General features: G+C 73.3%; 51 protein-coding genes (2 of these 51 running past the window's edge). 20 read left to right on the forward strand and 31 right to left on the reverse strand.

Annotated elements, in window-relative coordinates; genetic code table 11:
- Window positions 1-115, forward strand: the end of a protein-coding gene (locus BJ958_RS09990) for an IS481 family transposase (protein WP_179726692.1). It extends 884 nt beyond the left edge of the window; only the last 115 of its 999 coding nucleotides appear in the window; the start codon falls outside the window, past its left edge; its stop codon occupies window positions 113-115.
- Here BJ958_RS09990 and BJ958_RS09995 read toward each other — a convergent pair.
- A complete protein-coding gene (locus BJ958_RS09995; RefSeq protein ID WP_179726693.1) occupies window positions 112-513 on the reverse strand; it encodes a hypothetical protein in 402 nt (133 codons plus the stop codon). The genes BJ958_RS09990 and BJ958_RS09995 overlap by 4 nt on opposite strands.
- Before the next feature lie 186 nt (window positions 514-699).
- Between BJ958_RS09995 and BJ958_RS10000 the strand changes: the two genes are divergently transcribed.
- Entirely contained in the window at window positions 700-954 is a 255-nt protein-coding gene (locus BJ958_RS10000; RefSeq protein ID WP_038678054.1) for a WhiB family transcriptional regulator, read from the forward strand.
- Window positions 955-1,008: 54 nt separating this feature from the next.
- Here the strand turns inward: BJ958_RS10000 and BJ958_RS10005 are convergent, their stop codons facing one another.
- On the reverse strand, window positions 1,009-2,487 hold the full coding sequence (locus BJ958_RS10005) for a histidine kinase N-terminal domain-containing protein (protein ID WP_179726694.1): 1,479 nt from the start codon (window positions 2,485-2,487) through the stop codon (window positions 1,009-1,011).
- Window positions 2,488-2,599: 112 nt separating this feature from the next.
- Between BJ958_RS10005 and BJ958_RS10010 the strand changes: the two genes are divergently transcribed.
- Genes BJ958_RS10010 through BJ958_RS10020 form a run of 3 tightly spaced genes read left to right on the forward strand, consistent with a single transcriptional unit; the run spans window position 2,600 to window position 5,550 of the window.
- Window positions 2,600-3,457, forward strand: coding sequence for a DUF2785 domain-containing protein (locus BJ958_RS10010; protein WP_179726695.1), 858 nt, complete (start codon window positions 2,600-2,602; stop codon window positions 3,455-3,457).
- A gap of 40 nt (window positions 3,458-3,497) precedes the next feature.
- Window positions 3,498-5,180, forward strand: coding sequence for an acetolactate synthase (locus BJ958_RS10015; protein ID WP_343052630.1), 1,683 nt, complete (start codon window positions 3,498-3,500; stop codon window positions 5,178-5,180).
- Between the two features lie 4 nt (window positions 5,181-5,184).
- Complete coding sequence (locus tag BJ958_RS10020) at window positions 5,185-5,550, forward strand: thioesterase, FlK family (protein ID WP_179726696.1); 366 nt, start codon at window positions 5,185-5,187, stop codon at window positions 5,548-5,550.
- 14 nt (window positions 5,551-5,564) lie between these two features.
- Here BJ958_RS10020 and BJ958_RS10025 read toward each other — a convergent pair whose 3' ends face one another.
- Window positions 5,565-9,506, reverse strand: a complete 3,942-nt coding sequence (locus BJ958_RS10025; RefSeq protein ID WP_179726697.1) for a beta strand repeat-containing protein — start codon at window positions 9,504-9,506, stop codon at window positions 5,565-5,567.
- 172 nt (window positions 9,507-9,678) lie between these two features.
- Between BJ958_RS10025 and BJ958_RS29300 the strand changes: the two genes are divergently transcribed.
- On the forward strand, window positions 9,679-9,753 hold the full coding sequence (locus BJ958_RS29300) for a 50S ribosomal protein bL37 (RefSeq protein ID WP_370249596.1): 75 nt from the start codon (window positions 9,679-9,681) through the stop codon (window positions 9,751-9,753).
- Between the two features lie 303 nt (window positions 9,754-10,056).
- Here the strand turns inward: BJ958_RS29300 and BJ958_RS10030 are convergent, their stop codons facing one another.
- The 5 genes from BJ958_RS10030 to BJ958_RS10050 all read right to left on the reverse strand — a co-directional run bounded on the left by BJ958_RS10030 (window position 10,057) and on the right by BJ958_RS10050 (window position 13,434).
- Complete coding sequence (locus BJ958_RS10030; protein ID WP_179726698.1) at window positions 10,057-10,884, reverse strand: oxidoreductase; 828 nt, start codon at window positions 10,882-10,884, stop codon at window positions 10,057-10,059.
- Window positions 10,885-10,909: 25 nt separating this feature from the next.
- Complete coding sequence (rsrA, locus tag BJ958_RS10035; RefSeq protein ID WP_179726699.1) at window positions 10,910-11,215, reverse strand: mycothiol system anti-sigma-R factor; 306 nt, start codon at window positions 11,213-11,215, stop codon at window positions 10,910-10,912.
- Window positions 11,215-11,877, reverse strand: coding sequence for a sigma-70 family RNA polymerase sigma factor (locus BJ958_RS10040; protein WP_379145775.1), 663 nt, complete (start codon window positions 11,875-11,877; stop codon window positions 11,215-11,217). Before BJ958_RS10040 ends, rsrA begins: the two co-directional genes overlap by 1 nt.
- Window positions 11,878-11,974: 97 nt before the next feature.
- Window positions 11,975-12,637: an alpha/beta family hydrolase gene (locus BJ958_RS10045; RefSeq protein ID WP_179726700.1), complete on the reverse strand. Its 663-nt coding sequence runs from the start codon at window positions 12,635-12,637 to the stop codon at window positions 11,975-11,977.
- On the reverse strand, window positions 12,634-13,434 hold the full coding sequence (locus BJ958_RS10050) for an SOS response-associated peptidase (RefSeq protein ID WP_179726701.1): 801 nt from the start codon (window positions 13,432-13,434) through the stop codon (window positions 12,634-12,636). The genes BJ958_RS10045 and BJ958_RS10050 overlap by 4 nt, the downstream gene beginning before the upstream one ends.
- Before the next feature lie 50 nt (window positions 13,435-13,484).
- On the opposite strand from BJ958_RS10050, the gene BJ958_RS10055 reads away from it, so the two are divergent.
- Genes BJ958_RS10055 through rsgA form a run of 3 tightly spaced genes read left to right on the forward strand, consistent with a single transcriptional unit; the run spans window position 13,485 to window position 16,320 of the window.
- On the forward strand, window positions 13,485-13,997 hold the full coding sequence (locus BJ958_RS10055; protein WP_179726702.1) for a DoxX family protein: 513 nt from the start codon (window positions 13,485-13,487) through the stop codon (window positions 13,995-13,997).
- A 13-nt stretch (window positions 13,998-14,010) separates the two neighbouring features.
- Entirely contained in the window at window positions 14,011-15,309 is a 1,299-nt protein-coding gene (gene aroA / locus BJ958_RS10060; RefSeq protein ID WP_179726703.1) for a 3-phosphoshikimate 1-carboxyvinyltransferase, read from the forward strand.
- 9 nt (window positions 15,310-15,318) lie between these two features.
- Entirely contained in the window at window positions 15,319-16,320 is a 1,002-nt protein-coding gene (rsgA, locus tag BJ958_RS10065; protein ID WP_179726704.1) for a ribosome small subunit-dependent GTPase A, read from the forward strand.
- Between the two features lie 20 nt (window positions 16,321-16,340).
- Here the strand turns inward: rsgA and BJ958_RS10070 are convergent, their stop codons facing one another.
- Window positions 16,341-16,799 (reverse strand): DUF2231 domain-containing protein, encoded by a 459-nt coding sequence (locus tag BJ958_RS10070; protein ID WP_179726705.1) that lies wholly within the window; start codon window positions 16,797-16,799, stop codon window positions 16,341-16,343.
- A 79-nt stretch (window positions 16,800-16,878) separates the two neighbouring features.
- Here BJ958_RS10070 and hisN point away from each other — a divergent pair, with 79 nt between their 5' ends.
- Window positions 16,879-17,787 (forward strand): histidinol-phosphatase, encoded by a 909-nt coding sequence (gene hisN, locus BJ958_RS10075; protein ID WP_179726706.1) that lies wholly within the window; start codon window positions 16,879-16,881, stop codon window positions 17,785-17,787.
- A gap of 10 nt (window positions 17,788-17,797) precedes the next feature.
- Window positions 17,798-18,229, forward strand: a complete 432-nt coding sequence (locus tag BJ958_RS10080; protein WP_179726707.1) for a CBS domain-containing protein — start codon at window positions 17,798-17,800, stop codon at window positions 18,227-18,229.
- Window positions 18,230-18,327: 98 nt separating this feature from the next.
- Here the strand turns inward: BJ958_RS10080 and BJ958_RS10085 are convergent, their stop codons facing one another.
- The 13 genes from BJ958_RS10085 to BJ958_RS10145 form a co-directional block, all read right to left on the reverse strand.
- Window positions 18,328-19,314: an alpha/beta fold hydrolase gene (locus tag BJ958_RS10085; RefSeq protein ID WP_179726708.1), complete on the reverse strand. Its 987-nt coding sequence runs from the start codon at window positions 19,312-19,314 to the stop codon at window positions 18,328-18,330.
- 67 nt (window positions 19,315-19,381) lie between these two features.
- Complete coding sequence (locus BJ958_RS10090; protein WP_179726709.1) at window positions 19,382-20,860, reverse strand: wax ester/triacylglycerol synthase family O-acyltransferase; 1,479 nt, start codon at window positions 20,858-20,860, stop codon at window positions 19,382-19,384.
- Window positions 20,857-22,479: an AMP-binding protein gene (locus BJ958_RS10095; protein ID WP_179726710.1), complete on the reverse strand. Its 1,623-nt coding sequence runs from the start codon at window positions 22,477-22,479 to the stop codon at window positions 20,857-20,859. Before BJ958_RS10095 ends, BJ958_RS10090 begins: the two co-directional genes overlap by 4 nt.
- Complete coding sequence (locus tag BJ958_RS10100; protein WP_218865680.1) at window positions 22,476-23,258, reverse strand: 1-acyl-sn-glycerol-3-phosphate acyltransferase; 783 nt, start codon at window positions 23,256-23,258, stop codon at window positions 22,476-22,478. Before BJ958_RS10100 ends, BJ958_RS10095 begins: the two co-directional genes overlap by 4 nt.
- Window positions 23,255-24,109 carry an alpha/beta fold hydrolase gene (locus tag BJ958_RS29005; protein ID WP_179726711.1) on the reverse strand — a complete coding sequence of 285 codons (855 nt, stop codon included), beginning with the start codon at window positions 24,107-24,109 and terminating at the stop codon, window positions 23,255-23,257. The genes BJ958_RS10100 and BJ958_RS29005 overlap by 4 nt, the downstream gene beginning before the upstream one ends.
- Window positions 24,110-24,232: 123 nt before the next feature.
- Complete coding sequence (locus BJ958_RS10110; RefSeq protein ID WP_179726712.1) at window positions 24,233-25,594, reverse strand: lipase family protein; 1,362 nt, start codon at window positions 25,592-25,594, stop codon at window positions 24,233-24,235.
- A gap of 32 nt (window positions 25,595-25,626) precedes the next feature.
- Complete coding sequence (locus tag BJ958_RS10115; RefSeq protein ID WP_179726713.1) at window positions 25,627-28,098, reverse strand: DUF4129 domain-containing transglutaminase family protein; 2,472 nt, start codon at window positions 28,096-28,098, stop codon at window positions 25,627-25,629.
- Complete coding sequence (locus BJ958_RS10120; protein ID WP_179726714.1) at window positions 28,095-29,381, reverse strand: DUF58 domain-containing protein; 1,287 nt, start codon at window positions 29,379-29,381, stop codon at window positions 28,095-28,097. Before BJ958_RS10120 ends, BJ958_RS10115 begins: the two co-directional genes overlap by 4 nt.
- Window positions 29,382-29,385: 4 nt before the next feature.
- Window positions 29,386-30,357, reverse strand: a complete 972-nt coding sequence (locus tag BJ958_RS10125; RefSeq protein ID WP_179726715.1) for an AAA family ATPase — start codon at window positions 30,355-30,357, stop codon at window positions 29,386-29,388.
- Between the two features lie 51 nt (window positions 30,358-30,408).
- Complete coding sequence (locus BJ958_RS10130; RefSeq protein WP_179726716.1) at window positions 30,409-36,573, reverse strand: Ig-like domain-containing protein; 6,165 nt, start codon at window positions 36,571-36,573, stop codon at window positions 30,409-30,411.
- Between the two features lie 5 nt (window positions 36,574-36,578).
- Window positions 36,579-38,132, reverse strand: coding sequence for a serine/threonine-protein kinase (locus tag BJ958_RS10135; RefSeq protein ID WP_179726717.1), 1,554 nt, complete (start codon window positions 38,130-38,132; stop codon window positions 36,579-36,581).
- 8 nt (window positions 38,133-38,140) lie between these two features.
- The gene (locus BJ958_RS10140) at window positions 38,141-39,292 is read right to left on the reverse strand and encodes an FHA domain-containing protein (RefSeq protein WP_179726718.1); all 1,152 of its coding nucleotides are present in this window, start codon (window positions 39,290-39,292) and stop codon (window positions 38,141-38,143) included.
- Complete coding sequence (locus BJ958_RS10145) at window positions 39,289-40,119, reverse strand: protein phosphatase 2C domain-containing protein (protein WP_179726719.1); 831 nt, start codon at window positions 40,117-40,119, stop codon at window positions 39,289-39,291. The genes BJ958_RS10140 and BJ958_RS10145 overlap by 4 nt, the downstream gene beginning before the upstream one ends.
- A gap of 185 nt (window positions 40,120-40,304) precedes the next feature.
- On the opposite strand from BJ958_RS10145, the gene BJ958_RS10150 reads away from it, so the two are divergent.
- On the forward strand, window positions 40,305-40,676 hold the full coding sequence (locus BJ958_RS10150) for an FKBP-type peptidyl-prolyl cis-trans isomerase (RefSeq protein ID WP_179726720.1): 372 nt from the start codon (window positions 40,305-40,307) through the stop codon (window positions 40,674-40,676).
- Between the two features lie 18 nt (window positions 40,677-40,694).
- Here the strand turns inward: BJ958_RS10150 and BJ958_RS10155 are convergent, their stop codons facing one another.
- The 3 genes from BJ958_RS10155 to BJ958_RS10165 all read right to left on the reverse strand — a co-directional run bounded on the left by BJ958_RS10155 (window position 40,695) and on the right by BJ958_RS10165 (window position 43,893).
- The gene (locus tag BJ958_RS10155; protein WP_218865682.1) at window positions 40,695-40,976 is read right to left on the reverse strand and encodes an RNA-binding S4 domain-containing protein; all 282 of its coding nucleotides are present in this window, start codon (window positions 40,974-40,976) and stop codon (window positions 40,695-40,697) included.
- A 5-nt stretch (window positions 40,977-40,981) separates the two neighbouring features.
- Complete coding sequence (locus tag BJ958_RS10160) at window positions 40,982-42,241, reverse strand: DUF445 domain-containing protein (protein ID WP_343052631.1); 1,260 nt, start codon at window positions 42,239-42,241, stop codon at window positions 40,982-40,984.
- 203 nt (window positions 42,242-42,444) lie between these two features.
- Window positions 42,445-43,893, reverse strand: coding sequence for an MFS transporter (locus BJ958_RS10165; RefSeq protein ID WP_343052632.1), 1,449 nt, complete (start codon window positions 43,891-43,893; stop codon window positions 42,445-42,447).
- A 77-nt stretch (window positions 43,894-43,970) separates the two neighbouring features.
- Between BJ958_RS10165 and BJ958_RS28485 the strand changes: the two genes are divergently transcribed.
- From BJ958_RS28485 to BJ958_RS10180, 3 genes are read left to right on the forward strand one after another with little or no spacing between them, the layout of a single operon-like run.
- Window positions 43,971-44,579: a TetR/AcrR family transcriptional regulator gene (locus tag BJ958_RS28485; RefSeq protein ID WP_343052633.1), complete on the forward strand. Its 609-nt coding sequence runs from the start codon at window positions 43,971-43,973 to the stop codon at window positions 44,577-44,579.
- Window positions 44,579-45,238 carry a Pr6Pr family membrane protein gene (locus BJ958_RS10175; protein ID WP_179726722.1) on the forward strand — a complete coding sequence of 220 codons (660 nt, stop codon included), beginning with the start codon at window positions 44,579-44,581 and terminating at the stop codon, window positions 45,236-45,238. Before BJ958_RS28485 ends, BJ958_RS10175 begins: the two co-directional genes overlap by 1 nt.
- Before the next feature lie 4 nt (window positions 45,239-45,242).
- Window positions 45,243-45,662, forward strand: coding sequence for a globin domain-containing protein (locus tag BJ958_RS10180; RefSeq protein WP_179726723.1), 420 nt, complete (start codon window positions 45,243-45,245; stop codon window positions 45,660-45,662).
- 6 nt (window positions 45,663-45,668) lie between these two features.
- Here BJ958_RS10180 and sigJ read toward each other — a convergent pair whose 3' ends face one another.
- The 5 genes from sigJ to BJ958_RS10205 form a co-directional block, all read right to left on the reverse strand.
- On the reverse strand, window positions 45,669-46,553 hold the full coding sequence (sigJ, locus tag BJ958_RS10185; RefSeq protein ID WP_179726724.1) for an RNA polymerase sigma factor SigJ: 885 nt from the start codon (window positions 46,551-46,553) through the stop codon (window positions 45,669-45,671).
- Window positions 46,546-47,289: an SDR family oxidoreductase gene (locus tag BJ958_RS10190; RefSeq protein ID WP_179726725.1), complete on the reverse strand. Its 744-nt coding sequence runs from the start codon at window positions 47,287-47,289 to the stop codon at window positions 46,546-46,548. The genes sigJ and BJ958_RS10190 overlap by 8 nt, the downstream gene beginning before the upstream one ends.
- Window positions 47,290-47,328: 39 nt before the next feature.
- Entirely contained in the window at window positions 47,329-49,479 is a 2,151-nt protein-coding gene (locus BJ958_RS10195) for an SNF2-related protein (RefSeq protein ID WP_179726726.1), read from the reverse strand.
- A gap of 198 nt (window positions 49,480-49,677) precedes the next feature.
- Complete coding sequence (locus BJ958_RS10200) at window positions 49,678-50,655, reverse strand: TIGR03086 family metal-binding protein (RefSeq protein WP_179726727.1); 978 nt, start codon at window positions 50,653-50,655, stop codon at window positions 49,678-49,680.
- Window positions 50,652-50,972 (reverse strand): metalloregulator ArsR/SmtB family transcription factor, encoded by a 321-nt coding sequence (locus BJ958_RS10205; protein ID WP_179726728.1) that lies wholly within the window; start codon window positions 50,970-50,972, stop codon window positions 50,652-50,654. Before BJ958_RS10205 ends, BJ958_RS10200 begins: the two co-directional genes overlap by 4 nt.
- A 155-nt stretch (window positions 50,973-51,127) precedes the next feature.
- On the opposite strand from BJ958_RS10205, the gene BJ958_RS10210 reads away from it, so the two are divergent.
- Window positions 51,128-51,688 carry a hypothetical protein gene (locus BJ958_RS10210; protein ID WP_179726729.1) on the forward strand — a complete coding sequence of 187 codons (561 nt, stop codon included), beginning with the start codon at window positions 51,128-51,130 and terminating at the stop codon, window positions 51,686-51,688.
- A gap of 18 nt (window positions 51,689-51,706) precedes the next feature.
- Here BJ958_RS10210 and BJ958_RS10215 read toward each other — a convergent pair whose 3' ends face one another.
- Window positions 51,707-52,876: an acyl-CoA dehydrogenase family protein gene (locus BJ958_RS10215; RefSeq protein ID WP_179726730.1), complete on the reverse strand. Its 1,170-nt coding sequence runs from the start codon at window positions 52,874-52,876 to the stop codon at window positions 51,707-51,709.
- Window positions 52,877-52,983: 107 nt separating this feature from the next.
- Here BJ958_RS10215 and BJ958_RS10220 point away from each other — a divergent pair, with 107 nt between their 5' ends.
- The 4 genes from BJ958_RS10220 to BJ958_RS10235 all read left to right on the forward strand — a co-directional run.
- Window positions 52,984-53,682 (forward strand): winged helix-turn-helix transcriptional regulator, encoded by a 699-nt coding sequence (locus tag BJ958_RS10220; RefSeq protein WP_179726731.1) that lies wholly within the window; start codon window positions 52,984-52,986, stop codon window positions 53,680-53,682.
- 22 nt (window positions 53,683-53,704) lie between these two features.
- Complete coding sequence (locus BJ958_RS10225) at window positions 53,705-54,559, forward strand: SDR family oxidoreductase (RefSeq protein ID WP_179726732.1); 855 nt, start codon at window positions 53,705-53,707, stop codon at window positions 54,557-54,559.
- A gap of 162 nt (window positions 54,560-54,721) precedes the next feature.
- Window positions 54,722-55,267, forward strand: coding sequence for a PadR family transcriptional regulator (locus BJ958_RS10230; RefSeq protein WP_179726733.1), 546 nt, complete (start codon window positions 54,722-54,724; stop codon window positions 55,265-55,267).
- Window positions 55,264-57,013, forward strand: the 5' portion of a protein-coding gene (locus BJ958_RS10235) for an NADPH-dependent 2,4-dienoyl-CoA reductase (protein ID WP_179726734.1). 254 nt of this gene lie beyond the right edge of the window; 1,750 of the gene's 2,004 nt are visible here — the first part of the coding sequence; it begins with the start codon at window positions 55,264-55,266; the stop codon falls past the right edge of the window. The genes BJ958_RS10230 and BJ958_RS10235 overlap by 4 nt, the downstream gene beginning before the upstream one ends.

Genomic DNA, 57,013 nt, shown 5'->3' on the forward strand with positions numbered 1-57,013 from the left:
CAACGCCGCGCTGCCCGCCTGGCTCCACTTCTACAATCACCACCGCGCCCACTCCGCCATTGGAGGCCGCCCACCGGTCACCCGGCTGACCAACCTCCCCGGACATCACAGCTAGTCGTCCTCGCCCGGGCGGCCCTCGAGGGCGGCGACCGTGTCCGGGTGGACGACGGCGGCCACGGCCACCAGGGCGAACGCGGCCAGCCCGAGCGCGGCCAGCACGTGCTCGCGCAGGTTCCAGGCGAGGCCGAGCACGATCAACTGGGTGATCAGCACCGGTCCGCGCGCCCAGCCGTGGCGACGCCACAGCGCCAGGGCGGCGCCGACCAGCACCACGCCGTACGCGGCGAAGAAGAGCGCGGTCGACAGGCCGAACCCGAGCCGCTCGGAGGACACGCTGGCCATCTCCAGGACCGCGAGGATGAGCAGTACCAGCGCCTGGACGGCGGCCAGCGAGGCGGCCACGGTCAGCTGCGGAGGTCGGTCGGACGGGTGGTCGAGGGGCCCTTCGGTCACCGCCGCAGCCTAGGCGGTGGGTGTCCACGATCCGGTTGTGACCCAACGAACCACCGGAATTGCTTGATTCGTGACGCAATCCTTGGAAACCTTGCCGGAGCGATCGTGAAGCCGTTCACTTTTGCGGCTTCACGTGTGCCCGGTCGAGGGCACCCCCGGTAGTGAAAGAAGAGGGCTTTCCCACCCATGGATTGGCGACACCGTTCCGCATGCCTCGACGAGGATCCGGAGCTGTTCTTCCCGATCGGCAACACCGGCCCGGCGATCCTCCAGATCGAGGAGGCCAAGGCTGTGTGCCGTCGCTGCGACGTGCGCGAGCAGTGTCTCGCGTGGGCGCTCGAGGCGGGACAGGACCACGGTGTCTGGGGAGGCCTGAGCGAGGACGAGCGCCGCGCGCTCAAGCGCCGCAACGCCCGCGCCCGGGTCCGCACCCCCGTCTGAGCACGTCTCGACACGTCCTCGGTCGGCGCCTCGCGCTGCTCGGCGACCTCGCCGTCACTCGACGGGGATGGTGAAGCCTGCCCGGGTGCCACCGCCGGGCGCCTGACCGAGCGTCAGGTGCCCGCCGAGCTCCGACTCGACGAGCGTGCGCACGATCGACAGGCCGAGGCTGGTCGCCGTGTCCAGGTCGAAGTCCTCCGGGAGCCCGCGGCCGTCGTCCTCGACGGCGACCTCGAGGACGGAGCCGTGCCGGGCGGCGTGGATCGCGATCTGGCCGGAGCCGCCGGCGTCGTACCCGTGCTCGGCGGCGTTCTGCATCAGCTCCATGACGACCATGGCCAGGGGCGTGGCGACCTCGGAGGCGAGCACGCCGAAGCTGCCCTCGCGGCGTACGCCGACCTGGGCGGTCGTGGAGCCGACGTCGACGACGAGGCGGGCGAGCCGGTCGGCGATGTCGTCGAACTCGACGGTCTCCTCGACGGCCTGGCTCAGGGTCTCGTGGACGATCGCGATCGAGCCGACCCGTCGGACGGCCTCCTCGAGCGCCGACGCGGCCTCCGGCGAGCCGATCCGGCGGGCCTGGAGGCGCAGCAGCGCGGCGACGGTCTGCAGGTTGTTCTTCACCCGGTGGTGGATCTCGCGGATCGTGGCGTCCTTGGTGACCAGCTCGCGGTCACGGCGGCGCAGGTCGGTGACGTCGCGCAGCAGGATGATCGCGCCGATGTGCTCGCCCTTGGGCCGCAACGGGATCGATCGCACGATCAGGGCGGCGCCGTCTCCGGGACCGCCGGACGCGCCGAGCTCGGTGTCGCGGTGCGCGCGGCCGCCGAGGACGGCGCTGAGCGTCTCCTCGTCGGGCCGCTTCTTCGGCGGCACCAGCTCACGGGTCAGGTCGGGCAGCCGGTGCCCGGTGAGGTCGCCGGTCAGGCCGAGCTTGCGGTACGTCGACAGCGCGTTCGGGCTCGCGTAGATCACCCGGCCCGCCGCGTCGACGCGCAGGAAGCCGTCGCCCACCCGCGGCGAGTCGGCGTGGTCGCTGCGCTGCGCGGTCGAGGGGAACAGGCCGGCGGCGATCATCTGGGACAGGTCCGTGGCGGCCTGGAGGTAGTTGATCTCCAGCAGGCTGGGGGTCCGCACCCCCAGCAGGTTGGTGTTGCGGCTGATCACCGCGATCACGTTGCCGGCGCGGCGCACCGGGATCGCCTCGACCCGCACCGGAACGTCGTCGCGCCACTCGGGGTCGCCCTCCCGGGCGATCCGGCCGAGCTCGTAGGCGGCGTCCACCAGCTGGCGGCGGCCGGTCGGCGCGAAGGTGCCGACGACGTCGTCGACGTACGCCGTCGGGCCGGTCGTCGGGCGCATCTGGTCGCCGGCCCAGAAGCCCGCCCCGCCGCGGTCGGGCAGCCAGAGCACCAGGTCGGCGAAGGACAGGTCGGCGATCACCTGCCAGTCGGCCTGGATCAGCTGGAGCCAGGCGATGTCCGCGTCGTCGAGGTCGGTGTGACGCCGGGCGATCGCGGACAGGGAGGGCACGGGATCCACTCTAGAGAGCGAGGATGCGTCCTCACTTAGGGTCCCTTCACATTGTTTGGCAGGATAGGCCCCGGGGGATCAAGGGCTCGGCTGCTCCGGAGGGTGTGGGTTGATGGTGTCGGTGGACTGGGCGCGCCTCCAGCAGGCCCTCCGCGACGGTGAGCGGCGACCTCCTGCCGACCACCCGATCGGCGACCTGACCGCCCAGCTGACGCAGATGCTCGGCGACCCGGACCCGCAGGTGCGCGACGGGATGGCCTACTCCTTCCTGGCGACGTGGATCGAGCACGGCGCGTACGACGACCTGCTGGCCGGCCTCGGCGACGGGATGTGCGCGGGGCTCAACAACGGGATCGGCGAGCGCGACACGGACTCGGTGTTCCGGCGCAGCTTCTCGGTGCTGCTGCTCGCCGAGTGCATCCAGCGTGACACCCGGATCCGCCGGCTGCCTCCCAGCAAGGTGCTGCACTGGGGCGACCGGATCGCGGCCTGGTACGTCCGCGAGCGCGACCTGCGCGGGTTCGTGCCCGGCAAGGGCTGGGCGCACGCCGCGGCCCACGGCGCCGACGCGCTGGCCGCGCTGGCCGCCTCCCGCCACTTCGGGATGACCGAGCTGACCGTGCTGCTGGACGTGATCGCCGACCGCGTGCTCAACCCCGACACGCCTCCCCTGGTCCACGGCGAGCCGGACCGGATCGCGCACGCGGTGATGGAGATCCTGCGTCGCGACCGGGTGCCGCTGAGCGTCCTCGAGCCGTGGGTGGTCCGCCTCGAGCAGGGCGCCCGGGCCAAGGCGCGCAGTGGCCGCGACCCCTACCGGGCGACCGGCAATGCGCAGGCGGTGCTGCGGGCGATCTACCTCCAGCTCACCATCTCGCCGCGCCACCCCGCGGTCCGTCCCGACCTGCTGCTCGCGCTGGTCGCCTCGCTGCGCCGCGTGCACCCGTACTTCCTCGACGACGTCGGCTGAGGTGGCTGACCGGGCGCCCGCCGCTGGCTAGTGTGCCCGGGTGACCTCCACTCCGCCGGACGAGACCCCGCTGACCGGCCACGCCGGCGAGATCGCCACCGCCGTCGCGCGCGCTCACGGCGTCGAGACGATGTTCACGCTCTCGGGCGCCCACGTGTTCCCGATGTACGACGGCGCGGTCCGCTCCCAGCAGGACGGCGGCACGCCCGTCCGGCTGGTCGACGTGCGCCACGAGCAGACGGCGGCGTTCGCGGCCGAGGCGACCGGCAAGCTGACCCGGGTGCCGGGGCTCGCGGTGCTGACCGCCGGCCCGGGGGTCACCAACGGCGTGAGCGCGCTGGCCCAGGCCCGGTTCGCCGGCTCCCCGATGGTGGTGGTCGGCGGCCGCGCGCCCAACAACCGCTGGGGCACCGGAGCGCTGCAGGAGATCGACCACCTGCCGATCGTCACGCCCGTCACGAAGCACGCCGCCACCTTGATGACGGCGAACGACGTGGCCGCTGGGTTCGACACGGCGTTCACCCAGGCCCGCTCGTCCCACCGCGGCCCGACGTACGTCGACGTGCCGATGGACGAGTTCTTCAACGCCGGAACCGGCCGCGCTCCCGTGATCGGGGACCACCGCGGCGCGGAGCCCGACAGCGACGCCGTGGCCCGGATCGCCGGCTTGGTCGCGCGGGCGCAGCGGCCGGTGCTCATCTTGGGCACCGACGTGTGGGCGGACCACGCCGAGGAGGCGGCGCTGCGCCTGGTCGAGGAGATGCGCCTGCCCGCGATCACCAACGGCATGGGCCGCGGCGTGGTCCCCGGCGGCCACCCGCTGCTGGTGACCAAGGCCCGCGGCGCCGCGATCAATGGCGCCGACCTCGTGGTGGTCGTCGGCACGCCGCTCGACTTCCGGCTGGGGTACGGCGTCTTCGGTGGAAAGGACGGCGCAGAACCCGCTGCCGTCGTCCACATCGCCGACTCCCCCGGCCAGGTGTCGGGCCACGCGACGCTCGCGGCATCGGTCAGCGGGGACCTGACGGCCGTGCTCGACGGGTTGCTGGAGGCGTTGGCCGGCGCCGGCCAACCGGACCGCTCCGACTGGCTCACCCTCCTCCAGGACACGGTCGCGGCGGCGAGCGCGAGGGACGCCGACCTGCTCGGCGCCGAGGCCGACCCGGTCCACCCGGCCCGGATCTACGGCGAGCTGGTCCCCCGGCTCGCCGACGACGCCGTGGTGATCGGCGACGGCGGCGACTTCGTGTCCTTCGCGGGCAAGTTCGTCGAGCCCAGGCGGCCCGGCTGCTGGCTGGACCCCGGCCCGTACGGCTGCCTGGGCGCCGGGCTCGGCGCCGCCGTGGCCGCCCGGATCGCCCGTCCCTCGTCGCAGGTCGTGCTGCTCCTCGGTGACGGTGCTGCCGGCTTCTCCCTGATGGACGTCGACACCCTGGTGCGCCACGACCTGCCCGTGGTGATGGTGATGGGCAACAACTCCGCATGGGGCCTGGAGAAGGGCCCGATGCAGATGCTCTACGGGTACGACGTCGCGGCCGACCTGGCCCCACGAACGGCGTACGACCAGGTGGTGTCCGCCCTCGGCGGCGCGGGTGAGACGGTCACCGACCCGCGCCAGATCGGGCCGGCGCTGGACCGGGCGTTCGCGGCCGACGTGCCGTACCTGGTCAACGTGATCACCGACGTCGACGCCGCGTACCCGCGCAGCACGTTCGGGATCTGACGCCGTGCGGTTCACCGTGACCGAGGCCGACACGGCGCTCGCGGTCGGGTCCGGCAGCCTGCCCGTCCTCGGCACGCCGCGGCTGCTGGCGTGGTGCGAGGCGGCGACCTGCGCGGCCGTCGAGGACGAGCTCGCCGCGGGCGAGACCAGCGTCGGCACCCGGGTCGAGCTCGAGCACCTCGCCGCCACCCCCGTCGGCGGCAGCATCGAGGTCACCGCCCGCCAGGTGTACGCCGACGGCCGGCTGCGCCGCTACGCCGTGTCCGCCCGCGAGGTCGGCCCCGAGGGCCGGCCCGGCAAGCTGGTCGGGTCGGGCGAGGTCACCCGCGTCGTCGTCGACGCCGCACGCTTCCTCGCCCGCCTGTCCTGACCGGCTGCGGGCGGTCAGGGTGTCGGCACCACCGCGTGCACCGACACCTGGAGCAGCGCACCGGTGCCCGAGGACGGCAGCCAGCTGGCTGACCCGGCGTAGTCGGCGCGGTAGCCGAGCCGCAGCGCGGTGAGCACCGTGCTCACCAGGGTCAGGTTGCAGGACGCCACGCCGTCGGCGTCGGTCACCGCACTGCACACCGTCAGGTTGGCCGCTCCCTTGAACACGACCATCTGCCCGGCGAGCGGCTGTGCCGGCAGGCCGCCGGTCAGGCGGGCCCGCAACGTGCCGGTGGCGAGCAGGGCGTTCGTGGTGACGACCGGCTCGGCGACGATCGTGCTGACGCCCTTGGTCACGCTGAGCTGGAAGGTGCGCCGCGCCCTGCTGACCGGGGCGCCGCCGTCGGCGACCTGGATCTCGACCGTCGCGGTGCCCGGGGCGCCGCTCGGCGTACCGCTGATCCGGCCGTCGGTGCCGAGGGTCAGGCCGGCGGGCAGCGAGCCCCCCGTCACGGTGAAGGTGTACGGCGCCGCGCCGCCGTCGGCCGTCACGAACGCCTCGTAGGCGCTGCCGACCGCGGCCTGCGGCAGGGAGGTGGTCGCGATGCCGACCTTCGGGGCGACCTCGACCACGACCTCGAGGGCGGCGTCGTCGCCGATGCCGTTGGTCGCCGTCACGGTCACCGGGTAGCTGCCGACCGCGCTCTCCGGCGCGGTGCCGTGCAGGGTGGCGGTGCCGTCGCTGTCGACGTCGAGGCTGATGCCCGGGGGCAGGTCGCCGACGATGCCCAGCGTCGGGGCCGGGTAGCCCCCACCGGCGAACTCGAAGCTCCCGGAGGCGTCCGCCACGAACCGCACGGCGGCGGGGCCGACGACGGAGGGTGCCTCCTCGACCACGATCCTCAGGTGGTCGACGGCGTCGTCGCCGACGCCGTTGGCGGCGGTGAGGGTGACGTCGTAGCTGCCGCCCGAGCCGGCGGCCGGCGTCCCGGTGATCGCGTCGCCGGCGAACGTGAGGCCGGCCGGGAGGCCGGTGGCCGTGACGACGGGGGCCGGGTAGCCGCTCGACGTGACGGGCAGGTCGACCGCGCTGCCGGCCCGCACGGTGGCGTCGTTGGCCGAGACGGCGGCCGCCTCCTCGATGCTCAGCGTGAACGGCCAGGTGGCGTCGGGGCCGGTGCCGTTGCTGCCGGTCACGGTGAGGTGGTGGACGCCGCCCGTGCCGGCTGCGGGTGTCCCGGCGAGGGTGCCCGTGCCACCGGCGCCCGGGGTGAAGGTGAGCCCGTCCGGCAGCGGGTCGGCGATCGCCAGGGTCGCGGCGGGGTGGCCGCCGGACTGGTGGAACTGGTCAGGGCCGCCGGCGGTGCCGACCCGGTAGGTCAGGCTGGTCGGGCCGGTGAGGACGGGCGCCTGGTGGACCTCGATGGTCACGCTCCCCTGGTCCGTGCCGGCCTCGTTGGTCGCGGTCACCGTCACGGGGAAGGAGCCGCCGGGACCGGTCGGGGTGCCGGTGAGGCTCGCCGTGCCGTCGTGGTGGTCGACCAGGCTCAGGCCGGCGGGCAGCGGTGCGGAGGTGATGACGGGCCGCGGGCTGCCGGCCGTCGAGGTGACCAGGACCTGGTCGACGGTACTTCCGACGGTGAGGTCGAGGGTGGCCGGTAGGTCGACCTGCGGGGCCACCTGCGCAGCCTCGACCGCGCCGATGTCGCAGCGGGCGCCCGCCCGGCGCGGCTCTCCGCGCTGGTCGACGGCACCGGGAGCGCACAGGATCACCGGGTCACCGGTGACGGCGCTGGTCAGTCCGGTGCTCGTCGAGGGGCTGATCGCGTCGAGCAGCGCGCTGCCCGGTCCGGGCACGCGGGTGGCGGTCGGGCCGCCGTGGTCGCCGAGCGGGCCGAGGTCGGTCGCGCCCGGGACGACCCCGCAGCCGGAGTCGCCGGCACCGGCGAGGTTGTGGCCGCCGGAGGTGAGCGCGAGGTTGCAGGCCTTCGGGGTGTTGCCGGCGAGCACCGAGCCCGCGATGCCGACGTCGGTCGTCGCGAACGTCGTGACGGCACCCGAGCCGCCCGCGGCCGCGGAGTTGCCGGTCAGCGTGGAGCCGGTGACGGTCAGCCTGTGCGCGCCGTTGAGCAGGGCGCCGGAGGTCGAGGTGGAGACGTTGTCGGCGATGGTCGAGGTGTCGATCAGCGTCGTGCTGGTCGCGCCGGAGGCCGGGGCGTAGGACACGACGGCCGAACCGCCGTGGGCGTGGTTGCCGCTCAGCGTGCTGCGGCGCACGGTCAGCTCGGCGGCGACCGCGGTCGTCGTGCCGCCGCCGGTGTAGATCGCGCCGCCGAGTCCGGTCGTGCTGCCCGAGGTCCACAGCGCCTGGTTGTCGGCCAGGGTCGAGTCGACGACGGTGGTCCGGCCCGAGCTGAACACGGCACCGCCGCCGAGGCTGGTCGCGACGTTGCCGCTGGCGACCACGTGGTCGAGGTCGGCACGCGCGTCGTTCGCGACGACGATGCCGCCACCGCCGGCGGCGGAGTTGTCGGCGAGGCGGGTCCGGGTCAGGTTCACCGTGGTGCGGGCGACGGCGACGATGCCACCGCCGGCGACGGCAGCGCTGTTGCCCGAGACGACGCTGTCGGTGAGCGAGGCGACCGGGGTGTCGCCCGTGCCCGTCGTACCGACGGCCAGCCCGCCGGCCTGGAAGGACGCGTCGTTGTCGGTGATCGCCGAGTCGCGCACCGTCAGGTTGCCGGCCGACCAGACGCCGGCGCCGCTCTGGGCGGTGTTGGCCGAGACCGTGCTGCCGTTGCGGATCGTGGTCGTGGTCGCGGCGGAGTAGACACCGCCACCGCCGGTGGGTGCACTGTTGCCGGTGACGTCGGTGTCGTCGAGGGCCAACGGGCCGACGGCGTAGACCCCTCCGCCGTAGTTCACGGTCGCGGTGTTGGCGGCGAGGGTGCTCCGGGTGACGGTGAGTGCGCCACCGGCGTAGAAGCCGCCGCCGACCATCGCGGTGTTGGTGCGTACGTCGGTGCCGGTGACCGTCGCCGCGGCCCCGTTGGCGAGTGCACCGCCGAAGGTCGCGGTGTTGGCGGTCAGGGTGCTGCCGGTGACCGACGTGGCTGCGTTGCTGCTGTAGATCGCGCCGCCGTAGCCGGTGTTGGCCGTCGGCGCCGCGGTGAGGACGGCGTTGTTGCGGAAGGTCGTGTTGCGCACCGTCAGCGGTCCGGCGCTGGCCACGCCGCCGCCGACGGTGACGCTGGCGAAGCCCGCACCGTCGGCCTTGTTGTTCTCGACGGTGACGCCGTCGAGCAGGAGGGAACCGGCCGCCGCGACGTAGGCGCCGCCGCCCCAGCCGGTGGCGTTGCCGGAGGTCGCGGTCGCCTTGTTGCCCGCGATGCGGCCGCCGTACATCTCGAGGGAGCCGGAGTAGACGTAGACGCCGGCACCCGCGATGGCGGTGCTGCTGGTGATCGCGACGTCGTAGGCCTTCACGGACGCGGTGACCACCGGCAGGGCACCGCCCGCGGCGTAGGTGCCGCCGGTCAGCGTCAGGTTGCGCAGCTCGACGTTGCCGCTGGTGTTGACGGCGAGCGCCCAGGTCGCGGAGCCGGTGCCGCCGCCCTGGAAGACGACGTTGGGACCGGTGCCGACGACCTTGACCTGCTTGGTCACGGCCGGGCGGTCCGTGTAGGTGCCGGGAGCGACGTTGACGGTGTCGCCGGCGGCCACGCCGGGCTTGGCCAGCACGCCGGTGAGCGTCGCGCAGGGGCTCGCGGCGCTCAGGCAGCTGCCGCTGTTGCTGCCGCCGGGTGCGACGAACCACGGTCCGGCGGCGCGTGCGGGCGACGCGGTGAGCACGCTGGCGAGGCCGGTGCCGAGGGCGAGCGTCACCAGCAACGAGGTGCGGCGGCGGCCCGGACGGGCGGCACGGGGCGCACGGTGGCGCGGAGCAGGAGCCGACATGGGTGAGCCTCGCGGGGTCCGGCCGAGATGGGGAGCAGTGCGGCGGAGCGTAGCACCGGCACGGCGCGGCGCACGGCCGAAATCGAGAACGCGTTCCTGCCCACTCCCGGGGCCGATTTTCGACAGCGCCCGCCGACCTGCGACACTGGACCGATCTATCCGAGGAGGAACCATGGGCAAGACCGGCCGCAAGCGCCGCGCGCGCCGCAAGAAGGGCGCGAACCACGGCAAGCGCCCCAACAGCTGAGCGCACGCATCCGCCGAACCCCCGACCGCCAGGTACGGGGGTTCGACGCTTTTTCACCGCCCCGCGGCGGTGCGAGCCTGCGAGCACCGGCGCGGACCGGGCGGGGAGGTCGAGTAGCGCCGCGGCTGAGCTTGCGAAGCCGCGAGGCGCGTATCGAGACCAGGCGAGGCGTCTCGATACGTCCTCGCCCAGGGGCTCGGACTACTCGACGACCTCAGGGGCGAGGCGTCTCGATACGCCGCTCGCTGGCGCTCGCAGCTGCTCGACGACCTCAGGGGTTCCTCGGGCTGCTCGGTGAGGGCCCTACTCCGGGCGCGGGAACTGCGAGCGCATGGCGAGGTCCCAGCCGCGGTCGCCCAGCACCTTGCGGGCCGCCATCGCGGCCGGCGCCGAGACCGTCACCGTGTAGCGCGCCTTGGGCCGGTCCTTGGTGAGCGCCTTCTCGATCACCTTCGCCACGGCCTCGGGCGGGCCGCCGAAGCGGGCCATCGGGCCGGCGTACGCCTGTGAGGTGGCGGCCTGGACCTGGGCGTTGAAGGCGGCGTACGGGCCCTCGCCCGTCGGCATGCCGGCGGCGACGGCCGCCTCGAAGTTGGTGGTGATCAGGCCCGGCTCGATGAGCACGACCTCGATGCCGAAGCCGGAGACCTCGAAGCGCAGGGCGTCGGAGAGTGCCTCCACGGCGTACTTGCTGGCGTGGTAGGCGCCACCACCGGGGAAGGTGAGCCTGCCGCCCATCGACCCGATGTTGACGATCCGGCCGGAGCGCTGGGTGCGCATCGTGGGCAGGACCAGCTGGGTGAGCCGCAGGAGACCGAAGACGTTGGTCTCGAACTGGCGGCGGACGTCGTCGACGTCGAGGGACTCGAGCGCGCCGGACTGGCTGTAGCCGGCGTTGTTGACGAGGGCGTCGATCCGGCCGGTGGCCTCGGTGAGGGCCGCCACGGCGGCGGTCATGGATGCCTCGTCGGTGACGTCGAGGGCGAGGGTGTGGCAGCCCGCGGCGGCCAGGTCCGCGAGCGTCTCGGGACGACGGGCGCTCGCCCAGACGTCCCAGCCGGCGCCCGCGAGGCGGGTGGCCGTCGCGGCGCCGATCCCGGAGGAGCAGCCGGTGATGAGCACGGTCTTCATGACCGGATCATCGCAGGGGTGCGGGTCAGCCCTCGGTGATGCGGACCTGGATCTGCTGGATCTGGATCCGGACACGCTCGCGCAGCTCGGCCGGCGCGGTCTCACCGCAGGAGCGGGCGACGACGGCCTTGACCGTTCGCTGGAGGTCGTAGCGCTCCAGACAGGGGCTGCAGGAGTCGATGTGGGCCCGGACCACGGCACAGTCGCCGGCCTCGAGCTCGTTGTCGATCAACCGCACGATGCGCTCGAGGAAGTCGGCGCACTCGGCGTTGCTCGGGTCGTCCGACACGTGCACGTGCTCGTGGCCCGCGTGCGGGGTGGGCTCGGACATCACTTGCCTCCCTCGAGGGGTGCGTCGCCGCCGGAGCGGACGTAGTCGGAGAGCATGTCGCGCAGCTGGCGCCGTCCGCGGTGGAGGCGGGACATCACGGTCCCGATCGGGGTGTCCATGATCTCGGCGATCTCCTTGTAGGCGAAGCCCTCGACATCGGCGAGGTAGACCGCGAGCCGGAACTCCTCGGGGAGCCGCTGCAGCGCGTCCTTCACCTGGCTGTCGGGGAGGTGCTCCAGCGCCTCCATCTCCGCCGACTTGAGCCCGCTCGACGTGTGCGACTCCGCGCGCGCGAGCTGCCAGTCCTCGACGTCCCCCGTGTCGCCGGCGAGCGCCTGCTGCGGCTGGCGCTGCTTCTTGCGGTAGGAGTTGATGAAGGTGTTGGTCAGGATCCGGTACAGCCAGGCCTTCAGGTTGGTGCCGGGCTTGAACTGGTGGAACGCGGAGAACGCCTTGGCGAAGGTCTCCTGGACCAGGTCCTCTGCATCGGCCGGGTTGCGGGTCATCCGCATCGCGGCACCGTAGAGCTGGTCGAGGAAGGGCAGGGCGTCACGCTCGAAGCGTGCGGCCCGCTCCTCAGGGGTCTCCGACGCGACGTCGACGATGTCCTCGGGGTGGGAGGCGTCGGCGTCCAGGGACGAAAGATCGGAAATCTCGGTCATCGCGTCCCAGACTACGGTGCTCCCGGTCCGGGGGCGCTCCAGCGTCGCGATCATGGAAGCCAGAACGCCACGGGTGCGGGACACATTCCCGCCCGCCTCAGCGGGCGCCGACGACCTCGCGCACGATCCACTCGAGCGTCGACTCGACGACGATGCCCATCGCCTCGGTCTCGGTGAGCGCTCCCCGCTTGGGCACGGCGAGGCCGTGGTCGGCTCCCGGCACGACCGCCAGGTCGGTGCGCCCGGGCAGCGGGTCGGGGAACTCCTCGGGCCGGCCGAACGGGTCCCGCTCCCCCTGCACGACCAGGGTCGGCACCCCGGCTCCCGCCAGCTCGTCGAGGCGGGAGCGCTCGGGCCTGCCCGGCGGGTGCAGCGGGAACGAGAGGGCCAGGCACCCGGCGGCGCCGAGCTCCTCGGCCGTGCGGCACGCCGAGCGCGCGCCCGCGGAGCGGCCGCCGACGACCAGCGGGGTCCGGGCGCGCAGCGCCTTGGCGGCAGCGCGCAGGCCCACGTCGAGGGTGGCGGGCGCGCTGGCGACCTTGCGGCCCGCGCGGCGCCAGGGCTGCTCGAACCGGGCGACGGTGATCCCCTGGCCCGGCAGCTGGGCTGCCAGCGCCTCGAGGTCGCGGGCGTCGATGCCCCCGCCCGCACCGTGGCTGACGAGCAGGGTGGCCAGGGGCTTGCGGGCGCGGCGCAGGACGAGCCGGCCCTCGCCGTACGGCGTCTCGACCAGGCGCTCGTCGCTCGTCGGGGTGGTCACAGCAGGGTCCCCTGTCCGTCGTCCTCGGGCTCGCCGGAGTCGGCGAACGGGATCGGCTCGACCAGCTCGGGACCGTTGTTGGCGACGTTGCCGACGGCCGTCGAGACGGGGTAGGCCGTCAGGCCCGTCTGCTGCGCGGGCCTCAGCTGCTGCAGCAGGGCAGGCAGGTCGCCCGCCGGGGTGCGCGGGTCGAGCCACTCGTGGCGCCGCTCCGGCTCGACGAGCAACGGCATGCGGTCGTGGATCCGGCCGAGGTCGTCGGTGGCCTCGGTGGTGAGGATGGTGCAGGTCCAGCGGAACCTGTCCTCGGCGTCCTCGGGCTTCGACGGGTCGCGCCAGATCTCGTAGAGCCCGGCCATCGCCAGGCTGGAGCCGTCGCCGGAGGTGATGAAGAAGGGCTGCTTCCTCGCCTTGCCCTTCGCGGTCTTCTGCTGGGTCTCGTACCACTCGAAGTAGCCGTCGGCCGGCACGATGCAGCGGCGGGCCGCGAACGCCTTGCGGAAGGCGGGCTTCTCGGCGACCGTCTCCATCCGCGCGTTGATCATCCGGCTGCCGATGCCGGCGTCCTTGGCCCACGACGGGACCAGGCCCCACCGCAGGGCGCGGAGCTGGCGGGTCGGCTCGTCGGCCCTGTGGCCGTCGGCGTCGCGGGAGGCGCGCTCCAGGACGGCGTACACCTCGTCGGTCGGTGCGACGTTCCAGGACGGCGGGATGGCGCGTTCGAGGCGCGGGTCGAGCACCTCGAACTCCTCCGCGAGGTCCTCCGGGCTCCGGCTGGAGGCGTAGCGGCCGCACATGGCCGTCAATCTATCGGTCTGGTCGGACAGGTCCGGGGTACCGAGCGGCCATGACCCTGAGCAGACTGATCGCCCGGCCGCTGCTGGCGTCGTACTTCCTCGCGAACGGCGCCCTGGACCTGCGTGAGGCTCCCGCGCTGGCCGCCCAGGCGGCGCCGGTGACCGAGACCCTCGCCCCGGCGCTGGACAACGCGACGCCGGACAGCGTGTCGGTCCCGCGCGACCCGGTGCTGTGGGTGCGGGCCAGCGGCGCGGCACAGGTCGTCGCCGGGCTGGCGCTGGCGACGGGGCACTTCCCGCGGCTGTCGGCCGCGGTGCTGGGCGGGACGCTGGTGCCCTCGACCGCGGCGCGGTACCGGTTCTGGGAGGCGACCGACAAGGAGCAGCGGCGCGAGCAGCTGGTCCACTTCGTGAAGAACACCGCCCTCGCCGGGGGGCTGCTCATCGCGGCCCTCGACACGGCCGGGAAGCCGGGGCTTGCCTGGCGGGCCCGGCACGCCACGCACGACGCCCGGCGCGAGGCAGCGCTGGTGGGCGCTCGGGTGAGGGCTCGGGTCTCCTAGACTCGGTCGGGAGATGACGACTCCCGCCACGCACGCCGACCCCTGGCCCGCGCCCACCACCACCGGGCCCCTCGACGCGACGGTGACGCTGCCGGGCAGCAAGTCGCTGACCAACCGGGCGCTCGTGCTCGCCGCGCTGGCGGACGGGCCCTCGGTCGTGCGCCGGGCGCTGCGCTCGCGCGACACCCTGCTGATGGCGCAGGCGCTGACCGCGCTGGGGGCACCGGTCGACACGTCCGGCGAGGACTGGACGGTGACACCGCTCGACGGTTCGGTGCCCGGCGACCGCGCGAGCGTGGACTGCGGCCTGGCCGGGACGGTGATGAGGTTCGTGCCGCCGGCCGCCGGGCTGGTGCGCGGCGAGGTCGCCTTCGACGGCGACGAGCACATGCGCAAGCGGCCCGTCGGTGAGATCCTCGCCGCCCTGCGCGGCCTCGGGATGGCGATCGACGACAGCGACGGTGCACTGCCGTTCACCGTGCACGGCACCGGATCGGTGCCGGGCGGGACGGTCGTGATCGACGCGTCGGCGTCGTCGCAGTTCGTGTCGGCCCTGCTGCTCGCGGGCGCACGGTTCGACGCGGGTGTCGACGTACGCCACGACGGCCAGCCGATCCCCTCGCTGCCCCACATCGAGATGACGATCGCCATGCTGCGCGACCGCGGTGTCGCGGTCGACGACGGCGACGCCGACCGCTGGGCAGTGGCGCCCGGACCGATCGCGGCCCACGACGAGGCGATCGAGCCCGACCTGTCCAACGCAGCGCCCTTCCTGGCGCTGGCCGCCGTCTCCGGCGGCACGGTGGTCGTGCGCGACTGGCCGACCGCGACCACGCAGGCGGGTGACGCGCTGCGCGACCTGCTGGCGCGGATGGGCTGCACGGTCTCGCGGGTCCCGGAGGGCCTGCAGGTGAGTGGTCCGGCCGACGGCTGGCGCGGGCTGCAGGGACTCGAGGCCGACCTGCACGACGTCGGCGAGCTCGCGCCCGCGATCGCCGCGCTCTGCGCACTCGCCCAGACCCCGTCCCAGCTCACCGGCATCGCCCACATCCGCGGTCACGAGACCGACCGGCTGACGGCGCTCGCCCGCGAGCTCGGTGCGCTCGGCGCCGACGTCGACGAGCACCCGGACGGGCTGTCCTTGCGACCGGCGAGGCTGTCGGGCGGGGTGTTCCACACCTACGCCGACCACCGGATGGCCCACGCCGGCGTCATCGTCGGCGCCGCCGTGCCCGGCGTCCTGGTCGAGAACGTCGCGACCACCAGCAAGACGTTCCCCGACTTCGCCGGCTTCTGGTCCGGGCTGTTCTGAGGTCGCCTGATGCCGCGGTACGACGAGCACGACGTCGAGCACTACGAGCGCCCGCGTCGTCGTACCCGGCCCCGGACCAAGGAGCGCCCGGCGCACGAGGACGCCGTCGAGGGCCTCGTCGTCACCGTCGACCGCGGCCGGTTCACGCTGCTCATCGACGACCGCACCGTGATGGCCATGAAGGCCCGCCCGCTGGGCCGCAAGGGCGTGGTCGTCGGCGACCGGGTCCGGGTGGTCGGGGACGTGTCCGGCGCCGACGGCTCGCTCGCACGGATCGTCGAGGTGCTCGAGCGCAGCAGCACGCTACGTCGTACGGCTGACGACGACGACCCGGTGGAGCGCGTCATCGTCGCCAACGTCACCCAGCTCGTCATCGTCACCGCCCTCGCCGACCCCGAGCCGCGGCCGCGGTGGATCGACCGGGCGCTGGTGGCGGCGTACGACGGCGGGATGGCGCCGCTGCTCTGCCTCACGAAGGCGGACCTGGAGGACCCCGAGACACTGCTGGCGACGTACCGCTCACTCGGGGTGCCGTGGGAGGTGACCCGCCGCGACGCCGACCGCACCATCATCGGCCTGGACGCGCTGCACGGCCGGCTGCGCGGCGAGACCAGCGTGCTGATCGGGCACAGCGGTGTGGGGAAGTCCACGCTCGTCAACGCGCTGGTCCCCGACGCGCGGCGCGAGACCGGGCACGTGAACGCGGTGACCGGTCAGGGCCGGCACACGTCGACGTCCGCACTCATGCTGCCGCTGGCCGACGGTGACGGCTGGATCATCGACACCCCCGGCATCCGCTCGTTCGGGCTCGCGCACGTCCAGCCCGAGCACCTGATCGAGGCGTTCCCCGACCTCGACGAGATGACCGAGGACTGCCCCCGCGGCTGCACCCACGGCGACGACGAGCCGGAGTGCGGGCTCGACGAGGCGGTCGCGGCCGGCGAGGCCGACCCCGAGCGGGTGGCGTCCTTCCGACGGCTGCTCGCCGCGCGCTCGGTCACCGACTACTGACCCGTCGAGGCCCGGGTGGATCACCCGTTGAAGCCGCCCCACACCGCCGTGGCGCCGGCGTCGCCGGTGAGGACGACGAGCACGATGACGGCGACCGCGCCGCCGGCGAGGAGCAGGCCGAGGAGCCAGCGCAGCGGGCCCTCCTCGGGGTGGAGCAGGCCGGAGACCAGGGCGACGGCGCTGAACCCGATCGAGGTCCACAGCAGCTTCAGCGCGAGGGCGTGGTGGTGGTCGATCCGGCGGGTGATCTCCGAGGGCGGGGTCGAGAAGAACTCGTTGGCGTTGCGGAAGCTGTTGCCCGAGACGAAGGCCAGCGCCACCGCTCCGATCGCGACCACGGCACCGACCACCAGTGGCCAGCGCAGGCGGTCGCGCCACGACGGCACGAGCGAGGCGAGGGCGAGGAGGGCCACGAGGGGCGCGAGCACCACGGCGGCGTGAACGGCGAGCGGGTGCAGCGGAAGGCCGTTGATCTCCATGGTTGAATCCTGCACGACCGCTGGTCACGGGAGCCGCACCCGCGCCGGTCGCACGGCGCCCGACGGCTAGGGTGCCCCTGTGGCTGCCCCCGACTACACCGACGACCTGCGTCTGGCACACCTGCTGGCCGACGACGCGGACTCGCTCACCCAGGCCCGCTTCCGCGCGCTCGACCTGCACGTGATGAGCAAGCCGGACCTGACCCCGGTGACCGACGCCGACCAGGCGGTCGAGGAGTCGATCCGTCGTACCCTCTCCAAGGCGCGCAGCCGCGACGCCGTCACCGGCGAGGAGCAGGGCACCTCCGGGCACTCCCAGCGGCGCTGGATCGTCGACCCGATCGACGGCACCAAGAACTACGTGCGCGGCGTGCCGGTCTGGGCGACGTTGATCTCGCTGGTCGTCGACGACGAGGTCGTCCTCGGCGTCGTGTCCGCCCCCGCGCTGCAGCGCCGGTGGTGGGCCTCGGCCGGCCAGGGCGCGTGGACCGGGAAGTCGCTGATGAAGGCGACCGAGTGCCGCGTCTCCGACGTACGACGCCTCGAGGACGCGTCCTTCTCCTACTCCTCGATCAGCGGCTGGGAGGACCGGGGCCTCGGCGAGGACATGCTCGCGCTGATGCGGCGCGTGTGGCGGACCCGGGCGTACGGCGACTTCTGGTCCTACATGCTCCTCGCGGAGGGCGCCGTCGACATCGCTGCCGAGCCCGAGCTCGAGGTCTACGACATGGCTGCGCTCGACATCATCGTGCGCGAGGCCGGCGGGCGGTTCACGTCCCTGGAGGGCCGCGACGGCCCGTGGGGTGGCAACGCGCTGGCCAGCAACGGGCACCTCCACGAGGCCGCGCTGTCCTTCCTCGGCAGCGTCAGCGACCTCGACGACGACCCCGACTGGCCGCGCACCGGACCGGGCAGCGTGTCCGACCTGCGCTCCCACCGGCACCGCGTGTCGGACGAGACCAGTGACGGCGAGGGCGCTCCCGAGTAGCCTGCGTCACATGCGCATCGCTGACGTGCTCGGTTCGAAGTCGCTTCGCGACGTGGTCACCATCAGTCCCGAGGCCGGGGTCCGCGAGCTGCTCGCGCTGCTCTCGGAGCACAACATCGGTGCGGTGGTGGTGAGCTCCGACGGCACCTCTCTCGACGGGATCGTGTCCGAGCGCGACGTCGTACGCCGTCTGCACAGCGACGGCACGGTCATCAACAACGTCGTCTCGGCGATCATGACGACCGAGGTGAGCACCTGCTCCCCCGACGACGACCTCGACGACGTCCTCGCGGTGATGACCGAGCGCCGGTTCCGCCACATCCCCGCCACCGACGGCGAGCGGGTGGTCGGCATCGTCAGCATCGGCGACCTGGTGAAGCACAAGATCGACCAGCTGCAGTTCGAGCGCGACCAGCTCGACAACTACGTCCACCAGTCCTGACCGCCGACCCGGCGCGAACTGGCCTGCGGAAGCCGCCGACCCGGCAGGAAGTGGCTCGCGTTCGAGCCACTTCCTGCCGGGTCGGCGCGAAGTCGGAGCTAGTTTGTGACGGGTCGCGCGTGCCGTACGACCTCGTCGACGGCGGCGAGGAACACCGGGCGCCAGCGGTGCACGTCGAAGACGACCGAGGCGTGGCCACCGGGGGTCTCGTGGACGGTCGCACCGGGGATCGCGGCCGCCAGCGCGCGCTGTCGTGAGGTCGCGATGGCGTGGTCGCGGCCGGTGACGACGACGGCCGTGGGGACGTCGACCTCCCCCAGCCAGGGCCGGGCGTCGAAGCGGCCCAGGGCCCCGAGCACCTCGGGCATCGCCCAGGCGCTGGTGCTGCGGAACTCGCCCCACGCCCACGTGGACATCTCCGCACCGACGTGCCGCTCGTCGCCCAGGCCCGCGCGCACCTCGAGCACCCGCTGGCGGTAGCGGTCGCGGAAGCGGTCGTTGGCCTTGTGGAGCGTCGGGTAGAACATCGCGTCGCCGCGGGTCTGGCTCCAGCAGGCGGCGGTCGAGGCGAGCACCAGGCCCGCGGTGCGCTCGGGGTGCCGGCGCCAGAAGAGCTGGGCCAGGGCGCCGCCCATGGAGTAGCCGACGGCCACCACCGAGGCGATGCCGAGCTGGTCGAGGACCGCGGCGGCGTCGTCGACGCAGTCCTCGAGGGAGAACCGCTCCGAGACGATGCCGCGGCCGTGCCAGCGCTGGTCGAGCATCACCACCCGGTGGGTCGCGGCCAGCTCGGCGAGGGTGCTGAACCAGGTGAGGTAGGACGTCGTGGCCAGACCGTGGAAGAGCAGCAGGGTCGGCGCACCGGGGTCCCCCGCGGGGGCGCCGGTGTCGACCACGAACGCCTCACCCCGCCCGGGCAGGTCGAGGAGGCGGCCGGCCGGCAGCTCGGGCAGCGCCGGGAAGCGCTGGGTGCGCCGGATGCCGGTCCGCATGCCGAGCACGGCTGCCCTGCCGCCGTACCGAGCAGCGGTGAGCGAGCCCTTGAGGGCATGGCGGGTCGCGGACTTCATCACACGGGTGGTCATCGGGGTCCCCGACCGGTTGTTCGCTGGAGGAGCGCAGCGGGGGAAGCGAAGAATCGGGTGGGGTGAATCACGCAAGGTTCCTTCGCGGGGTCTCGGCGGGCGCCGCCGGCGGCTCGAGGTCGAGCTCGGCCAGCGCGTCGGGGAGGTACGACGCCAGCACGTGGACGTCGGGCAGCAGGTCGGGGCAGGCGAGGAGCGAGAAGTTCATCCGGTCGACGTAGGACCAGACGGTGACGTTGAGGCCGATGCCGTCGACGAGCGGCCCGACGCTGAACAGGTCGGCGAGACGGGCGCCGCCGACGGTGGCCGGCTCGCGCGGGCCGGGGACGTTGGACACGATCGCGGAGAACGCAGCGGGGTGCCACGACGCCGCGTTCAGCCGCGAGTAGGCGCGCACGGCGGCCGCGAACGGGCGCGGCGGGGTGAACTGCGACCAGTCGGCGAGGATCGAGGAGCCCAGCTGGGCGTTGATCCGCTTCGCGTCGGCGGTGGTCTCGGCGATGGTCCGCAGCCGCTCGACCGGGTCGTCGACGTCGGTGGCCAGGGTCGTGAACAGGTTGGAGACGCGGTTGCCCCCGAGCCGGGGCACGGCGTCCCGCTCGTCGGCGCTCACCGGGACGCCGGCCAGCAGCGAGGACGCCGGGCGCTCGTCGTGGTCGGCCATCCAGCGGCGCAGGGCGCCGGAGGTGACGGCGAGGACGATGTCGTTGAGGGTGACGTCCAGGCCGGCGGCCCGGTGCTGGGCGCGGACCCGCTTGAGCTCGCCGAGCGGCAGCGTGACGGTGGCGAACGAGCGCAGCGGCGTGAGGGCGCCGTTGAACGACACCCGGGGAGCGTGCAGCACCGGCACCGGCGACCTCGCGCCGGCCCGCCGCTCGCGGACCACGCCGAGGATGCCGAGCAGGGTGCGCAGCAGCAGCGCCGGGATGGTCCTGATCTGCGCGGCCGCGTCGGCCCAGGCGTGCCGGACCAGGTTGAGCCTGCTGGGCAGCCGGTCGGTCGAGGTGTACTCCTCCTGCACCGCCTCCGGCGTGGCCGCGGAGCGCACGTCGGTCACGTTGGCGAGCAGTGCGTTGGCGGCGGCGCCGTCGGCGAGGGCGTGGTGCATCTTGCCGACGACGGCCACCCGGCCTCCCTCGAGGCCCTCGCAGTAGTGGAGCTCCCACAGTGGGTGGTCCCGGTGCAGCGGGGTGCTCGCGATCATGCCGATCAGCTGCTCCAGGTCGCGCATGCTGCCCGGGTTGTCGGGGCCGCCGACCCGGTGCCGCCGGATGTGGTGCGGCACGTCGATCCGAGGCTGGGTCACCCAGACCGGGTGGTTGAGGCCGAAGGGCACCTCGACGACCCGACGGCGCAGGGGCGGGAGCCTCTTGAGCCGGGACAGCATGCCGGCCACGAAGGCGTCGTACGTCAGGGCCTCGTCGGCCTCGAGCAGCGCGATCTTGAGCGTGTGCATGTGGACCGACGGGGTCTCCATGTAGAGGAACCCCGCGTCGATCCCCGCCATCCTCTCGATGGCGGGGCGCTCGTTGGCCGGGCGGGTCACGACGCCGCCCCGGGCAGCTCGCGGACCATGATCTTGCCGGACGCGTTGCGCGGCAGCGTGTCGAGCACGACGACCTCGCGCGGGACCTTGTAGCCCGCGAGCTGCGACTTGACGTGCCCCTTGAGCTCGTCGGGCGTGGCCGCGCCCGAGAGCGCGACGTACGCCGCCAGCCGCTGGCCGAACGCCTCGTCGTCGACGCCGATCACCACGACCTCGCGCACGGCCGGGTGGGCGCCGAGGACCTTCTCCACCTCGATCGGGTACACGTTCTCGCCGCCGGAGACGATCATGTCGTCGTCGCGGCCCACGACGTAGAGCCGTCCCTCGGCGTCGAGGCGGCCGACGTCGCCGCTGACCATGTAGCCGTCGACGAACTCCTTCGACGCACCCGCGGTGTAGCCGTCGAACGGGGAGGCTCCGCGGACCAGGATCCGGCCGACCACGTCGGTCCCGACGTCGCGGCCGGCATCGTCGACGACCCGGAGCAGGGTGCCGCGCACGGCCTTGCCGGCGGTGTCCGGGGCGTGGCGCAGGTCAGCGGGCTGGGCGACGCTGATCTGCCCGGCCTCGGTGGCGTTGTAGCTGTTGTGGACCAGGTCGCCGAAGCGGTCCATGAACGCGATCACCGACTGCGGCCTCATCCGCGAGCCGCTCGCCGACACGAAGCGCAGGGACCGCAGCGAGTAGCGGTCCAAGATGGCGGCCGGCAGGTCCATGATCCGCTCGAGCATGACGGGAACGACGCTCAGCCCGCTCGCCCGGTTGTCGTCGACGAGCGCGAGCGTCGCCTCGGGGTCGAACCGGCGGCGGGTGACGACGGTGCACGTCATCGTCGCCGCGACGACCAGCTGCCCGAAGCCCCAGGCGTGGAACATCGGCGCCGCGACGACGACAGTCTCCTCACCGCGCCAGGGGATCCTCTCCAGCATCCCGGCCAGCTCGTCCGCGCCACCCCCACTGCGGCGCGCACCCTTGGGAGTGCCGGTCGTGCCGGACGTCAGCAGCACCACCCGGCCGCGCTGGGCCGGCGTCGGCGGCACCTGGCCGGCGTGGGCCTCGATCAGGCCGTCGATGCTGAGGACCCCCGTGGGGACAGAGGAATCGGTCCAGCCGAGGACCTCGACCAGCCCGTCGACCCGGGCCCGGGCGTCGGCGACGACACCGGCGAACTCCTCGTCGTACAGGATGACCCGAGCCCCCTCCCGCTCTATCACGTCGGCCAGCTGCGGACCGGAGAAGCCGGTGTTGAGCAGCAGCGCGCTGGCGCCCAGCCGGGAGCTGCCGATCAGCGCGTCCACGAAGCCGCGGTGGTTGCGGCACAGGATCGCGACCGTCTCGACCGCTCCCCCGGTCACCTCGATCAGGCCGGCGGCGAGTGCCGCGGAGCGGTCCTGCAGGTCCTGCCAGGTCAGCGTGCCGCGCTCGTCGACGAGGGCCGGGCCGTGCGGGCGTCGTACGGCGGCCAGCGCGAAGCTGGTCGTGGCGTTGGTGCCCTGCTGGCGCAGGACCCGGACCAGCCGGACGTACTTGGCCGGGCTCATCAGCACCAGCATCCGGCTGGTGAGGAGCATCCGGAAGACCCACAGCTGGGTGCGCAGCCGGGCCAGCACGGCATTCATCCCAGCACCGGGAAGCGCCGCTTGCGGGCCATCTCGGCGAGCGCGTCCTCCATCCGGCCGCGGACGACCCGGTCGACCTCGGCGAGGTCGGGCTCGGACCCGAACTCCGCCTCGATGTCGATCGGGTCGAGCACCCGGGTGGTGATCTTCGTCGGGAGCGGCAGGTTGAGCGGCGCCGCGGACAGCCCGAACGGGAAGCCGATGCCGATCGGGAACAGGTCCGTGCGCATCACCTTGCGCAGCGGCGAGCGCCTGCCGATCCACTCGCCACGCGTGAGGAACAGCTGCGACTCCTGGCCGCCGATCGAGACGACCGGGACGATCGGGACACCGGCGCGCAACGCGGTGCGCAGGTAGCCGGTGCGGCCGTTGAAGTCGACGACCCTCGACTGCAGCGTCGGGCGGAAGGTGTCGTGGTCACCGCCCGGGAAGACGATCGTGACGCCGCCGTTGGTGAGGATCTCGTGGGCGGCCTCCCGGGTCGCGTTGACGAACCCGAACTTGCGCATGACCGGCCCGGCGGCGCCCGTGAAGAGCATGTCGTGGGCCAGGCAGTACAGCGGCCGGTCGGCGCCGAACGTGTCGGCGAAGGCGACCGCGATGATCGGCACGTCCATCGGCGTCAGGCCGCCGGAGTGGTTGCCGACGATGAGAGCGCCACCGTCGGGAACCTTGTCCATGCCGCTCACCGTGGAGCGGAAGTAGCCCTTCATCGCGAGCTTGAGAAGCGGCAGGACCTTGGCGACATACGCCGGGTCGCGGCCCGCGAGCGCGCTCACGACGCCGCCCCTGCGAGTCCCGCGAGCCCCGCGGCCACGCGTGACCAGGCGAACGGCTGCCAGTCGCCCGGGTCCTGGCGGAGCCGGTCGACCACGACCGAGAGCACCAGCGGGTTGGCGACCATGCCGACGTGGCTGCTGACCACCTCGACGTTCTCGGCGGGCGGGCGGCCGTCCGAGCCGTCGTGCTCGTCCACGGTGCAGCCGCGCCACGGGACGATGCCGTCGGTCCTCGACCAGACCGCGGTCAGCGGCACCGGGACCGGGCCCCGGAGCTGGTCGACGATCTCGCGGGCGTTGTCCACGATGCCGTGCCTGGCCCGGGACCTCTCGAACATCCCGGTGGCGCGGGTGCGCTCCCCCTCGGCCCGCCACGGCGAGCCGAGGCAGACCACCTGGTGGACCCCGTCGGGGTGCTCGTGAGCGAGCCAGCGGGCCAGCAGGCCGCCGAAGCTCCAGCCCACGACGCTGATCGGCTCGTCGTAGCGGTCCGCGATCTCGGCGAAGCGCTGCGGCAGGCCGGTGACGATCCGCTCGGTGAGCCCGTGGTTGCTGCCGAGGTTCCAGCCGTGGACCTCCCAGCCGCGCCGGGAGAGGTGACCGCGGAGTCGCCCGGTGAGCCTGTCGTTGGCCGAGAATCCCGGCAGCACCAGCACCGGGCGGCCACGGCCGAGGTCGCGCTCGCCGGGGAGCACCGGGCCGGAGGCGGTGCGCGCGAGGTCGACCAGGCGCGAGGCGCCGTACTCCACGCTCCAGCGGGGCAGCTCGAGCAGCAGCAGCCCGCGGTGTGGGCCGCGGGCGCCGTCCGGCGCCGCGGCGCCGTGGTCGTGGAAGTCGTACACGTCGTTCACCCCATGTAGAACACGTTCTAGTTTCGAGAAGTATCCCCACAGGTGTTGCGCGGAGCAAGGCTCCGCCCCGGTCCGGGACGCAGATCACAGGACCGGTCCAGACCAGCCGGCCGCGACCGCGGCCTACGGCGCGGGCGCGAGCGGCGTGAGCGGGTTGCCGGCCGGGATGGACGAGCAGGTGCTCGGCGCGGGCACGCCGGCGAAGCGGGCGTTGAGCCAGGCCATCGCCTCGGGCAGCCAGAACGGCACCGAGGTGAAGTGGCTGAGCGGGTACTCGCGGTGCACGACCGGGAGCCCGTCGGCGCAGTACTGCTTCGCGAGCGAGCGCACGTCGCCGGCGATCATCACGCCGTCGCCGGGGCCGAGAGTCCTGCTGCGCGGGGTGCCCTCGAGCTCGCCGGCCGTGCCCTGGCCGATGAACATCGGCACGGTCGGCGTGGGCCGGGTGCCGAGGTTGAGCTGGTTGACCGTGTCGACGAAGACCGGGATCCGCGCCGGGTCTGCGTACTCGGGCTTGGTCATCTTGCGCCAGGTCAGGCCCGGGTAGGCGCCGAGGACCTGGGCGATGGAGGCCTTCTGGAGCTTGGCGTAGACCTGCTTGCCGTAGTCGTTGAGGTAGGGCGTCAGGTCGATGCCGAACCCTCGGGCGACCCCCACCACGGCCATCGGGATGACCCCGGCCCAGACCATCGAGCCGTCGACGTAGCCGAGGTTGGCCGAGGGGCGCACGAGGACGCCGCCCTCGGCGGCACCGACCAGGCGCCGGTCGATGTCGGGGGCGTAGCCCGGCGCGAGGACCGAGGCCCAGTTGGTCGCGATGGCGCCGCCGGAGTAGCCGATCAGGCCGATCCGCGCGGTCGGGGCGATGCCGGTGCCCGGCGCCTTCAGCGCGGCGCGCAGGGAGTCGAGGGTGACCTGGCCGTACTCCGGCCCGGCGGCGAAGTCGGCGGTCGGGCCCTGGGTGTCGGCGACCACGATCGCGTAGCCCTGGAGCAGGAAGCCGGCGAACAGCGTCGTCTCGACGTGCGCGGCCATCACACCCGGGCTGAACACGCCGGAGTAGGCGCGGGACGGGCCGTCCTCGGGGTTGAGCGAGTCGTAGAACGACTGGTAGCCGATCACCTTGGCGGTGCGGCCGACGAGCGGCCGGACCACCGTCGTGACGCCGGCGACGGCCTCACCGCGCTGGTCGGTCGTGCGGAACAGGACCTGCACCAGCTGGAGCGGCAGCGGCAGCCTCGCGATCCGGTACGGCAGCGCGCGGGTCGCCAGGACCGTCCCCGGCGCGAGGTCCGCGAGCGGGGTGCTGCCCGTGTAGGTGAAGAAGGGGTCCGGAGTCGCCGCCGCCTCCTGCCTCGCCCCCTGCGCCGTCGGTACGACGGCCGGTCGCGCCTGCGACGATCCCGCGGGTGCGAGCGTCGCCACCGTTGCCATCACTGCCGCCAGCGCAGCGCCGAAGCGCACCCGCCTCCTGGAGATCCCCATGCCGGGATGGTTGTTGACAGTCCTGTCACTTGTCAACGGTCGCGATGGAGGATCCCGGCCACTCCCCGCGCCAGTCGGCGCCCTCCGGCCCGGACCCGGACCACCGGGCCCAGCGCGGCGAACCAGCGCCCGGCACGGCGCGCCCTGCTCCCGAGCCCGGCGCGGAGGCGCTCGAGGCCGGCCCGCCACGGCACGGAGGCCAGCGAGAAGCGGGCCAGCAGCCGACGCCACCACGGGGTGGCCTTGCGGATCCGGCGCAGCGCGGTGTCGACGTCGGCCCAGTAGGCGTGTGCCTCCTCCGGGGTGGGCTCGCCCGCGCCGTATACGTGACGGTCGGCGGTGTGGGCGAGCGTGACGACCGGCACGGCGTCGTACCTCTCCGCGACGGCGTAGGCGCTCTCGCGGCGGGTGGAACCCGGCGCGGGCCGCACCCCGAGGTCGCGCACGCGGTCGGCGAGCTCGTGCCAGGCACCGGTCAGGCGCCGGGTCGGGTCGTCGGCACGGCGGCGGCGTCGCCGGCGCAGGAACTTGAACAGCAGCACCCCCCACAGCGGCGAGAGCAGGAGCGCGACCTTCGCGACGTCGAGGGCGATGCCGAGGATGGTGCCGAGCACCGCGAGCACGTCGAGCTCCTTGCGGTGGCCGTCGCCCTGCTGGAGGTTGTCGCTGGCCTCCTTCGGCTCGCCCGGCACGCGCGGTGGCTGCAGGACCTGGGGCTGGGGTTCCTCGTCCGGGTCGTCGTTGGGCTTGCGCAGCTTGTGGTCCTCGGGCGGGGTCGGGTCGAAGGGCACCCAGCCGGCGCCCGCGAGCTTGACCTCGGTCCAGGCGCTGATGTCCTGCCCGCGCACGTCGTCGCCGCCCGGCGGCACCTTGAACCCCAGCACCACCCGGATCGGGAGGCCCATCTGCTGACCGATGACGGCCATGGCCGCGGCGTACTGCTCCGCGTCCCCGACGGGCGTCGCGGTCTTGGTGAGCTCTGCCAGGCGACTGGCGCCGTGCCCGGCCGGGACGTCGTCGTCGATGCCGTCGGAGTAGAAGCCGTGCTCGCGGAAGGCGTCGCGCAGGAACAGCGCGAGCTCGCCGCCCGAGCCGCCGGCGAACTTGTCGTCGACCTGCCAGCGCTGCACCCGGTCGGCCAGCTCCTCCGGCACGATCCTGGGCGCCGGCAGCGAGACCGACGGGTCGGCGGCGAGGACCGCGATCTCCTCGTCGACCAGCGGCGGCGGGGTGACCGCCTCCACCTCGAACGTGGTGCCTGTCGTGACGCCGCCGATCTGGGCGACGGTCCCGGTCTCGCGGTTGATGACCAGCTCGGCGGCGGAGGCGTCGTCGGCACGACCGTCCCTGACCGGGGTCATGGACAGGGTGTCGCCGACGCTGGGGACCCACACGCCGGTGTAGCCGGTAACCGTGATGGAGCCGCGGGTCGTGGCCTTGGCCTCGGCGTCGGGGTCGTTGCGCAGCCGGCGGAAGGTGCCGGAGTCGTGGGCGCTCTCGGGGCCGCCCGAGACGTTCCACACGATGCCGTCGTACGTGTCCATCACGGCCAACCGGACGCGGGTGCCGCTGTCGAGGTCGTTGACGGAGAACAGCGAGGTCTCCGTGCGCAGCGGCTCCTTCTTGTAGGCGCGGAACTTCGACAGCGGGCTCGGGTAGTCGTGGGGGTCGAACGGCGGGTCGACGTGGTCGCGCAGCACGACCCGGTTGGCCTGGGGGTCGGCGAGGGCGCCCAGCCCGCTCGCCGCTCCCCCGGCCACCCCGACGACGACGAGGGTGGCGAGCACCCGGCGGCCCCACCGGGCACGGACATGGCGCAGCGAGCGCCAGCGCAGCCACACGAGGCCGATGACGGCACCGACCAGGCCGCGGGTCAGCGCTGCGGGCGCGGTCACGTCGCCGAACGCAGCCGACAGCACCAGGACCAGGGCCAGGACGACGCCCGCGAGGCCGGGCCACCGGGAGCGCCACAGCAGCACGCCGGCGGTGAGTCCCCCGACCAGTCCGGTCACGAGCGGGACGATGAGCACGACGCCGGTCTCGGTGAGCGGCACGGGCAGGGTCAGCGACTCCCGCCAGGACTGCACCAGCCCGATGACCAGGTCGTGCAGCGAGTCGGCCGTCGGCACGAGCCCGTTGGCGGTGCGGTTGGGCACGGCCACCGCGGACCCGACCAGCAGGTAGGCGACAGCAACGGCGAGCGCGGTCAGCCACGGGCCCCACCGCCACCGGGCGCCGGTCCAGGCGATGACGACGCCGAGGACCAGGCCGACGACGACGGCGACCAGCCAGCGGTCGCCGGTCCACGCCTGGCCCAGCGGCCAGGCGCACAGGACGCCGAGCCCGACCACGAGCACCGCGTCGATCACCGTCAGCCACCACGGCGGCAGCACCCCGCGCCCGCGACGGCGCTGCGGGACGACCACCACGGGTCCCCCGCGGCTGGCCGAACGGCTGCTACCGCGGACGGGCGGCGGGACGGGGGCACTGGTCGGGTGACTCATGCCGACACCCGTCGTACGGCGACGCCGAGCTCCTCGAGGCGGCCCACCGTGGCGACGCCCAGGTCGCCGAGCCAGCGCACCGAGGGCTCCTCGCCGACCAGGCAGCGCACCGCGATCACCCGGGTGTCGACGGGGAGGTACTGACGGGCGCGGCGCAGGTCGGTGATCGACACCCCCGAGCCGATGCACAGCACCATCACGCTGGCGGCGAGCTCGTCGCCGCTGAGGTGACGGGCGACGTCGACGAGTCGGTTGGCCTGCCAGTCGTAGGTGAGCCCGGAGAGGCCGTCGAGGAACCGCTGGGCGCTCGCGGCGGGCAGCGAACCGTGGGACGAGGCGGCGCTCAGCCGCTGGCCGTCGGCGAGTGCCTGGGTCCCGAGCGAGCCGGCGACCGAGATGGCCAGTTCGAACTGCTCGTCGCTGGCGTAGTCCTCGAGCCGGGAGCTCACCATCGTGAGCAGGTGGGAGCGCCGGGTCTCCTCGAACTGGCGGACCATGAGGGTGCCGGTCTTGGCACTGGACTTCCAGTGGATGTGGCGGCGGTCGTCACCGGCGACGTAGCCGCGCAGGGCGTGGAAGGACACGTCGTTGTCGGACACCTTCGGCACCGTGCGTCCCTCGAGGTCGCGCACCAGGCCGGCCGCGGAGCCCTCGACGCGCAGCGTCTTGGGGTGGACGTAGAGGGTGTCCATCTCGCTGAGGTGCCGCTCGCGGCGCAGCAGGCCGAGCGGGTCGGACCGCACGGCCGTCACCGGGCCGACGTCGAGGACCGCGCGGTGCGCGGTCGGGACGGCGAACAGCTCCTCGTGCTCGGCACCGGGTGCCAGGCCCGGGAGCTCGAAGGCCGCCCGGCCGGCACCGACGGGGAACTCCACGACCAGCGAGCGCGAGCGGCGCCCGCTCGGGTTGGCCACGGTGAGGTACCCGTTGGCCCGCTCCCCCACGATCACCCGGTCCCGGGCGAGGTCGAGGCGGGCCAGCAGCGGCAGCCGACCGACGACGAACGCCACGGCGAGCAGCAGCACCAGGGCGAGGAACGCCCCGGCGACGACCAGCTCGCGCCAGTGCAGCATCGGACCGGCGACCAGCAGCGCGACCGCCAGCACGGCGACCACCCAGCCCGCGGGCGTGACCGCCTGCGTGACCGGCGCGACCACGCGGCGGACCCGCTGCGTGCGCTCGGCGACGCCGTCGCGCAACCGGCCGCCCAGCGCCTGGCGGCGACGGGACAGGTCGGTGAGCGTGCGGCGGACGCCGGCCGCCCAGGAACGGGGACCCTTCATCGGCTCATCGACCAGCCGGCTCCAGCGGGACCGACACGCGCTCGAGCACCCGGCGCACGACGTCCTCGGTCGTCGTGCCGCGGAAGTCCTCCTCGGGGTCGAGGACCATCCGGTGGGCCAGGACCGGCACGGCGAGCGACTTCACGTCGTCGGGCACGACATAGCTGCGGCCGTAGGAGAGCGCCTGGGCGCGGGCGGCGCGGACCAGCGCGAGGCCGGCCCGCACGCTGGTGCCGAGCACCACCTCCGACGCCTCGCGCGTGCCCTCGGTCAGGCTCGAGACGTACTCGTAGATGGTCGGCTCGACGTGGACCTGCTGGGCCAGTCGGATCAGGTGGAGCACGTTGTCGCCGCTGATGATCGGCCGGAGCACGGTGGCCGCCTTGCCCTTCGGGGCGGTGGTGAGGATCTGGACCGTGCTCTCGTGGTCGGGGTAGCCGAGGGAGGTCTTGATCAGGAACCGGTCGAGCTGGGCCTCGGGCAGCCGGTAGGTGCCGGCCTGCTCGATCGGGTTCTGCGTCGCGATGACCATGAACGGCTGGCCCACCTGGTGGGTCACGCCGTCGACGGTGACCTGGTTCTCCTCCATCACCTCCAGCAGCGCCGACTGGGTCTTGGGCGAGGCCCGGTTGATCTCGTCGGCCAGCACGACGTTGGAGAAGATCGGCCCCTGGTGGAACTCGAACTGCTGGGAGCGCTGGTCGAAGATCGTGACCCCGGTGACGTCGCTGGGCAGCAGGTCCGGCGTGAACTGGATCCGGTGGTGGTCGCCCTGGATGGTCTGGGCGATGGCGCGCGCGAGCGAGGTCTTGCCCGTGCCGGGGTAGTCCTCGAGGAGCAGGTGCCCCTCCGCGAGCAGGGAGACGAACGCCAGCCGGACGACCTCGGTCTTGCCGACGATCGCCTGCTCGACGTTGGCGACGAGCTGGGCGAAGGTCTGCGAGAACCACTCGGTCTCTTCGGTGGTGAGCGACATGGTGTCCTTTCGGGCTGCTGGTGGGATGGAGGCGGGGACGGCGTCCGGGCTTCAGCCGCCCTTGGCCGCCGAGGCGGGCACCCCGTCGACGAGGACGTCGGCCGACCCCGTCCCGCTGAAGGTGCAGTTGGCGCCGCCCACGCGGTAGACGAACTTGCCGTCGTAGAGACCGGAACCGCTGACGGTGCCGTCCATGCTGCCGCAGTCCGCGCTGGGTGCGACGCCCTTGAGGGTGACCGCGATCGGTTGGGACACCCTCGCGAAGCCGTACCCGGTCACCAGCAGGGCGAAGTTGTTGCCGTTGGTGAAGCTCGCACTGAGGATCTTGTCCTTCGAGCGCGCCTGCAGCGTGACCTCGTTGCTGTACTGCCGGTCGCCCGTGGCCGAGGAGACCGCCCGGGCCTTGATCGTCGCCGTCGCGCCGCCTTCGGGAACGTCCACGGAGAACTGGCCGCCGTAGTCCTGGAAGGCACCGCCGTCGACGCTGACCTGGAGCTTCAGGATCGACTTGCCGTTGTAGGAGTCGTCCTTCGGTGCCAACTGGAACAGCGCGGCGTAGTGGGACGACGAGGTGGTCGAGTTGAGCGTCGGGTCCAGGGGCTTGCCCCACGTGTCCACGTTGGCGATCGAGTCCACCGCGCCGTCGACCGGGTCGCCACCGTTGTAGGTCACCGCCCACACCTTGACCGAGTGCGTGCCGTTGTTGGGGAAGGTGATGTCGATACCGCCGGAGGGCGCGCTGCCCACGGACGTCGGTGCGTTCGAGTCGGTCTGGACCATGTAGCGCTTGATCTCGAGCCCGCCGTCGTCCTGGGGCGGATCCCAGGCCAGCGTGGCGGTCCGGTCCGCCGGGGACTCCCGCGTCTGCCGCAGGTTGCGCACCGGGCTGGCCTTGGTCCACGGCCGGCCGGAGGCGCTCGGGCTCGGGTCGCTGGTCCCGGCGTCGTTCACGGCGGCCACCGTGAAGGTCACGACCTTGCCCTTCTCGATGCCGTCGCTGCTGTCGAACAGCTTGGAGGTGGCCGATCCGTCGACGGAGTACGTCGACTGGCGACACCCGGTGCAGCTGATCTCGTAGCGGGAGACCGCGTTGCCGTTGCTCTGGTTGGCGGTCCACTTGCTCCAGTCGATCTGCACCCACGGCCGCTCGGTGTAGCTGTCGGCCTGGCTCGCCTTGAGCTGCGGAGGCGAACCCGACTTCAGTGGGACGCCGAACGGGGTCCCGGCCTTCGACGGTCCGGAGAACTGCCGGCGGGGCTCGACGTCGTTGACCGCCCGGATCTCGAAGGCGTACGGCGTCCCGTTGACCAGCCCGGGAATGACCAGCGACCGGGCCGTGCCACCCGCCGTCCACGTGTTGGTGCTGCCAGCCTCCTTGATCTCGTAGGCGGTGATCGGCGAGCCCTCGTTGGCAGGAGGCGTCCAGCGCACGGTGAGCTGGCGGTCCATCCGGCTCCCGGTCGGGCGGGGCTCGTTGACGATGGTCGGCGGGGACATCAGCTCGGGCGCCTTGTTGGGGACGATCTCCTCCGAGGCGGGGCTCGTCTTGCTCCACCCCTCGCTGTTGCGGGCGCGCACGACGAAGCTGTAGGCCTGCCCCGGCGTGAGGTTCACCAGTCGGCAGGTCGGGTCGGCGCAGCTTTGCCGGAAGCCCTTGCCGTCGGTGACCTCGTACTCCTCGATGGGCGCGCCGTTGGCCGCCGGCTCACGCCAGGACAGCACTGCCGAGGACGCCTCGACCGACGACGGGATGGGCCGGTCGGGCGCGTCGGGCACGGCCACCACGGTGACGGTGATCCGTGCGGTGCGGTTGCGGGAGCTGTCGCCGGACGCGTCGGCGACCGTGGCCGTGACCACCGACGTCCCGGTCTTCGTCGGGGTGAACCGGACGAACGTGCCGTCGGCCCGGAGGCCGGACAGGGCAGGCCCCGAGGCGACCCGGGCGTCGCTGACCTTCAACGGCTTGTCGGGGTAGGGGTTGACCGCGGAGGCCGCGACGTCCACACCCATCTCCTCGTCCTTAGTGGCCGTCACCGTGATCGGCGAGACGCGCAGCTCGGGACGGTCGTTGCCGACGACGCGCACCGTCACGACGCCCTCGTCCTGACCGCCGTGGCCGTCGTCGGCGAGGAGGTGGACCTGAGGGGGCGTCGCGGCGTCGACCTTCGCGCCGCCACCGGCCTCGACCTTGAGCAGGGTGCTGTCGGAGGCGATGCTGGCGCTGATGCCGTCGTCGACGGACGTGACGGTCCAGCTCATCGTCTTCTCGTCGCCCTCGTTGGCGTCGCGGGTCAGTCCGGACAGGTCGACCTGTGCCGGGTCGCCGTCGACGGCGACGTCGACCGACGCGTTGCGCATCGCCGGAGGCACGTTGCCGGACGGCACGACGTCGATCGGGATCGTGAGGAGTGCAGTGAGAGCTCTGTCCTCGGCCAGGGTGCGCCCGTCGGTGACCTTGACGGTGACCGACGCGGGGCCGACGTGGTTGCGGGCCGGCACGAACCTCAGCGACGTGGGCTCACCCTCGACCGGGCCGACGATGCCGTTGATCGCGGAAGGCTCGGTGTCGGGGACGATCCGGGGGTGCCGGCCCGCGCGGGTGACGACGAGGTCCTCGAGGTCGACGTCGGTCGGCGACCCCGCCGGGGCCTTGACCGGCACCAGGTCCTTGTCGGTGGTGAGCTGCGGCGGGACGTTGTCGGTGCCGGTGACGTAGATGACGCCGTAGGTGCCGCCGGACTCGTCGTCGGCGTCGTCGAGCTGGTAGAGCACGACCTGGTCCTCGGCCGCGAGCCGGACCCGCACGCTGCTCTCGTCGCGGACCTCGCACTCGCCCTTGCTCCCGGCGTCGCAGCTGGTGACCCGGAGGTCGGCCTTGGCGCCGTCGAAGTCGACGTCGTTGTCGAGCACGGGGATCTCGACCGTCTCCCCCGGGTCGCGGCCGATGACGTCGCTGAGGTCTGCGACGTCGTCGCGTGCGATCGGCGCGTAGAACGGGGCGTCCCGGCTCGCGGTCACCTTCAACAGCGCCGAGTCGGAGGCTCCGGCGGCGTCCTCGACCGTGTAGCCGATGCTGGTGGGCACTCCGCCGTGGGTCGGTGCATCGCCGACCTCGAGCTCGATGAAGCCACCCTCCCTCGTGGCCTTCGCCGCGTCGCTGCTGATCAGGTCGTCGGTGATCCGCAGCGGGTCGTCGTCGGGATCGACGTCGTTGGCGAGGACGTTGTAGGAGATGGTCCGGTTGGGCTGGACCAGGACGGCGTCGTCGAGCGCGACGGGTGGCTGGTTCTCCGTCTCCTCCGGTACGACGCCGACGCGGACCTCCGCGACACCGGTCGCGCCGTACTTGTCCTGGACGAGGAGCTGGAAGAAGTCGGTGCCGGCCTTGCCCTCGAAGGCCTCGTAGCGGATCCAGTCGACGCCGGTCTCGACGATGCGGCCCAGGGTCGGCGCGGTGAGGATGCTGCGGAAGGCCACCGAGTCGCCGTCGGGGTCGGCTCCGCCGAGGTCGACGCCGATCACCTTGGGCCGTCCCGCGATGACCCGGTCCGTGATCGGCTGCGGCAGCGGCGCCTGGTTGTTCTTCGGGGAGTCGGGGATCACGTAGATGTCGACGACGGCCGAGGCCTTGAGACCGTCGGCGTCGCGCACGCCGTAGATGGCCGAGTAGGTGCCGGGCTTCTCGGGTGCCTGCATCCGCAGCACGTCTCCGGCGACCCAGATGTCGAGGTCCTGGTCGTTGCGCAGGTCCTCCTGGAACAGCCGGGGCTTGCCGCCGTCGGGGTCGGAGTCGTTGCCCAGGACGGGGATCGTCGTCACGGCGCCGGCCCGGACGGTCACCTGGTCCTTGTTGGCGATCGGTCGGCGGTTCTCCTGGGTCGAGGACCGCTGCGTGACGACCAGCTGTCCGGGCACCGTGCTGCGGCCGTCGGAGACCCAGTAGTCGACGGTCGCCTGCCGCCCGGCGATGTCGCTCGACGAGCTGACCACGGCCAGGCGCTTGTCGACGACCGACACCTTGACGCCGGGCACCGACGTGCGCCCGATCCGCTTGACGACCAGGACGTCGCCGTCGGGGTCGAGGTCGTTGAGCAACAGGTCGACCTGGGCCGTGCCGCCGGAGGTGATCACGGCCTTGTCGCGCACGGCGATCGGCGGGCGGTTGTCCTTCGGCGGCGACTCGATGTCGAGCCGGACGACCGAGGACTCGGTCGCCGAGGAGTTGTAGGCGGAGTACGAGAGGTAGTAGCTGCGCGCCTTGCTGGCGCGGAACGTGAAGGTGCCGGACTCCAGGTCCTGGGAGATCTCGGTGCCCTCCTCGTTGCCGACGACCTTGACGTTCTTGAGCGTCAGGTCGGTGCCCTCGGGGTTGCGGTCGTTGGACAGCGGCTGGACCACGACGGCGGTGTCGGCGACCCCCGAGGCCAGGTCGGGCACGAGCTCGGGTGGCGCGGTGTCGCCGACGATCTCGACCGGCAGCGGCACGTGCGTCTCGCTGGCCCCGTCGTCGATGGTGACGTCGATCTCGCTGACCTTCTCCCCCGCGCCGGTGTCGGTGAAGGTGATCGTGCCGTCGGGGCGGTACTCGACCTCGCCGCCGCGTGCCTCGGCGCCGGTGACGGTGAGGTCGTCACCGTCCTTGTCGTAGTAGTCGGCCAGCAGGTAGTAGCTCGAGCTGGCGCCGCTCGCGACCCGGAGCTTGGGCTCGCGCTCGTCCATCTTCTCGGGCCTGGCGTTCTGGTCGTCCTTGCGGATGTCCAGCGTGACGGTGGCGTAGACCTCGTCGGTGCCGCGACCGTCGGTCACGTAGTAGCGGAAGGTGGAGGTGCCCGTGACGTCGGGCGGCACGGCGACCTGCAGCTGGGTGCCGCCGCCGACGATCTTCACCTCGAGCTCGGGGCCGCCGAGGTAGGAGGTCTTGGAGATGCTGATGATGTCGCCGTCGGGGTCGTGGTCGTTGAGCGCCACCACCGGGAGCACCGTGGAGCGACCGGGACGCGCGCCGAGACGGTCGTCCTGCGGGTCGGGCGGGCGGTTCTCCTGGTCGGGGACCTCCTCGCTGATCTCCTTGAGCTTCGACTTGTTCTCGTTCTGGGGATCGACGGCCGGCCAGTTGTCGATCTTGGCCTTGCCCGGGTCCTCGACCAGCCAGGCGTCGCCGGTGACGGTGTCGTTGAGGACGACGACGTCCCGGTTGACCCGGAACTGGAGGTACGCGCCCGGCTGCATCCCGGGGATCGGGGTGGTGTCGTCGCGCTCGTCGCCGTCGCAGTCGCGCAGGTAGTTGTGGGTCGACTGCGGGTCCGACCACGCGGCGTAGACGCACCCGGTGCCGGTCATCTGGACGGGCGCGGCCGGTCGCCCGGAGACCTCGCCGCGGCTGATCTCCTTGACCGCCCCGCCTTCTCGCCCGGTGACCAGGAGGCCCTCGCGCGTGGCCAGGTAGACCTCGTCGCTGTCGTCGGAGGCCTGCTGCAGCTCGACCTCCGTCGAGTCGGGGGTCTCGATGACGACCGGCTCGGTGCCGGGGCGGGAGAGCTCGTAGGAGTTGCGGTTGAACAGCACCGGCGTGTCCCCGACGACGGTGAGCGCCACCTTCGTCGCGTCGTTGCCGACGCCCTTGCCGAGCTGGAACGACTCGCCCTCGACGGCGGAGCCGCTCTCGTCGAGGGTGAACGGCGTGACCTTCCCGTCGCGGCCCAGCACCCAGGCCCGGCCGTCGGTGCCGACCGCCGCGGTGAGCGCGTGCTCGAGGTCCGCCGGAGTGCTCTTCGGGGCGAAGCCGCGGAACCGCTCGGCCGAGCGCACCCAGGCCTTGCCGCTGACCGGGTCGACCACCGCGAACGTGGCGCCGCCGTTGGCGACGATCGCGCCCGACGGCAGCGAGGTCGGGTCGAGCGCGCGCGCCCGGACGACGTCGACCGGCTTGACGGAACGCTCGGACGAGGCGTCGTCGACGTACACGCTGGTGGCGCGCTGGAAGACGTCGAAGTCGGCGCTGCCGGCGTCGACGCCGAGGTCGAGCTCCTTGATCTGGGGGTTGAGGCGCGCGACCAGGCCGAGGTGGTTGTTGGTGACCCACACCCCGCCGTCGTTGAGGTCCACCTCGGTGAACGGCTTGCCGTCGTGCTCGAAGGCGAGCACGACGAGGGTGCCCACCACCAGTGCGAGGACGGTCGCGGACGCCGTCCGGCGCCACCTGCGGATCCTGGTCATCGTCGTCACCCTCCCGTCACGCACGTCCGCTGCGAGAGAGCCGACGTCTCCCCGCCCTCACGGATGACCGCCACCTCGATGCACACCGTCGCGTCGCGCTCGACGGTGAGGGTCTTGCTGGTGGCCTCGATGTACTCCGGCGCGCTCTGCTGCACGCCGTCGCCGGAGAGCAGCACCTTGAACCTGTCGCCGGGCCGGGGGGTCTCCTGGGCCCAGGTGAAGGTCCACCGGGCGCCCTTGCCCGACTTCGACACGACCGGCGCCGGTGGCCGGTCCAGCAGCTCGACCGGGTTGGGCGGGTCCTCGCCGCGCAGCGTGCCGTCCTTGCCCCCGTCCTGGTCGCCGGAGCTGCCGTCCAGGAGCGCGAAGCCGATCGCGCCGGCGACGGCTGCGACGACCACGCCGATCCCGATCCGGGCGGGTACGCCGAGCTGGCGCTCCTCCGAGCGCTGCGGACCCGAGCGCCGGGCCGACCGTCCACCGGTCGCGGCGCGGCGACCGGAGTGCCCGGAGAGGCTGGCGTGCCCGGAATGCCCCGAATGCCCCGAATGCCCGGAGTGGCCGGAGTGGCCCGGGTTGCGGGTGTCCTCGTCGAGGCCGGGCTGCAGCGGCCCGGGGCGGTCGTGGACCGCGGCCGGGATGATCACCGACACCGGTCGGACCAGGGTCCGCGCGTCGTTGGGGTGCTCCTCGCCGAGCGCCGACGGGGAGGCGTCCATGACCTCGAGCCGGGTCGGCGACTGCCGCAGCTCGATCTGCACGTCCTGGAGCTGGCGGCCGAGCACCATCGCCGAGACCGGGCGGCGCTCGACCTCGACCGACATCGCCCGCCGCAGCACGTCGACCAGGGACGCCGGCACGTCCGGCCGGCGCAGCGGCGTGAGCTGCCCGCGCTCGATGCGGGTCATCAGCGAGGCGTTGTCGTTGGACGCGTCGCGGCGCTCGAACGGCGGGTGGCCGATGAGCAGCGAGTAGAGGGTCGCGGCCAGGGAGTAGACGTCGCTGCGGACGTCGTGGCTGTCGGCGGCCAGCGACTCGGGCGGCGACCACGGGATGGACAGGCCCTGGGCGCCGGCGCCGGTCTCCCCCACGACCGAGGCGATGCCGAAGTCGGTGAGCAGCGGCACGCCGAAGGTGCTGGTGAGGATGTTGTGGGGCTTGATGTCGCGGTGCAGGATCCCCGCCCGGTGGGCGGTCTCGACGGCACTGGCGATCTTGACGCCGATGTCGAGGACCTCGGCGACGGCGAGGGGCTGGGTGCGGTAGCGCTGCGCGACGTGGGGTGGAGGGCAGTACTCCATGACCAGGAACGCCCGCCCGTCGGAGCTCACCCCGGCCTGGTAGATCGGCACGATCGAGGGGTGGTTGGACAGCTGGGCCATCACGTTGGCCTCGGCCCGGAACAGCTCGATCGAGGCGGCGTCGCTGCCACTGCGCAGCACCTTGATCGCGACCTGGCGGGTCGGCAGCTCCTGCTGGTAGCGGAACACGTCGGCGAACCCGCCCTCGCCGACGAGGTCGACGAAGTGGAAGCCCGGGATCTGCGGTGGTTGCTGCATGACCCGCCTCAGACCTCGTCGGGCGCCGGGACGACGGTCGCGGTCAGGCCCTTGGACAGCGTGAGCACGTCGCCGAGCGCGACCTCGGTGACGACCCCGCGGTCGAGCGGGACGGGCACCCGGCCCTGGCGGGCGAGCAGCGTGCCGTTGGTGGACATGTCGGTCACCGTCACCCGGGCGCCGTCGGCGGAAACCTCGAGGTGGGTGCTGGACACGTAGGGGTCGTCGACGGTGACCAGCGCCGGCAGGTTCTGGCTGCCCCCGACCTGCTGGATGCGGGGGCTGCGTCCGATGAGCACCCGGCGCCGCACCGGGACCACGCGACCGGTCGACAGGGCGAGCGCCACCACGGGACGCACGGCGACCGCGGGCGGCCGCATCGTGGGCGGCGGGGCGTTCGGCGGTGCCACGGCCGGGGGCACGGCGGGACCGGCGGGCGGCGTGGCGGGGGCGTTCCCCGGCTGGGCCGCGGCCGCTCGCAGGGCCTGCAGCTGGGCCGGGGTGATCGTGTGGCCGTCGTGCTCGGGCGACGGATCCCCCGTGGGGAGCGGCTGCCACCCGGGGGGCGGGACCGACGGCGGGGCCGGCGGCAGGGCCGAGGGCGGCGGGGTCGTCGGAGCGTCCGGACCGGACGGCGGGGGGACGGCGGGCCGCTGGCTCCCGCGCACGACGGTGTACTCGTCCGCGGGGGCGTAGCCGGTCTCGGGGGCGGGCGCGGGCGCGGTCGCTGGTGCCGGTGCCGGTGCCGTGGACGCCGGGTGCCAGGTCACGCCGGCGCTGCGGACCACGCCCGCGGTGAGCGGCAGCGCCGGGCCGGCGGCCGGCGCACCGATGGGGGCGATCTCGACCGCGGCACCGGGGCCCAGCGTGGCCGTGGCCTCGGTCCACATGGTCGCGTCACGCCCGTCGACCGCGAACCCGTCGACGCGGACGACGAGGCCGCCGCGGACCAGGATCCGGGCCTCGGCCCCCTCGAGACGCACTGCGGCGAACTCGGGCAGGGCGCTCAGGTCGCCGCGCGAGAGCACCTCGACGACCGTGGGGGCCGCCAGGTCGCGCTCGCGCAGGGCCGCCACCTCGGCGAGCCGGTCGGGCGTGCTCACGACGACGCCCTCGTCGGTGACGAGGGTGGCGAGCTCGCCCGGCAGGTAGCTGGTCATCGGCCCTCCTGCGGACCGGGAGCGGTGCGCTCGACCGCGGGCGCAGTGGCACCGGCGCCCTCGACGTCGACGACGACGACCGTGACGTTGTCGTGCCCGCCGGCCGCGACCGCGGCGTCGACGAGCGTCAGCACGGTCCGGTCCGGCGCCATGTCCTCGGACAGGATGTGCAGGATCGCGGTGTCCGAGAGCTCCGAGGTGAGGCCGTCGGAGCACAGCAGCAGACGAGACCCCGGCTCGGCCGGGATCAGCGCGAAGTCGGCCTCGGAGACGGTCAGCGCACCGATCGCGCGGGTCACCACGTGCCGCTCGGGGTGAGCGATGGCCTGGTCGCGGGTGAGCTGGCCGGCGTCGATCAGCTCCTGGACCACCGAGTGGTCCTTGGAGATCTGCTCGAGGACGCCGCCGGCGTAGGTGTAGGCCCGGGAGTCGCCGATGTTGGCCAGCAACCAGTAGCCACGGCCGTCCTCGAGGACGTACGCCGCCGTGACCAGCGTCGAGCCGGGCGCGGAGCTGAACTCGGCGGCCAGCGAGGCGACCCGCGTCTGCGCGGTGGCGATCGCCGCCTCGACGTCGGCCGGCTGCACCTGGTGGAGGCTGGCGAGCGACTCGAAGGACTCGACCACCAGCCGGCTCGCGACGTCGCCACGCGCGTAGCCGCCCATGCCGTCGGCGACGAGGAAGACGGGCGGCGCGACCAGGGAGGAGTCCTCGTTGACCTCTCGGACCCGGCCCGGGTGGGTCCCGGCGGCGTGCACGAGACGCGTGGCGTGCCCCGGCGACGCCCAGGACTCGGCGCCCGTCGCGTTGACCCGCACTTGTCCCACCCCCGAGACGTCCCTGCCCCCATGCCCCAGCCACCCGACGGTTGGGACGCTGGGCGCAGCCTAACCCGCTGCCGCGAGTGGTGAGGCATCGATGGACGAGGCGGCCGACACGCCCTCCGGCCGGGCCCGGCCCGGCAGCGTGCGCTGCGTGCGATCCCCCGGCCGGACTCATCTACGCTGGCCGGATGAGCCAGAAGCCCGAGATCGACTTCGTCGACCCCACCCCGCCCACCGACCTCGTCATCACCGACCTCACCGTCGGCGAGGGTGAGGAGGCCACCGCCGGCAGCACCGTGTCGGTCCACTACGTCGGCGTCGCCCTGTCCAGCGGCGAGGAGTTCGACGCGTCGTACAACCGTGGCACCCCGCTGCAGTTCCGCCTCGGCATCGGCCAGGTCATCCAGGGCTGGGACACCGGCGTGCAGGGCATGAAGGTCGGTGGCCGCCGTCAGCTGGTCATCCCGCCGCACCTCGGGTACGGCGACCGCGGCGCCGGCGGCGTCATCAAGCCCGGCGAGACGCTGATCTTCGTCGTCGACCTGCTGGGCGTCAGCTGACTCCCTGCTCCACCCGACTCACCAGGGCAGGTTGTCCGGTACGTCGCCGTCGGCGACCCGGGCAGCCTGCCCCTGCAGCTCCACGACGTCCCCGACGCGCAGCTGCCGCCCCCGGCGGGTGTCGACCTCGCCGTTGACCTTGACCAGCCCGTCGGCGATCACCGGCTTGGCCTCGGCCCCCGAGTCGACGAGGTTGGCGAGCTTGAGGAACTGACCGAGCCGGATCGACTCGTCCCGGATGGGGACGTCGACGGGCACCGGGCCCTCGGGCTGCGGATCCTTCCGCTTTCGGCCGAACATGGCCATCAGTGAAGCACCACCGAGATCGTGTGGATCAGGACCCCCACCAGGCCACCGACGATGGTGCCGTTGATCCGGATGAACTGCAGGTCGCGCCCGACGTGCAGCTCGATGCGCCGGGCCGCCTCCTTGCCGTCCCACCGCTCGATGGTGTGGGTGATGACGGCGGTCAGCTCGGCGCCGTACCTGTCGACGGCGAAGACCGCGGCGCCGGCCGCCATCGTGTCGATCCGCTCGCGCAGCGCAGCGTCGGAGCGCAGGCGGGCGCAGGCGCCGTCGAGCTCGACGAGCAGGCGACGGCGCACGGCGCCGTTAGGGTCGCCGAGGGAGGTGAGCAGCGCCTTGCGCAGGGCCTGCCACAGCGAGATCGCGCTGGCGATGACGGCCGGGTGGTCGAGGACGCGGTCCTTGAGCCGCTCGGCACGCTCCTGGGTGGCCGGGTTGGACAGCAGGTCGTCGGCGAGCTGGCCGAGCATCGAGTCGAGCGCGCGGCGGGCCCGGTGGTCGGGCCTGTCGCGGATCTCGGCGAGCCAGCGGACCATCTCGAGGTGCAGGCGGTTGATGACGTAGGTGTTGACCGAGTCGGGTGCCCACCACGGGGCCCGCTCCCCCAGCACGTCGTGGACCGTGTCGGGGTTGGCGAGCAGCCAGCCGTGCATCTCCTCGAGCATCAGGTCGACCAGGCCGTGGTGGAGGTCGTCGCGGATCGCCTCGGCGAGCAGTCCGCCGAGCAGCGGCGCGATCGGCTCCTCGCGGAAGCGCGGCACCAGTGCCTCGGTCACCAGCGCCTCGATGTGGTCGTCGCGGACCTTGCCGAGTGCCAGCGCGGCGATCTCCGAACCCTCGGTCACGACCCGCTCGGCGTTGGCGGGCACGGCGAGCCAGTCGCCCACGCGCTGGGCGATCTGCACCCCGAGGACCCGCTCGCGGATGATGTCCTCCTGCAGGAAGTTCTCCCCCACGAACTGCTCGAGGCCCTTGCCGAGGTCGTCCTTGCGCTTGGGCACCAGCGCGGTGTGCGGGATCGGCAGGCCGAGCGGGTGCTTGAACAGCGCCGTGACGGCGAACCAGTCCGCGATGGCACCGACCATCGAGGCCTCCGCGCCGGCGTTGACGTAGCCCCAGGCGCCGTCCTTGCCCAGGGTGGCGAGGTAGACCGCGGCGGCGAGCAGGAGCAGCGACACCGCGACCGTGCGCATCTTGCGCAGCGCGCTGCGGCGCACGGCGTCGGTCGTCGGGTCGGAGGGGATCAGCGGGCCGGACACGGGACCATCCTTGCCTAGAGACGGGCACGGGCACGGGCCGGACCGGTACGACGAAGCGCGGCCCCGGGGCGATGCCCCGGGGCCGCTGCGACGGTGCGGAACCCCCCAGTCACCGCACCCGTCGTTTCGTCGGTATCAACGAACGGTGAACGGAGAGGTTCCGGATTTACCCGTGATCGGTTGTCACGCCTATTGAACGTCTGTCAAAGAGGAACGGCGTCCCGTCGGCGCGGGACGGCGGCCGCCAGCAGCACGCCCACGAAGGCGGCCGCGGCGCCCACCCCGAAGCAGATCGCGAAGGCCTTCTCGGTGGGCAGCGCGTAGCCGCCCAGGTCGAGGGTCGAGGCCGTCAGGATCGCCGCCATGGCGGCCGACGACACACTGGTGCCGATCGAGCGCACGAGGCCGTTGATCCCGACCGCGGAGCCTGCCTCGGCGAGCGGCACGGACTCGAGGATCAGCGTCGGCATGGCGGCGTACCCGATGCCGACGCCGGCGGAGGTGATGCAGGTGGCGATCATCATCTGCCAGGCGGCGTCCATGAGGACGAGGGCGAACAGGTAGCCGAGGCCGAGCACGGCGCCGCCGATCATCAGCGTCGCCCGGGCGCCGATGGCCCGGATCAGGCGGCCGGACACCGGCGAGAACACCATCATCACGAGACCACCGGGAGCCATCCACAGGCCGGTCTCGAGCAGGCTCTGGCCGAGCCCGTAGCCGGTCGCGGCCGGCGACTGGAGCAGGCGCGGGATCACGATCGCCTGCGCCATCATGCCGAAGCCGATCGCGACGGCGGCGAGGTTGGTGAGCAGCACCGGCCGGCGGGCGGTGGTGCGCAGGTCGCACAACGGGTCGGGGGTGCGCAGCTCGTAGCCGCCCCAGGCGAGCAGCACGAGGACGGCGGCGACCAGCAGGCCGAGGGTGCGGCCGTCGCCCCAGCCCCACTCGTTGCCCTTCGACACGGCCACCAGCAGCGCCACCAGGCCGACGCCCAGGCCCACCGCGCCGAGCAGGTCGAAGCCGCCGGGCTCGGCGTCGCGCACGTGCGGCACGAGCAGCACCACGGCCAGCGCGACGACGGCGGCCAGGCCGGTGGAGACCCAGAACAGGGTGTGCCAGCTGAAGTCCTGCACGATCCACGCGGACAGCGGCAGGCCGACCGCGCCGCCGACGCCGAGGGTCGCGCTCATCGCGGCCATCGCGGTCGCGGTGAGCCGCGGCGGGGTGACCTCGCGCAGCAGCGCGATCCCGACCGGGACGAAGCCCATTGCGCAGCCCTGCAGCAGGCGGCCGACGAGCATCGGCGCCAGGCTCCCGCTCAGCGCGCAGACCAACGAGCCGACCACGAGCACCAGCGCGCTGACGACCAGGACCCGCTGCTTGCCGTGGAGGTCGGCGAGCCGTCCCGCGATCGGCATCGCCACGGCGGCGGCGACCAGGGTCGCGGTCACCACCCACGAGGCGTTGGCCTCGCTGGTGTGCAGCAGCCGGCCGAGCTCGCCCTGGATCGGGATCACCATGGTCTGGGTGAGCGAGGCGGTCAGGCCGCCGAAGCACAGGACGGCCACGATCAGCAGCCCCGAGCGGGCGGCGCCGTGCGCCGTGCCGGTGCCGGGCGCGCCGGTCGCCGGCGCAGGAGAGGTCGCAGTCACGAGGACAGAGTCAACGGCGTTGACGAGCGATGTGTCAACAGCGTTGACCCACGTCGGCCATGCCCTACCGTTGCGCTGTGACGAAGACCTCCGCCGACGCGCGGCGCCCCCGCGAGCTGCGCCCCGCCGGCCTCGCCACCCGCAGCGCGATCGAGGACGCCGCGCGCAGCCTGTTCGCCGAGCGCGGCTTCGACGGCGCCTCGGTCCGCGCGATCGCCGCGGCCGCCGGAGTCGATCCGGCGCTCGTGATCCGGCACTTCGGGTCCAAGGAGGCGCTCTTCCTGCGCACCGTCGACACCTCGCTCGGCATCGGCACCGTCCTCGACGGACCGCTCGAGACCGTCGGCAGGCGCCTGGTCGCGTACTTCCTCGACCCCCGCCGGCCGATCATCCGTCAGCGCTACGTCGCCCTGGCCCAGGCCGCCCACCACGACCAGGTCCGCGAGGAGATGATCCGCCACACCGCGGAGACGTACGTCGGCCCGCTGGCCCCGCGCCTCACCGGCCCCCACCCCGAGCTCCGGGTCGCGCTCGCCGTCGCCCAGCTCGGGGGCCTGCTCAACCTGCTCTTCCTGCAGCGCGACCCGATCGTCACCGCCGCCGACCCCGATGTGGTCATCGCGACGTACGGCGACGCGATCCAGCGTCTGCTCACACCACCTGTCGTCGACGGCGAGGAGGGCTGATGCGCAACGCCCGCGCCTGGCACACGCTGACGGCGGTGGTGACCGGCGCCGCGCTCGTGCTCCAGCTGGTCCTGGTGGTCGAGGGCGGCCGCGTCCTCGACGAGGTCGAGCCGCCCGGCCTGGGCCTGCGCCTGGCCCGGTTCATCGCCTACTTCACGATCCAGAGCAACATCCTCGTCGCCGTCGCCACGGCGCTGCTCGCCCGCGACCCCTTCCGCGACGGCCCGGCGTTCCGGGCGCTGCGCCTCGCCTCGACGGTCGGGATCACCGTCACCGGGCTGGTGCATTTCTTCCTGCTCCGCCCGCTGCTGGACCTGAACGGCGCGGACTGGCTGGCCGACAAGATGCTGCACATGCTGGTCCCGGTCCTGGCGGTGGTCGGCTGGTTCGCGTTCGGGCCGCGGCCCCGGGTCGACGGCCGGGCGGTCGCGGTCGCCTTCGCCTGGCCGATCGCCTGGGTGGCGGTGACGCTGTCGGTCGCCGGCGCGACCCGCTGGGTGCCCTACCCGTTCCTCGACTTCCGCGAGGAGGGCTGGGGCTCGGTGGCCGTCGTGTGCCTCGGGATCACCGCACTGTTCGCCGGCCTCGTCGCCGGCTTCGGCTGGGTCGACCGAAGGCTCGCCACCACTCGACAGGCACCCGAAGCCACGGCACCCTGATCGCGTGAGCACGCTCTACGAGCAGGCAGGCGGCTTCGACGCCCTCCTCGACCTGTGCGTCCGGTGGCACGACCTGTGCCTGGCCGACCCGGTCGCGGCCCACCCCTTCGAGCACGACCTGCACCCCCGGCACGACGAGCGGCTGGCGGCCTACCTCAGCGAGGCGCTCGGCGGTCCCGCCCTCTACACCGCGGGCTACGGCGACGAGAGCTCGATGCAGCGCCTGCACGCCGGCAACGGCGAGCACGCCGAGCTCGACGAGGTCTGCCTCGAGCTGTTCGACCGGGCCCTGGCCGACGTCGGCATCGACGGGCACACCGGGCACCAGATCTCGGCGTACTTCCGGCGCGCGACGCAGGCGATGAGCGCGTACGCCGACAGTCCGGACCAGGTGCCGGACGGGCTGCGGTTCAACCACGCCTGAGCCGGGTCAGAGGTCGGCGGCAGCCAGCTTGGCCGGCGCCCGCAGCAGGTCGACCCGGGTGGCGCGGCCCTCGACGACGGTCAGGACCATCAGCGAGGTGAGCACGCCGTCCTCGCGCAGCGCGACGGCGGGGGCGCCGTTGGCCTCGACCAGCTCGACCTCGACGTCGCCGACGTACTTGGCGACCAGGCCGACCAGGAACCGGGCGACCCGGTCGGCACCGTGGACCGGCCGGCGGGCGGCGCTGACGACGCCGCCTCCGTCCGAGGTGCACACGACGTCGGGGTCGAGCACGTCCAGCAGTGCGGCGAGGTCGCCGCCGGCGGCCGCGGCGAGGAAACGGCCGAGCACCTCCTCGTGGACGGAGCGGTCGACCTCGAAGCGTGCGGGCTGGGCGGCGAGGTGCGCCCGGGCGCGGGACGCGAGCTGACGCACGGCGGCCGGGCTGCGGCCGACGACCCCGGCGACCTCCGCGAAGCCCATCCCGAAGACGTCGTGCAGCACCCAGGCCGTCCGCTCCGCGGGCGAGAGCGACTCCAGGACGACCGCCAGCGCGTAGCTCACCGTCTCCTCGAGGGTCACCCGGTCGGCGGGATCGGGCGCGGCGACGAAGGGCTCCGGGAGCCACGGGCCGACGTACTCCTCGCGGCGCACGCGCGCCGAGCGCAGCACGTCGGTGGCGGCGCGGGCGACGGTGACGGTCAGCCAGCCGGTGAGGTCGCGGACCGGCTCCCGCGCGTCGGCCTCGACGAGTCGGATCCAGCAGTCGGCGACGACGTCCTCGGCCTCGGCGCGCGTGCCGAGGATGGCGTAGGCGACACGGACCATCCGCGGGCGCAGGGCGTCGTACTCCCCCGCCAGCGCCTGCACCCGCGCGACCGGGTCACACATGCGCGAGCCAGTCGTCGAACGTCACGGTGCCCAGCGTGGCACCGTCGCCGGGCAGCAGGCCACCGTCCTGCACCTGGCGGCCGGTGCGGCCCGCCATCGGCACGGGTACGACGAGCCGTCGCGGTCCGCGCTCGCGCACCACGTCGCGCACCATCCGGCCCACGTCCTCCGGGCACGGCCCGGCCAGGTCGGGCAGCAGGCCGGCGGGCTCGCCGAGCGCGGCGGCGACCAGCGCCGCGGCGACCTCGCGGGCCGCGACCGGCTGGGTGCGCATCCGTGGCGCCATCGCGAACGGCCGCGGACTGCGCTCGACCAGCTGGCCGGCGAACTCGTGGAACTGGGTGGCGCGCAGCACCGACCACGGCACCGGCCCGGCCGCGACCAGCTCCTCCTGGCGCCTCTTGCCCAGGTAGTAGGGCAGGTCCACGCGGTCGCAGCCGACGATGGAGAGCGCCACGTGGTGGCGCACGCCGGCCACGGCACCCGCCGCGAGCAGGTGCGCGGTGGCCGCCTCGAAGAAGGCGATCGAGCGCTTCGCGCTCATCGTGTCGACGTTGCTGGCGTCGATCACCGCCTCGACTCCGTCGAGCGCCGCTGCGAGTCCCTCACCGGTGGTGAGGTCGATCCCCCGCGAACGGGCGACCACGACCGGCGTGGCGCCGATGCGTCGTACCTCCTCGACCACCATCGCGCCGACCAGTCCCGTTCCGCCTGCCACGGCGAGCTTCGTGTCCATGACAGGTGGACGAGACGGGTCGGCGGAGTGTGACAAGGATCAGTCCCCGCGGGCCTCCAGCGCTGCGGTGAGCAGGGCGACCAGCGCCTCGGTCTGCAGGTCGATGGCCCCGCCCTCGACCTCCTCGCCGGCACCGTCGAGGGCGCGGGCGGCGAGCCCGGCCTTCTTGTCGATCAGCTCGGCGATGCGGGTGTCGAGGGTCTGCGTCGCGATCACGCGCCACGCCGTGACCGGCTCGGCCTGGCCGATCCGGTGCACCCGGTCGATCGCCTGCGTCTGCTCCGCGTCGGTCCAGGAGAGCTCGGCGAGCACCAGGTTGGACGCCACCTGCAGGTTGAGGCCGACGCCGGCCGCGGTCAGCGAGCAGACCGCGACCTGGACGTCCGGGTCGTTGACGAAGGCGTCGATCTCCTTCTGCCGCGTGGTGGAGGACTGGTCGCCGCGCACCGAGCTGTAGCGGATCCCCCGCTCGGCGAAGGTCTTCTCGGCGGTGTCCATGACGTCGATGTGCTTGGCGAAGAACACGACCTTGCCGACGTTGCGCGCCAGCTGGGCGGTGTAGTCGGCCGCGAGCCCGGCCTTGGCCTGGCCGATGCGGCGCATCATCGTGAAGACGTTCTCGCCCGTCTTGGTCGAGTTGTCCTCGCGCTCCCAGCCGGCGACCTGGCGGACCAGGCGGTGGTCGATGCCCTCGACCTCGGCGCCGGTGCGGCGGGTGGCGATCGCGGCGTCGTACCTCTCCACCATGCGGCGGGCCAGCTCCTGCTCGGCCTTGCGGATGGAGCGGCCGGCATCGCCCTCGAGCTCGACCGGGATGTCGGCGATCCGGCGGGCCGGGATGTCGGCGGCCACGTCGATCTTGCGGCGCCGCACGATGCCCTGCTCGATCACGGCGCGACGGGCGGCCGGGTAGAACGCCGGGTCGGCCGGGGTCAGCCCGGTCTCCTCCAGCGCCTCCATCAGGTGGCCCTGCGGCACCACGTTGTCGATCCAGCCGAGGAACTGCCAGATCGCCCGGAAGTCCTCGATGTCGTTGATCAGCGGGGTGCCGGTCAGCGCCATCATCAGCGGCCGCGCGATCCGGGAGCGGATCCGCGAGGCGATCTCGAGCACGTTCTGGGAGCGCTGCGAGGTCTTGTTCTTGATGTAGTGCGCCTCGTCGACGATCATCCCGCGGAAGCCGTGGGTGCCGAGCCAGCCGACGTGGCGGTCGAGGATCTCGTAGTTGACGACGAACACGTCGGCGAATCCGTCGGCGTCGTCACCGTCGCCGTGGAGCACGGTGGCGCGGCGGTTGGGCGTCCAGATCTCGACCTCGCGGGCCCAGTTGGTCTTGACGACGTTGGGGACCACGGCCAGCAGCGGGAAGGCGCCGGCGGCCTCGGCGGCGAGCAGCGCCTGGGCCGTCTTGCCGAGACCGGGCTCGTCGGCGAGCAGGTAGGTGCGATGCCCCTCGGCGGCCGAGGCGATGAGCTGGGCCTGGTGCTCCATCAGCTCGCGCCCGACCGGCGCGTGCCGGCCGGTCAGCGCGGTGAGCTGGTCGGCCTCCGGCAGCGGCATGCACGCCGGGGCGTCCGGCGCGGCGCGCTCGAAGGAGCGGAACAGCGGCTCGAGCAGCTCCCAGCCGGCCAGCCGGCGCGGCGGGACCTTGACCCGGGCGTGCGCGAAGTCGGGCGCGAGGAACGGGTGCGAGAGCTGGTAGGCCTGCACCGACAGCGGCGTGACCCGCTTCTCCGCCAGCGCCGCCAGCTCGGGGTCGACGGCGACCGGGGTCGGCTCGGGCTCCGGCTCGTCGACGCCGGCCTTGCGCAGCAGCTCGCGCCGCATCGCCTTGGCCGACTCCGAGATCTCGGCGTTCTCGTCGAGCAGCGTGAAGAGCGTGCTGTCGCGCGCCGCGGTCTGGGCCAGGATCGTCGCGATCCCGTCGAGCCGCTTGAGCTCCTCGCCCCGGCGGCTGTCGGACAGCCCGGTGTCGTTCTTGACCCGGGTCCGCTCCTCGCGCGCCAGCAGCGCGACGACCTGGAACTTCGCGCGCACCTCCGGCATCGCCGAGCGCCGCGCGACCGCCGCCTCGACCTCGCGCACCGCGCGCGCCAGCTGCGGGATGATGCCCTCTTCGTTGCGACGCGTCCGCGCCGACTGCGAGCCGCGACGCTGCTGCGTCGCGCCCCGCTGGCCTCCTCGAGCCACAGGTGTCCTTCCAAGCGGCCGCCGACACACGGCGACCCCGGTCTTCAGCAGGATCGACCGGCGGCTCGCGCTGCTGCGGGAGGGCACCGATCGGCGTACGTCACCGGGTTCCCGTCGGGAGGACGGCGTCCGGTGGTGGGGCCAGCGTACCCCACCACCGGTTCACCTGTGGGCAGCGTCACCGCGTGGGTCGCGGCGTCAGACCAGGGCGAGCGGCGTGCGCCCCGAGTACGCCGCCAGCCGGGTCAGCGCGTCGGCGTCGACCGGCGCGACGACCTCGTCGCCGAACGCCCGGCCGCGGGCGCCGGGGACGAGCTTCTCGGCGAGCCCCGTGACGTACTCCACGAGCGCGTCACTGACCGTGATGACCGCGCCGGTGGCCTGGGCGTAGTCCCAGGCGTGCAGCAGCAGCTCGACCGGGACGATGCCGGCCAGGAACGGTGCGGGCGCCTCGCCGAACGGGCTGGGCGCCATCCCGTCCAGGCCCCGGCGGCGCCACGCCTCGAGCACGTCAGCAGCGAGGAGGGCGACGGTGTCCTCGAGGTCGGTGCCGTCACGGCGCACCAGCTCGGCGCCCGCCATGGTGCCGAAGGAGACCAGCGAGTCGAGCAGGTGCTCGGTGAGCTCGTCGACGGTGAACTCGCTGCACGGTGTGGGGCGGGTGGCGTCGTCGGGGCCGACCTGGCGCAGGACGTGCTGGAGCACCGCGAGAGCGGCCTCCCCCGCGATGATCTCGTCGATCGGGTCCGGGGCGGCGGCCCAGTCGTCGGGACCGGCGTCCCCCTCGCGACCGGCGACGGCGAGGCGGTCGAGGAAGTGGTCCCAGCCCTCGGCGTGGCTCGCCTCCTGCTCGGCGGTGAGGCCCTCGTGGACGAGCGTGACGGTGGAGCCGCCGTCCGCGGGCTCGACGGTGATGGTGACCGTGCCCAGGGCCCCGTCGTCACCGGGCATCTGGTCCCAGCCCCAGTCGAGGACGAGGCGGCGGCCCGGCTCCACCTCGCGGACGGCGCCGGCCGCGACGTTGCCGGGCGTGACGGTCCAGCGCCACTCGCCGCCGGCGCGCAGGTCGAGGCGGGCGCTCACCGTCAGCCAGCGGCGCAGCCGCTCCGGCCGGGTGACGAGCGCGAAGGCGTCCTCGGGCGGGACGGGCAGGGTGACGGTCTTGCGATAGGTCATGGCTCCTCCTGGGTGCAGCGGTCGGCGAGGTCGTGGGCGTCGGCGACGAGCAGGTCGAGCTCGGCGGTCCAGAACCGGTCGATCTCGGCCTGCAGGCGACGCAGGCCGTCGGGCACGACGCGGTAGATCCGCTGCCGGCCGGACTTCTCCGCCTCGACCAGGCCGGCGTCGACCAGCACCAGCAGGTGCTGGCTGATCGCGGACCGGGTGACCGGGAACTGCTCGGCCAGCTCGGTGACACCCCGCGGACCGGCCGCGAGCAGCTGGAGCAGGCGGCGCCGGGTGGGCTCCGCTGCGGCGCTGAACGGGTCGGTCACCCCGGACACGTTAGTCAGGACTAACGCGTTAGTCAAGACTGACGCATGGCAGGACTCACAGCGTCCTGCCAGCACGACCGCAGCCGGGGCCCAGCCGGGCCCCGGAAGGTTCGAGCCAGGCCCGCACCGACGCGGGCGACCCGAGAGGAGCACCGATGAGCAAGTACCGCATGCGCGCCGCCGCCCTGCTGGCCGCCGGCGCCGTCGCCGGCGGCGCGAGCGCCACCGCGCTGGCCGCGAACGCCGACGACACGACCGGCTCGACCGGCTCGTCCAGCACGCAGGGCGCCGACCCGGGCCGGCCCGGCCCCGGCGGTCCGGGCGGGCACGGCCCCGGCCTCGACGCCGCCGCGCTGGCGAAGGCCCTCGGCGTCAGCGAGGACGACCTGAAGGACGCCTTCGACGCCGTGCGCGACCAGCTGGGGCCCGGCGACGCCGCCCGCCCCGCCGACGGCGAGCGACCCGCCCCGCCGACCGACGCCGAGCGCGCCGAGCGCGAGGCCGCGCTCGCGAAGGCACTGGCCGAGGAGCTCGGCCTGGACGAGGCGAAGGTGAGCGCCGCACTGGACGACGTCCGGGCGGCCCACGACGCCGAGCGTCGCCAGGACCTCTCCGACCGGCTCGACCAGGCGGTGAGCGACGGCACGCTCACGGCCGGCGACAAGGCGTCGGTCCTCGAGGCCTACGACGCCGGCGTGCTCGGCGGCCCCCACTGACCGCCGCCCGGCCGGGGCTCACTGCGCGATCGGCACCGGCTCGCCGAGCGCGTCGGCGCCGAGGAGGACCAGCGTCTGCTCGGGCGTGAACGGGTGGAACTTCGCGGCCCGGACGTCGCGATAGGCCCGCTCGACCACGGAGCCGCGGAAGAAGGCCGGCCCACCGGCGACCTCCATCGCGAGGTCGCACACCTCGACGCCGGCCCGGGCGACCTCCGCCTTGGCGTTCATCACCGCCAGCACGGTCGCCCGGGACGGCGTGGGGTCCTCACCGACCAGGGCGAGGGCACCGTCGAGGGCCCAGCCCGCGACCTGGAGCTTCGCGCGCATCACGCCGACCTGCCGTTGGACCACCACGTCGTCGGCCCGGCGGGCGGCCGCGGCCACCGCGGCGCCGTACGCCGCCTCGGCGACACCCAGGTAGGCGCCGCTGATGATCGGGAAGGCGATGCTGGAGATGACCTGGAGGGGCGGGTCGACCACACCCCACGGTCGGTTGGCGAGGACCTTGTCGTCGGGGACGAAGACGTCGACGAGATCGATGTCGTTGCTGGCGGTGCCCCGCATGCCGAGGGTGTCCCAGTTGTCGGCGACGGTGACGCCCTCCGCGGCGACCGGGACGGCGAGGTTGAGGACGCGTCGCCCCTGGGCGGGATCGTCGTAGCAGGCCATCGTCGAGATGACGGTGCCGTGCCGCGACTGGCTCGCGAAGCGCTTGCGACCGGTGACCCGGTAGCCGCCGTCGACCTTGACCGCCTCGCCCTGCGGCTGCGTGTAGTCGCCGCCCCCGGTCGACACGAGGAGGATCTGCTCCTCGGCGACCCGGCGCAGCGTGGCCTCCGCACCGGGCAGCCCGCGGCGGTAGCGCCAGGCGGTGAACGCGACGACGTGCTGGTGCATGGCGCTGGCGAGGGCGGTCGCGCCGCAGTGGTGCCCGAGCTCGCGCTGCAGCGCCACCAGGTCACGGATGGTGGCACCACCGCCGCCGAGCTCGACGGGGACGGCGGCCCGGAGCAGGCCCGCGGCCCGCAGCTCGTCGTACGCCTCGGAGACGAAGCTCCCCTCGACGTCGTGGCGCGCGGCGTGGGCGGCGATGCGGGGACCGATGGCGGCGGCCCGCTCGGCGGGAGTGGCGGTGGTCGGGGTGGCGGTGGTCGGGGTGGCGGTGGGCTGGAGTGTGCTGGTCATGGAACCAATGTCCGGCCGCGGGACGGCCGCCTCCAGTCCAGGAAGACGACCCGGCTGGTCCAACTTCTGGACTACCCGTGGCCGGCGCCGGGGAGCACCATGGGCAGATGCCCGACTACGGCAACTACTGCCCCGTCTCGATGGCGTCCGAGGTGGTCGCGGACCGCTGGACGCCGCTCATCATCCGGGAGCTGGTGCTCGGGAACACCCGCTTCAACGACATCGCCCGGGCGCTGCCCGGCATCTCGCGCTCGCTGCTCGTGCAGCGCCTGCGTCACCTCGAGCGCCGCGGCGTGCTCGAGACCTGGCCGGCACCGACGGGACGCGGGAGCGAGTACCACCTCACGCCGGCCGGCCGCGACCTCGAGCGGGTGATCGACAGCCTCGGGCGCTGGGCGATCGAGTGGCTCTTCGAGGAGCTGCGCCCCCACGACGTCGCCCCGACCACGCTGATGTGGTGGATGCACCGCCGCGTCGACCTCGAGCGGCTGCCGCCGGGCCGCACGGTCGTGGAGTTCCGGCACACCGCGCCCGAGGCCGTCACCATCTGGCTGGTCATGGAGCGCTCGGAGGTCTCGGTGTGCCTCCAGCACCCGGGCTTCGCCGTCGACGTCGAGGTCACCGGCAGCACCCCGGCCCTCTCCGACGTCTTCCAGGGCTACTGCACGTGGCAGGAGGCGCTCGACGCCGGGCGGCTCGAGGTCGCCGGGCTCCCCCGCCTCCTCGACGCCCTGCCGCGGTGGTTCCTGTGGAGCCCGTGGGCCGAGGTGACCCGGGAACGGGCCGATCGCGCCCTGGCCAACTAGAACCTGTTCTAGAGTCGGCTGCGTGGGTACCTACGCAGTCACCGGATCCGCCTCCGGCATGGGCGCCGCCGTCGTCGCGCGGCTCGTCGCCGACGGCCACACCGTCATCGGCGTCGACCTCAAGGACGCCGACGTCGTCGCGGACCTCTCCACCCCGGACGGACGGCGTACGGCGGCCGCCGCCGTCCTCGACCGCGCGGGTGGCGTGCTCGACGGCGCGGTCCTGGCGGCGGGCCTCGGCCCGGCGCCCGGCCGGGACCGCGCCCGGCTGATCGCCGAGGTCAACTACCTCGGCGTCGTCGAGCTGCTCGACGCCTGGCGCCCGGCGCTGGCCGCCGCCCAGCGGGCGAAGGTCGTCGTGTTCTCCAGCAACTCCACGACGACCATGCCGATGGTGCCGCGCCGCGCCGTCCGTGCCCTGCTGGAGCGCGACGTGCCGAAGGCGCTCGGCTCGCTGCGGAGGTTCGGGAGGATGGCGCCGTCCTTCGCCTACGGCGCCAGCAAGATCGCCGTCAGCCAGTGGGTGCGCCGCGAGGCCGTCACCCCCGAGTGGGCCGGCGCCGGCATCCGGCTCAACGCGATCGCTCCGGGCGCGATCCTCACGCCGCTGCTCGAGCAGCAGCTCGCGACTCCCGCGGAGGCGAAGCGGATCAGGGCGTTCCCGGTCCCGATCGGCGGCTTCGGCGACGCCGGCCAGCTGGCCGCGTGGGTGGTGTTCATGCTCTCCGACGCCGCGGACTTCCTGTGCGGCAGCGTCGTCTTCGTCGACGGCGGCTCGGACGCCTGGTTCCGCGCCGGCGACTGGCCGCGCCCGGTGCCCGCGGTGCGGCTGCGCGGCTACCTCCGGCGGATGAAGGAGTTCCGAGCGCTGCGCTGACGTCCGGCGATCCCCGCCGCGGGCCCTGCGAACGGTGGGGCGTGCGGGCATCACCTCTTCAGCGGCGATTCCTGCGCCGCCGCGCCTCGGCGTGACGCGCACCACCTGAAACAAGTTGCGCAACTAGTTGCATAGCCTCGCGGCCTGGGGCACGCTGGGGCCATGGCCCTCGAGCACGCGATCCTCGTGTCGCTGAGCGAACGCGCCGCCTCCGGCTCGGACCTGGTGCGGCGCTTCGACGCGTCGATCGGGTTCTTCTGGTCGGCGACCCACCAGCAGATCTACCGCGTGCTGGGCCGGATGGAGGGCGACGGCTGGATCACCTCCGAGGCCGTCGCGCAGGCCGACCGACCCACCAAGAAGGTGTACGCCGTCACCGACGCCGGCCGCGCCGAGCTGGCCCGCTGGATCGGCGAGCCGACCACGCCCGACGCCATGCGCAGCAGCGTCGGCGTCAAGATGCGCGGGGCGTCGTACGGCGACCGTGCGGCGCTCCTCGACGACCTGCGCCGTCAGCTCGACGAGCACACCAAGCGGCTCTCGCTCTACGAGTACCTGGCCGCGCGCGACTTCCCCGACCCGAGCGCCCTCGACGACGCCGACCTCGACATCTACCTCGTGCTGCGCGGCGGCCTCCTGATGGAGGAGTTCTGGATCCGCTGGCTGACCGAGTACCTCGACGCCCACACCCGCAAGGAGTCCCGATGACCGCCTACCCCCTGCTCACCACCCCGGCCACCGTCGGCGGCCTGGAGCTCCAGTCCCGCGCGGTGATGGGCTCGATGCACACCGGCCTCGAGGACCGGCCCTGGCACATCGACGAGCTCGCGGCGTACTTCGCCGAGCGCGCGGCCGGCGGCGTCGGCCTGATTGTCACGGGCGGCTACTCCCCCAACGTGCGCGGCTGGCTGCTGCCGTTCGGCTCGCAGATGACCACCCGACTCAACGCGCACCGCCATCAGCGGGTGACCGAGGCGGTCCACGCGAACGGCGGCAGGATCGCGCTGCAGCTGCTGCACGCGGGCCGCTACGGCTACACGCCGTTCAGCGTCTCGGCGAGCGCGACCAAGTCGCCGATCACCCCGTTCAAGGCGTCCGCCCTGTCCGGACGCGCGGTCGAGAGGACCATCGACGACTTCGTCGCGTCGGCGAAGCTCGCGCAGAAGGCCGGGTACGACGGCATCGAGGTGATGGGCTCCGAGGGCTACCTGATCAACCAGTTCCTCGCGGCACGCACGAACCGTCGCAGCGACAAGTGGGGCGGCTCGGCCGAGAACCGGATGCGCTTCCCCGTCGAGGTCGTGCGCCGGATCCGCCAGGAGCTGCCGGACTTCTTCGTCATGTACCGGATGTCGCTGCTCGACCTCGTCCCCGACGGCCAGACCTGGGCGGAGACCGTCGACCTCGCGCACAAGCTCGAGGAGGCCGGGGCCAGCGTCTTCAACACCGGCATCGGCTGGCACGAGGCGCGGGTCCCCACGATCGTCACCAGCGTCCCGCGCGGCGCATGGGTCGACAGCACGCTGCGGCTCAAGGCCGAGGTCTCGATCCCGGTGTGCGCGAGCAACCGGATCAACACCCCCGACGTCGCGGAGTCCGTGCTGGAGCAGGGCGTCGACCTGGTCTCGATGGCCCGCCCGTTCCTCGCCGACGCCGACCTCGTCACCAAGGCCCGCGACGGCCGCGCCGACGAGATCAACACCTGCATCGGCTGCAACCAGGCCTGCCTCGACCACACCTTCCAGGCCAAGCGGGCCTCCTGCCTGGTCAACCCCCGCGCCTGCCACGAGACCACGCTGGTGCTCAGCCCGACCCGCCGCGCGAAGCGCGTCGCCGTCGTCGGGGGTGGCCCGGCCGGCCTCGCGACCGCCGTCAGCGCCGCCGAGCGCGGCCACGACGTCACCCTCTTCGAGGCCTCCGACGAGCTGGGCGGGCAGTTCCGGCTGGCCATGCAGATCCCCGGCAAGGAGGAGTTCGCCGAGACGCTGCGCTACTTCCGCCGGCGCATGGAGGTCCTCGGCGTCAACGTGAAGCTCGCGACCCGGGCCACGCCCGACGTGCTGACCGGGTACGACGAGGTCGTGGTCGCCACCGGTGTCGAGCCGCGCACGCCGCGCATCCCCGGCATCGACCACGCGAAGGTCGTCTCCTACCCCGACGCGATCACCGGCCGCGTCGCCGTGGGCGCCCGGGTCGCGGTGATGGGCGCGGGCGGCATCGGCTTCGACGTGACCGAGCTCCTGGCGCACACGCCCGAGACGGTCGAGGAGTGGAAGGCGCACTGGGGTGTCGCCGACCCGGCCGTCGTACGCGGTGGTGTGACCGACAAGGCGCCGCGCACCCCCGCCCGCGAGGTCTGGCTGCTCCAGCGCAAGGAGTCGGCGCAGGGCAAGGGCCTCGGCAAGACGTCGGGCTGGGTGCACCGCGCCGCGGTCAAGGACCTCGGCGTCCACC

The organism is Nocardioides kongjuensis (assembly GCF_013409625.1).
GTDB classification, from domain to species: Bacteria; Actinomycetota; Actinomycetes; order Propionibacteriales; family Nocardioidaceae; genus Nocardioides; species Nocardioides kongjuensis.

Coding starts and splice junctions, on each gene's coding strand:
- BJ958_RS10000 (WP_038678054.1), top strand. CDS start 700: ATGGATTGGCGACACCGTTCCGCATGCCTCGACGAGGATCCGGAGCTG.
- BJ958_RS10010 (WP_179726695.1), top strand. CDS start 2,600: ATGGTGTCGGTGGACTGGGCGCGCCTCCAGCAGGCCCTCCGCGACGGT.
- BJ958_RS10025 (WP_179726697.1), bottom strand. CDS start 9,506: ATGTCGGCTCCTGCTCCGCGCCACCGTGCGCCCCGTGCCGCCCGTCCG.
- BJ958_RS10030 (WP_179726698.1), bottom strand. CDS start 10,884: ATGAAGACCGTGCTCATCACCGGCTGCTCCTCCGGGATCGGCGCCGCG.
- rsrA (WP_179726699.1), bottom strand. CDS start 11,215: ATGTCCGAGCCCACCCCGCACGCGGGCCACGAGCACGTGCACGTGTCG.
- BJ958_RS10040 (WP_379145775.1), bottom strand. CDS start 11,877: ATGACCGAGATTTCCGATCTTTCGTCCCTGGACGCCGACGCCTCCCAC.
- BJ958_RS10050 (WP_179726701.1), bottom strand. CDS start 13,434: ATGTGCGGCCGCTACGCCTCCAGCCGGAGCCCGGAGGACCTCGCGGAG.
- BJ958_RS10055 (WP_179726702.1), top strand. CDS start 13,485: ATGACCCTGAGCAGACTGATCGCCCGGCCGCTGCTGGCGTCGTACTTC.
- aroA (WP_179726703.1), top strand. CDS start 14,011: ATGACGACTCCCGCCACGCACGCCGACCCCTGGCCCGCGCCCACCACC.
- rsgA (WP_179726704.1), top strand. CDS start 15,319: ATGCCGCGGTACGACGAGCACGACGTCGAGCACTACGAGCGCCCGCGT.
- BJ958_RS10070 (WP_179726705.1), bottom strand. CDS start 16,799: ATGGAGATCAACGGCCTTCCGCTGCACCCGCTCGCCGTTCACGCCGCC.
- BJ958_RS10080 (WP_179726707.1), top strand. CDS start 17,798: ATGCGCATCGCTGACGTGCTCGGTTCGAAGTCGCTTCGCGACGTGGTC.
- BJ958_RS10085 (WP_179726708.1), bottom strand. CDS start 19,314: ATGACCACCCGTGTGATGAAGTCCGCGACCCGCCATGCCCTCAAGGGC.
- BJ958_RS10095 (WP_179726710.1), bottom strand. CDS start 22,479: ATGAATGCCGTGCTGGCCCGGCTGCGCACCCAGCTGTGGGTCTTCCGG.
- BJ958_RS10110 (WP_179726712.1), bottom strand. CDS start 25,594: ATGGGGATCTCCAGGAGGCGGGTGCGCTTCGGCGCTGCGCTGGCGGCA.
- BJ958_RS10115 (WP_179726713.1), bottom strand. CDS start 28,098: ATGAGTCACCCGACCAGTGCCCCCGTCCCGCCGCCCGTCCGCGGTAGC.
- BJ958_RS10120 (WP_179726714.1), bottom strand. CDS start 29,381: ATGAAGGGTCCCCGTTCCTGGGCGGCCGGCGTCCGCCGCACGCTCACC.
- BJ958_RS10125 (WP_179726715.1), bottom strand. CDS start 30,357: ATGTCGCTCACCACCGAAGAGACCGAGTGGTTCTCGCAGACCTTCGCC.
- BJ958_RS10130 (WP_179726716.1), bottom strand. CDS start 36,573: ATGACCAGGATCCGCAGGTGGCGCCGGACGGCGTCCGCGACCGTCCTC.
- BJ958_RS10135 (WP_179726717.1), bottom strand. CDS start 38,132: ATGCAGCAACCACCGCAGATCCCGGGCTTCCACTTCGTCGACCTCGTC.
- BJ958_RS10140 (WP_179726718.1), bottom strand. CDS start 39,292: ATGACCAGCTACCTGCCGGGCGAGCTCGCCACCCTCGTCACCGACGAG.
- BJ958_RS10150 (WP_179726720.1), top strand. CDS start 40,305: ATGAGCCAGAAGCCCGAGATCGACTTCGTCGACCCCACCCCGCCCACC.
- BJ958_RS10155 (WP_218865682.1), bottom strand. CDS start 40,976: ATGTTCGGCCGAAAGCGGAAGGATCCGCAGCCCGAGGGCCCGGTGCCC.
- BJ958_RS10175 (WP_179726722.1), top strand. CDS start 44,579: ATGCGCAACGCCCGCGCCTGGCACACGCTGACGGCGGTGGTGACCGGC.
- sigJ (WP_179726724.1), bottom strand. CDS start 46,553: ATGTGTGACCCGGTCGCGCGGGTGCAGGCGCTGGCGGGGGAGTACGAC.
- BJ958_RS10190 (WP_179726725.1), bottom strand. CDS start 47,289: ATGGACACGAAGCTCGCCGTGGCAGGCGGAACGGGACTGGTCGGCGCG.
- BJ958_RS10200 (WP_179726727.1), bottom strand. CDS start 50,655: ATGACCTATCGCAAGACCGTCACCCTGCCCGTCCCGCCCGAGGACGCC.
- BJ958_RS10210 (WP_179726729.1), top strand. CDS start 51,128: ATGAGCAAGTACCGCATGCGCGCCGCCGCCCTGCTGGCCGCCGGCGCC.
- BJ958_RS10215 (WP_179726730.1), bottom strand. CDS start 52,876: ATGACCAGCACACTCCAGCCCACCGCCACCCCGACCACCGCCACCCCG.
- BJ958_RS10220 (WP_179726731.1), top strand. CDS start 52,984: ATGCCCGACTACGGCAACTACTGCCCCGTCTCGATGGCGTCCGAGGTG.
- BJ958_RS10230 (WP_179726733.1), top strand. CDS start 54,722: ATGGCCCTCGAGCACGCGATCCTCGTGTCGCTGAGCGAACGCGCCGCC.